This window comes from Pseudomonas sp. PK-RTE-24, assembly GCF_054052265.1.
Window position 1 is genome coordinate 3,115,334 of sequence record NZ_CM133224.1, and the last position, 56,386, is coordinate 3,171,719.

Genomic DNA, 56,386 nt, shown 5'->3' on the forward strand with positions numbered 1-56,386 from the left:
GATCTCGACCATTTGCAAGGCGAGTTGGGCGATCTGTTGTTTCAGGTGGTGTATTACAGCCAGTTGGCCAAGGAAGAAGGGCGGTTCGAATTTGCCGGGGTGATCGACAGCATCACGCGTAAACTGATCCGCCGTCATCCGCATGTGTTCCCGACGGGCGACCTGTACGCGCCGCTCGACGTGCCGCGCTTGAGCGAAGAGCAGGTCAAGCAGCGCTGGGAAGAGATCAAGGCCGAAGAGCGTGCCGAGAAAGCCTCGGCGCCCGAGCAGTTGTCCTTGCTCGACGACGTGCCGGCCACCTTGCCGGCACTGTCGCGCTCAGCCAAGTTGCAGAAGCGCGCCGGGCAGGTCGGTTTTGACTGGCCGGACGCTTTGCCGGTGCTCGACAAGGTGCGCGAAGAGCTCGATGAAGTGCTCGAAGCCATGTCCGAAAACGATCCGGTGGCGGTGGCCGACGAGATCGGCGATCTGCTGTTTTCCGTGGTCAATCTGGCCCGGCATCTGAAGGTCGATCCGGAAACCGCCTTGCGCGGCGCCAACGGCAAGTTTGAAAGACGTTTCCGTTTTATCGAACAGGCATTGCGCGACACCCACCGTCCCATGGAAGATTGCACCCTCGAAGAGTTGGACGCCCTGTGGGGCGAAGCCAAACGCCAGGAAAAGAATGAGCCCAGCTGCGGCTGAGCCGTTGCCCAAGTGAGTAAGCATTGATGAGCCTTTCCCTTCGCGACCAGTTGCTCAAAGCAGGCCTGGTCAACCAAAAGCAGGCCAAGCAGGTCAGCAAAGACAAGCAGAAGCAACAGCGCCTGGCCCACAAAGGCCAGGCCGAGCTGGACGATTCGCAGCAGCGCGCCGCCCAGGAAGCCATGGCCGAGAAGGTCAAGCGCGACCAGGAACTGAACCGTCAGCAGCAGGAGAAAGCCGAGGCCAAGGCCCGCGCCGCGCAGGTCAAGCAGTTGATCGAAGTCTCGCGTCTGCCCAAGCTGACCACCGAGGACTACTACAACTTCGTCGACGACAAGAAGGTCAAGCGCATCTCGGTCAACACGCTGATGCGCAACAAGCTCAGCAGCGGTTCGTTGGCGATCGTGCACCACAACGGCGGCTATGAAGTGATCCCCCGTGAAGCGGCGCTGAAGATCCAGGAGCGCGACCCGCAGCGCATCGTCCAGCTCAACGTGCAGACTGAGGAGGTCAACGCTGAGGACGATCCGTACGCGGCGTACCAGATCCCTGATGATCTGATGTGGTAAATCCACGGCTGTAAAAACGACGAACCCCGCTCATGGCGGGGTTTGTCGTTTTCAAATGCTGTGTTGTTTCAGGCGGACTTCAGTTCTCTTTGCTGTTCCTGCACTTCCAGTTCAGCCTTGTAGTTGTGGGCATCGATCTCGTTGTGGAACATGCCGACCAGCAAGTCTTGTTGATGCACATCCCAGATACGGATGCCGGCGGCCAGGCCTTCGTGGGACATGTGTGAATCGTCGCGTTCAGTTACTTTTACAGTCATCTGCTAGCTCCAGATCTCAAGTTACTGCACCAAGGCGTGTGCAGGACTCTGTTATAGGATTTGTTAGTCAGCTAAGTAAACTGCCAATTGGCGCAAGGTGTTGTTGCGAATTTCGCAACAAAGCTGCAGGCCGCGTAAACCGCGACATTCGGTCGCAGGCTAGTAAGTTTCATGACAGAAGTTTCATCTCCAGAACACCCTGAAACCCTGTGGGAGCTGGCTTGCCAGCGATGACGTCGGCACAGCAAACATCTCCGTTGCCTGACACTCCGCTATCGCTGGCAAGCCAGCTCCCACAGAGATCAGCGGTGTCCTAGCTAATTTTCAGGCAAAAAAAACGCCCCGAACCAGTCGGGGCGTTTTCAGGTGTGGCTCAGCAGCGGGGAATTACTTGCCTTCCCAGCGCTTCAGTACCAGCGTGGCGTTGGTGCCGCCGAAGCCGAAGCTGTTGCTCATCACGGTGTTGATGGTGGCGTTCTCGCGGGTCTTGGTCAGCACCGGCAGATCGGCCACTTCCGGGTCGAGCTCGTCGATGTTGGCGGAGCCGGCAATGAAGTTGCCTTCCATCATCAGCATGCAGTAGATCGCTTCGTGCACGCCGGCGGCGCCCAGGGAGTGACCGGACAGGCTCTTGGTCGAGCTGATCGCTGGAGCCTTGTCGCCGAACACTTCACGCACACCTTTCATTTCCGCAACGTCGCCGACCGGAGTCGAAGTGCCGTGGGTGTTCAGGTAGTCGATCGGGGTGTCGACGGTGGACAGCGCCTGCTGCATGCAGCGGATCGCGCCTTCGCCGCTTGGGGCAACCATGTCGTAGCCGTCGGACGTTGCGCCGTAGCCAACGATCTCGGCGTAGATCTTCGCGCCACGGGCCAGAGCATGTTCCAGCTCTTCAACGACAACCATGCCGCCGCCGCCAGCGATGACGAAACCGTCGCGGTCCTTGTCGTAGGCGCGGGAAGCTTGTTCCGGGGTGTCGTTGCGCTTGCTGGACAGGGCGCCCATCGCGTCGAACAGGAACGACTGGCTCCAGTGCTCTTCTTCACCGCCACCGGCGAAGACGATGTCCTGCTTGCCCATCTGGATCTGTTCCATGGCGGTACCGATGCAGTGAGCACTGGTGGCGCAGGCAGAAGCGATGGAGTAGTTCAGGCCCTTGATCTTGAATGGCGTGGCCAGGCAAGCGGAAACGGTGCTGCTCATGGTCCGCGTTACACGGTATGGGCCAACGCGCTTCACGCCTTTCTCGCGGAGGATGTCCAGCGCTTCCATCTGGTTCAGCGTGGAAGCACCACCGGAACCAGCGATCAGGCCGGTGCGCGGGTTGGACACCTGCTCTTCGGTCAGGCCGGAGTCAGTGATGGCGTCTTTCATGGCCAGGTAGGCGTAAGCCGCTGCATGACCGACGAAGCGATAGATCTTGCGATCGATCAGCTCTTCAAGGTTGAGGTCGATGGAGCCGGAAACCTGGCTACGCAGACCCATTTCAGCATATTCCGGGTTGAACCGGATGCCAGGGCGGCTTGCACGCAGGTTAGCGGAGACGGTCTCTTTGTCATTGCCCAGGCACGAAACGATGCCCAGACCAGTGATAACGACGCGGCGCATGCGAATAACCCTTAGAAGTTGTCAGTGGAGGTGAACACGCCGACGCGCAGGCCTTCGGCGGTGTAGATTTCGCGTCCGTCGACACTGACCGAACCATCGGCGATGGCCATGTTCAGCTTGCCCTTGAGGACGCGTTTGATATGAATGTTGTAAGTGACTTTCTTGGCGGTCGGCAGCACCTGACCGAAGAATTTCACCTCGCCCGAACCCAGCGCACGGCCGCGGCCCGGCAGGCCTTGCCAGCCCAGGAAGAAACCGACCAGTTGCCACATGGCATCCAGACCCAGGCAGCCCGGCATCACCGGATCGCCTTCGAAATGGCAGGCGAAGAACCACAGGTCAGGGTTGATATCCAGCTCGGCGACCAATTCACCTTTGCCGTACTTGCCGCCTTCTTCGCTGATATGGGTGATGCGATCCACCATCAGCATGTTCGGGGCGGGCAGTTGCGCGTTACCTGGGCCGAACAGCTCACCGCGACTGCAGCGCAGCAGGTCTTCCCGAGTAAAGGCGTTTTGTTTGGTCATGCGAGCTCCTCAATAATCCCATGCGGCAGGTGGGGCAGATCTTCCCGACCGTTCAAGGCATTCATGCCTCGAACCGGCAGCCTACTCATAGACTATTGCGTTGTGGTGAAAGTCACAGCACCAAGGACATGAATGTACACTTGTGCACTGAAATTTTTAATCAAGCCCCTTTTGGGGCTCGTTCGGGTGCCTAAGACTGCCGCACTTTCGCTTTTCACGCCAGTCGCAGATGGTCGAAAGACCCACACTACGACACCCAGCGCTGCAAAATCTGCTGCAGGTCATTGCGTTTGAACGGCTTGGCCAGGTAATCGTTCATCCCCGCTGCCAGACAGGTTTCGCGATCGCCCTGCAAGGCGTTGGCGGTCAGCGCGATGATCGGCACATCGCGGCGTCCGGGGAGGGCGCGGATCTGCCGCGTGGCCTCGTAGCCGTCGATGATCGGCAGCCGGCAGTCCATCAAAATCACTTCGAACTCGCTGCCCTCGGCACTGCGCACCGCTTGCGCGCCATCGGTCGCCACGCTGACGGCAAAGCCGAGGCTGCGCAGCATCGCTTCGATCACGGTCTGGTTGACCGGGTTGTCTTCGACCAGCAACACATGGCGTCCTTCACCCTGACCACTACCGTTCGGCGCTCGCGGCGCGGCCAGCGCTGGCATTGCCTGCTTATATAGCGCCAATGGAATTTCCAGAGTGAATACCGAACCGCGTCCTTCCTCACTCTGCGCGCGCAACGTACCGCCCATGCGTTCGGCCAGCGTCCGCGCGATCGGCAGACCAAGCCCGGTGCCACCGTAACGACGGGAGATCGAACTGTCGGCCTGCTGGAAGGCATTGAACATCAGCTCCAGGCTCTGCGATGAAATGCCGATGCCGCTGTCACGCACCGAGCAGGTGAACCACAGCAGTTCATGGTCCAGCGATTGCCATTGCGCCTCGATGCTGACCCGGCCCTGCTCGGTGAACTTCAAGGCATTGCCAACCAGGTTGACCAGAATCTGCCGGATCCGCGTCGGATCGCCCTGCACCTGCAAGCCGCGCATGTCGTCGGGAATGCGCAGATTCAGTGCCAGGCCTCGCTGCACCGCGCTGTGCTGGAACGATTGCGCGCAGGCGCCGATCAGCTCGGCGAGATTGAACGGGATGTGCTCCAGCTCCAGCTCCGAACGCTCGATTCGCGAGAAGTCGAGAATGTCATTGATGACCTTGAGCAAGTGCTCGGTCGACTCCGAAGCAAGCGCGGCGTATTCGACCTGCTCCTCGGTCATCTCGGTGGTTTCAAGCAACTGCAACATGCCCAGCACGCCGTTCATGGGCGTGCGCAGTTCATGGCTCATCATCGCCAGAAAGTCGGATTTGGCGTTGTTGGCCTTCTCCGCTTCTTCGCGGGTCTGGATCAGTTGCGCCATCGCTTGCTGCTGTTCGCGACTGGCCTGCTCCAGCGCCTGAGCAAGGTTGTTGATGTGCTGCGACAGTGCGCCCAGTTCGGTGTCGTCGACAATCGGCAGCGGGGTTTTGTAGTCGCCTTCCTGAATCGCCTTGACCGCATCGCCAATATCACGGATCGGCTGCGACAGACTGCCGGCCAGACGACGGGCGACGACGAAGGTGAAGAGCAGAGCGAACAGCGCGAGAACCCCGGCTTTGAACAGGATCTCCTGCTGGCGCTGACTGAAAGCGTCATTGGACAGCCCGACGATCACTCGCCCGAGATAATCCTCGCCGGCGGCGCTGTTGCTGACTTTGCCGTCCTGGAAGAAATCGTTGTGCAAGGCGATTCGTTGCAAACGCACTGGTGCCTGGAACACTTCGACCTGGTGCGGGCGGCTGTGGCTATCGGCCGGTTGTTCGACGTACACCAGGATCCGGTTGGCGCTGTCCTGCACTTCGAGAAAGCGCACGTTGGGCGTGGCGAGTGTCGCCTTGAGCAGGCTTTCCAGCACTTCGTTGTTGCCGGAGATCACCCCGTATTCCGTGGCAGGCGCCAGTTGGTTGGCAATCAACTGGCCAGTGTGGTTCAGCTCCTGACGCAAATCCTGAATGCGCACGAAGGTAAAGAAACTGATCAACAGCAACGTCAGCAGCAGCGCCGGGCCGAGGCTGATCAGCTGCGTGCGGGTGTTGATGTCCCAACGGCGGCGGAAATTCATGGGCGGCGCTCTCCTTCGGCCAAGGCACTGGCGACAGATGCTTCATTCAACGGTTCGATGCCTAAGGAACGAGCCACCTGCGCATTACTTGAGACTTTGAAACGAGCGGGGTAAAGCGTTCGCGGCCATGCGCTGGTGGGCTGATCGAGCAAATGATCGAGAATCGCCAGCCAGTCGCTCTGGTCGCTGTAGGTACTGGCGAGGCTGCCAGCGCGAACGAATGCAATGTTGGGGCCGATCAGCGCAACCTGCCGCGAGTAGCTGCTGAGCAAAAGGTTTTTCGCCGTTTGCGAGTTGTACAGATCGGGGTCATCGAGGCCGAGCAAGACGTCGCTGCTTTTCAGCACCGCTTGCAGCGGACGGCTGTCGTGAATGTTGTCCCAGCGCTGACTGACAATCTCCAGGTTCAATGGCCGCGCAGCCACGCGCAATTCGTCGAGCAGGAACTCGCCGTGTTCATCGAACAGCACACCGACCCGCCGGGCCTGCGGCAAGATCCGCCGGATCAGTTGCAATTGCCGGCTCAGCGGTGGGTCGCTCCAGAGCAGACTCAGGCGCGCCGGTTGGGCATCGGCGAAACGCTGGCGCGCCTGCAAGCGGCTGATGCGCAACACCAGCGTCGATGGGCCTTGTGAGTCTTGCAGGCGCCAGTCGAGGCTGGGCAGGTCGAGCAGAATCAAGCGCAGACTGGCCGGTAATTTGCCCGGTGCCGGCAAACTGGCCAGCGGCTGGAACCGCACATTGTCGGTCGGGCGCAGTTCACTCAGTGCTTGCACGAAGGCCTGCACGCCGGGGCTTTCCTCGGCGCCGGTCAACAAAATATCCGCCGCTTGCACCGCGACCCCGTGCAGCCACGCGGTCAAGAACAGGCAGAGCCCCGCCAGCCAGTGGCCAAGGGTTGGCGTCTTCCGTGACGGGCCGTTGCGCATCCTAGAACTCCAGCTCGGCACTGAAATACATTACCCGGCGTTCATCGTAATTATTGTCGACGAAGGTATTCGGCTGATGATCGAGGCGCTGTTGCAGCACGCCGGCCAATTGCAGCTGAGCTTTGCCAATGGCGATGCGTTTGGCGATGCGCGTGTCGAAGCGTTCGAAGCGATAGCCGTTGAGCGCGTTGTCACCGTAATAGAAGAGGGCGCTGTTCCAGCCATGCCCCCAGTTGCGCAGCCAACCGGCGGAACCGCTGTTGCGCGAGGTCAACTGCTGATCCAGCGGATTGCTCGCCTCGGCGTCGACGAAGGCGTAGGTCAAACGCAAACGGTCGGCGCTATTGAGGCGCCAGTCGAGTTGCGTTTCGGTGCCGCGAAAGCGCGAGCTGTTGGCATTGCTGGCGATGTACTGATTGTTGCGCAGCGGCTCGCTGATCATCCCAGTGATTTCGTCGTAGAACAGCTTCACGTCGACGGCCAGTCCGAGCTCGGCGAAGTAGCCGTTGTAGCCCAATTCCCGCGAGCGCATGTGTTCCTGATCGAGATCGCCGGGGCCGCGGGTCTTGACGAAATAACGCGCCGACGACTGGCCATAGGCCGAGGGTCGCAGGTTGCTGACCTGATAGCTCCAGTTGACGTTGTTTTCGAACATGTCCGGCGAACGGATTGCCTCCGAGTACACCGCGCGCAGGCCGTGACGCGGGTTGATCAGGTAGTTGACCGCGAAGCGCGGGGTCAGCGAACTGCCGATCAGTTGCGTGTCTTCGAACATCGCACCGCCCTGCACCAGCCAGTGCTCGGTAGCGCGCCATTCCAGTTGGCCGAAGGCGCGCCAGGTGGTGTCGTCGAGGGTGCCGTTGAAGTAGGTTTCGGAATCGGCGCGGTCGTAGCGGTAATTCAGGCCGCTGACCAGACGCAGGCTGTCTGCCAGGCTGAGGGTGTCCTGCAGTTCGAGGTCGTAACGCGACTCGCGGGCGCTCTGGTCGATATCGCCGCACAAGGTCTGGCTGGCGCCGTTGCGCCATTGCTCAAACACTTGATTGGCCAGCGCCATTTCCTGCGGCGTGCCGGGCGCAGCGCCGGGGCCGGTGAACTGAGTGATGTTGCGCGCCAGCCGTTCGGTGTAATTCGGGTTGAGCTGCCACAGCTGCGTCAGTTCAGGGCTGAACGACACTTCGGCATCGCAGGCGCGCCAGACCTGCTGGCGATCCCAGTGCTGCGCCGAACCTTGCACATAGAGGCTGTGTTCGGGATTGATGTCGAGGTTCCAGCGCACCGAACCGGCGTAATCCTTGGCCACCACGTCGGAATTGTTCCCGGCGTCGGTAATCCCAGAGAACACCGGGCGGTAGGTATAAGGCCGCTGATTGCTGCCGTCTTTGGCGTTGAGCTGCCAGTCGAGGCTTTGATCTTCATTGAGATCATGGCTGACCGCCAAGCTCAGACGGTTCAAGCGCCGACTGTCGCGATAATCGGCGCCGTTGCGGTCGCTGTCGAAACCGTCGTCTTCCTGGCCGGACAGCGACAGGCGCAGATCGCCGCCATCCCAACCAGTGCCCTGGCTGGCATAAAAGTCGTTGATGCCACGCTGGCCACGGGTGATTTTCAAGCGCGTGCCGTGGCTGTCGGCCGGGTGGCGAGTGATGATGTTGATCACTGCCATCAACGCATTGGCGCCGTAGCTGACGGTGTTCGGACCGCGAAACACCTCGATCCGGTCAATGTCTTCCATCGCTACCGGGATATCGCTCCAGTCCACCGTCGCCAGCCCGGCGCGATACACCGAACGGCCATCGATCAACACCTGCATGCGCCGCGCTTCGCTGGCGTTGGTGCCGTGGTAATTCACCGCTGGCTGATTGCCGTTGATGCTGCCAACCATCATCCCCGGTACCAGTCGCAGCAATTCGCTGATGTCGCGGGCGCCGCTGGCGCTGATCAATTCGCTGTCGAGAACGGTCATGCTCCCCGGTACTTCGGCCGGGGTCTGCTTCAGGCGCGTGGCCGTAAGCACCGGCGGCAGCGTCTGGCTGTCGACGAACAGATCGTCCGCCAGCACCAGCGGGCTGAACATCAGCGCGAGTAACAGGGGCGAGCGCGGGGAAGGAGGGCCAGAAAACACGACACAGCCTGCAGAGAGAAGAATTGGCGCGCATGTTAACCGAGGGCTGCGACTTTTCCAGTGACGTTGCAGGCATTTTCCTAGGTTTTATCGGTCTTCTTCCTACAAATGTCGGTAATTGTTGCTGGGGCTGGCCGCCACCGGGTCGCCCCGTATAATGCCCGGCATCGCCACTGGTATGGATTAACGGATTGAATATGACTGAACAGCGCCCGATCGCGGTCCTGGGAGGCGGAAGTTTTGGTACCGCCGTGGCCAATCTGCTGGCCGAGAACGGCCATCAAGTCCTTCAGTGGATGCGTGACCCCGAGCAGGCCGAGGCCATCCGGGTCAACCGCGAAAACCCGCGTTACCTCAAAGGCATCAAGATTCTCCCGGGGGTGACCGCTGTCACCGACCTGCAGGCCACTCTCGATGCCTGCGATCTGTGCTTTGTCGCGCTGCCATCCAGCGCCTTGCGCACGGTACTCGCCGCCCACGCCGAGCGCTTGAGCGGCAAGATGCTGGTCAGCCTGACCAAAGGCATCGAAGCGCAGACCTTCAAGCTGATGAGCCAGATTCTCGAAGAGATCGCCCCGCAGGCGCGGATCGGCGTGTTGTCCGGGCCGAACCTGGCGCGGGAAATCGCCGAGCACGCGCTGACCGCCACGGTGGTCGCCAGCGAAGACGAAGAACTGTGCAAAGCGGTGCAAGCCGCCCTGCACGGGCGCACCTTCCGCGTTTACGCCAGCGCCGACCGTTTCGGTGTCGAGCTGGGCGGTGCGTTGAAAAACGTTTACGCGATCATCGCCGGCATGGCGGTGGCGCTGGAGATGGGCGAGAACACCAAGAGCATGCTGATCACTCGCGCCTTGGCGGAGATGACCCGCTTCGCCGTGAATCAGGGCGCCAACCCGATGACCTTCCTTGGTCTGGCCGGGGTTGGCGATCTGATCGTCACCTGTTCATCGCCCAAGAGCCGCAACTACCAGGTCGGCTTCGCCCTCGGTCAGGGCTTGAGCCTTGACGAAGCGGTGTCGCGTCTCGGCGAGGTCGCCGAAGGGGTCAACACCCTCAAGGTGCTCAAGGCCAAGTCCCAGGAAGTCGGCGTGTACATGCCGCTGGTCGCCGGGCTGCACGCGATCCTGTTCGAAGGACGCACGCTGGAGCAGGTGATCGGTCTACTGATGCGTGCCGAGCCGAAAACCGACGTCGACTTTATTTCCACCAGCGGTTTCAACTGATTCAGCTGTTACACGGACAGGAAGCAAGCCATGAGCGATCCGAAAAGCGAAACCCAGTACGAATCCATCCTCCTGCGGGTGTTGTGGATGATCGTTTATCTGCTGGTCTGGCAAGTCGCGCAATTCATCCTCGGCGCGGTGGTATTGGTGCAACTGATCTACCGCCTGATCTACGGCGCACCGAGCGCCAGCCTGATGAATTTCGGCGACAGCCTCAGCCAGTTCCTCGCGCAGATCGGCCGCTTCGGCACGTTTCACAGTGACCAGAAGCCCTGGCCGTTCGCCGACTGGCCGGCGCCGCGCACCCCGGAAGGTGAAGCGCCGCACACCGTCGCCCCGGCCGCGCATCCGGTGCGCGATGAGGAGCCCAAACTATGAAACTGTGGGTATTGCGTCATGGTGAGGCGGTGCCTCACTCGAAGATCGATTCCGAGCGCGAGTTGACCGAGCATGGTCGTAAAGAAGTCCTGAGCAGCGCCGCGCATCTCATGGGCCAGCCGCTGACGGCGATTTACGCCAGCCCTTATCTGCGCGCGCAGCAAACCGCGCAGATCGTGCGCGACGCATTGGGTTTCGAGCCGGAGATTCGCACGGTCGAGTGGCTGACGCCGGATAGCGATCCGGACAAGGTCGCCGAGCAATTGGTGTCCGTCAGTAATGTTTTGCTGGTCAGCCACAACCCGTTGGTGGGCAACCTGCTCAGCTATCTGCAGCACGGCGCCGGACATCCGCCGGAGCGGGTGAGTACGGCGGGGCTGGCGGAGCTTGAGCACAGCGAGCTGCTGATTGGCTCGATGAAGCTCAACAGCCTCAAGCACCCTTAACGCCATATCCCTGTGGGAGCGAGCCTGCTCGCGAAGGCGGCGTGTCATTCACCCTTTTTGGGGCTGACATACTGCATTCGCGAGCAGGCTCGCTCCCACATTGATTTCTGCCAACCCATGAAATTATTTGTTTGAAAATTCCAACCAAGCACTTGCTTGGTTGACTACGCTTGCTCCAGACCAAAAAAACAGGAGCGAGTCGCATGTCTGCCGCCTTCCGTTTGCCGCTGGACGTGTTCTACGAACGGGAAGCCCGGCACCCGCGCCAGCGCTTTCTTGTGCAGCCCATCGGCGGCGGTCAGGTCGAAACGCTGACGTGGGCCGATGTCGGCCATCAGGCCCGCTGCGCGGCGCACTGGTTACGGGCGCGGGAGTTGCCGCCCGGCAGCCATATCGCCCTGATCTCGAAGAACTGCGCGCACTGGATCATCGCCGACCTGGCGATCTGGATGGCCGGGCATGTGTCCGTGCCGCTGTACCCCAATCTCACCGCCGAGTCCGTGGCGCAGGTGCTGACTCACTCGGAAAGTGCGCTGGCGTTCATCGGCAAACTGGATGACTGGGCGGGCATGTCGCAAGGTGTGCCGGCGGGCCTGCCGACCATCAGCCTGCCGCTGCATCCGCCCGGCGAGTTCGATTACAGCTGGGCGGACCTGCAGAGCTGTTCGCCAATCCAGGACGATCCACGTCCCGCCGCCGAGCAATTGGCGACGATCATTTACACCTCCGGCACCACCGGCCTGCCCAAAGGCGTGATGCACAGTTTCGCCAATCTTGGTTTCGCCACCAGTCGCGGCACGCAGCTGTTCGGGCTCAACGAGAACGATCGGCTGCTGTCGTATCTGCCGCTGTGCCACGTTGCCGAGCGCATGTTTGTCGAATTGGCCTCGATCTATACCGGACAGACAGTGTTCTTCGCCGAAAGCCTCGAGACTTTCATCACCGATCTGCAGCGCGCGCGGCCGACGGCAATGTTTGGCGTGCCGCGTATCTGGACCAAATTCCAGATGGGTGTGTATAGCAAGTTCCCGGCGCAGCGTCTGGATTTCCTTCTCGGGCTGCCCTTCATTGGCAAGCGGGTCGGCCACAAAGTGCTGGCCGGGCTCGGCCTGGATGCCTTGCGCGTGGCGTTGTCCGGTGCCGCGCCGGTACCGCAGACCTTGCTCGCCTGGTATCAGAAACTCGGCCTCGATGTGCTGGAGGTGTACGGCATGACCGAGGGCTGCGGCTATTCGCATATCTGTCTGCCGGGGCGATACAAACAGGGCTGGATCGGCCAGCCGTGCCCGGAAGTCGAGGTGCGCATCGATGAGTCCGGCGAAGTGCAGGTGCGCAGCCAGGCCAACATGCTCGGCTATTTCAAGGAACCGCAGAAAACTGCCGAGACGCTGACTGCCGACGGCTTTCTGCGCACCGGCGACAAGGGCGAGCAGGACAGCGAAGGGCGCCTGCGCCTGACCGGGCGACTCAAGGAAATCTTCAAGACCAGCAAGGGCAAATACGTCGCGCCGGCGCCGATCGAAAACCGTCTGGCCGTGCATTCACGCATCGAACAAGTATGCGTGGTGGGCGATGGCCTGAGTGCACCGCTGGGGTTGTGCGTGCTGTCGGCGGTCAATCAGCAAGAGCCTCGTGCCAGCCTGCACGCCAGCCTGGAAAAATTGCTGCAGGAGGTCAACGCCGCCCTCGACAAGCACGAACGCCTGCACCGACTGGTAGTGGTCAAGGACAGTTGGGCGGTGGACAACGGCTTCCTCACGCCGACCCTGAAAATCAAACGCAACGTCATCGAAGACCGCTACGGCGCGCGTTTCGAAGAATGGAGCGCGCGCAGCGAGGCAGTGCTGTGGCAGGATTGAGCGTCGATTACAACAAAAAAGGAAGTCTGCGATGAGCTTGTGGCGTACTACTCCCGACATTGAACAGTTGAACGCAATCCAGAAGAACACCATTGGCGAAGTGCTGGATATTCGCTTCGAAGCCTTCGACGAACAGTCGCTGACCGCGAGCATGGTCATCGACCATCGCACCCACCAGCCTTACGGTCTGCTGCATGGCGGCGCATCGGTGGTGCTGGCGGAAACCGTCGGCTCGATGGCCAGTTATCTGTGCATCGATGCCAGCAAATTCTATTGCGTCGGCCTGGAGATCAACGCCAACCACTTGCGCGGCTTGCGTAGCGGAAGGGTGACGGCGGTGGCCACGCCAATTCATATCGGCCGCACCACGCATGTCTGGGACATCCGTTTGACCAGCGACGAAGGCAAGGCCAGTTGCGTGTCGCGCCTGACCATGGCGGTGGTGCCGCTGGGGGAACAGCCGCCGCTGCGTTGACAGGTTGTAGATCAAAAGATCGCAGCCTTCGGTGTTGTGGTCTTTTGCTTGCGAAGCGTCTCCACCACCATTTCTGGCAGTTATGGACATTGCTGCGGCGCCGGCTCTTGCGGACAATCAACGCCACGTTTCCCGCCCATGGATTTCCCCGCATGTCGCAACCGATTTTTTTCGCCCACGCCAACGGTTTCCCCTCGGGGACCTATGGCAAGTTGTTTGCGGCGCTGGCGCCGGAGTATCGGGTCGCGCATCTGGAGCAGCATGCCCATGACCCGCGTTTTCCGGCGGACGACAATTGGTACAACCTCGTCGACGAACTGATCCATCACCTGGAGCAGCAAGAGCAGCCGGTGTGGGGCGTCGGCCATTCCTTTGGCGGTCTGCTGCACTTGCACGCGGCGTTGCGCTGTCCCGAGCTGTATCGCGGCGTGGTGATGCTCGACTCGCCGGTGCTGACCCGCACCGATCAGTGGGTGATTCGCGCGGCCAAGCGCTTTGGTTTCATCGACCGGCTGACTCCCGCCGGGCGCACCCTCGGGCGGCGTGAAGAATTCGCCGATCTCGACAGTGCACGCAGTTACTTTTCCGGCAAAACCCTGTTTCGCGGCTTCGATCCGGAATGCTTCGATGCCTACCTGCAACACGGTTTGCATCAGGTCGACGACAAGCTGCGTCTGCGTTTTGACCCGGCCACCGAAATCAGCATTTATCGCGGCGTGCCGCACACCAGTCCCGGGCGCACCCGGCAGTTGCAGGTGCCGCTGGCCATCGTGCGCGGGCACAAGAGCCGGGTGGTCATGCGCCATCACACACGTTTCGTCTCGCGCCTGCCCCAGGGCGAGGCGCTGAGCATGCCCGGCGGGCACATGTTTCCGCTGGAGCGCCCGCAGGACACGGCGCGATTGCTCAAGAGCCTGTTCATGCGTTGGGAACAGCGGCAGAACAAGGATTGCGCATGAGCCCGACCTGCGAAGAAGTGCGCCTGAACCTGCCGCATATCGAGTTGGCCGCTCATCTGTTCGGCCCCGAGGACGGCTTGCCGGTGATCGCGTTGCACGGCTGGCTCGACAACGCCAATAGCTTCGCCCGGCTGGCGCCCAAGCTTGATGGCTTGCGCATCGTCGCGCTGGACATGGCCGGCCACGGTCATTCCGCTCATCGACCAAGCGGCGCCGGTTATGCGCTGTGGGACTACGCCCATGATGTACTGCAAGTCGCCGAGCAGATGGGCTGGAAGCGTTTCGGCCTGCTCGGGCATTCGATGGGCGCGATTGTCTCGATGGTGCTGGCCGGTTCGCTGCCCGAGCGCATCAGCCATCTGGCGCTGATCGACGGCGTGATTCCTCCGACAGACAAGGGCGAAAGCGCTGCCGAGCGCATGGGCATGGCCTTACAGGCGCAACTCGATCTGCGCGAAAAGCGCAAACCGGTCTACACCACCCTCGAGCGTGCCATCGAGGCGCGGATGAAAGGCCTGGTGGCGGTCAGTCGCGAAGCCGCTGAACTGTTGGCCCAGCGCGGGTTGATGCCGGTGCCCGGCGGTTACACCTGGCGCACCGACAATCGCCTGACCCTGCCATCGCCGCTGCGCCTGACTGAAGAACAGGCGATGGCGTTTGCCTCGCGCGTCAGTTGCCCGGCGCATCTGGTGGTCGCGGCGGATGGCATGTTGGCCAGGCATCCTGAGTTGCTGGAGCGTCTACCCTTCAGCTACGAACAGTTGCCGGGCGGGCATCATTTGCACCTGAATGACGAGGCTGGCGCAGGTCTTGTAGCAGACTGTTTCAATCGCTTCTTCGCCATGCCTTGACTTGCAGCGGGCAACTGCCGAGGCTGGGCGGGTTGAAATGGGAGACAAACTCGATGGATTTCTATACCGCTGCGACCCCGACCCGCCCAGCCATGACCGTCCGGTGAGGCTGACTATGCGGTCACTCAGTCTCTTCGCGCTGTGCTGCTTCAGCTCCTTGTCCTTCGCTGCCGATGTGCCGGGCAGCCAGGATCTGCAAATCGTGCCGCGTCTGGCCGATGCTCAGATCGTCGACTATCGCCCGGCGGCCGAGCTGGAGCGCATCTACCCGCTGGGCTCGATCCGCAAGATCAGCGGCCAGTTGCGGTTCGACGGTCAGGTCACCGCCCGCGGCCAGACCACCTCGGTGACCTACGAGTTGCCGCCTGAACATTCCGCCACCGAAGCCTTTACCGCCGCCCGCGAAGCCCTGCAACAGCAGGATGCCGAATTGCTGTTCTGGTGCCAGGCCCGCGATTGCGGCGAAAGCAGCCTGTGGGCCAACGAGGTCTTCGGCAACGCCAAGCTGTATGGCTCTGACGAGCAACAGGCTTATCTGTTGTTGAGGCTGGCGGCGCCAAAGGACAACACGCTGGTGGCGCTTTACAGCATCACTCGCGGCAATCGCAAAGCCTATCTGCATGTCGAGCAATTCGAGGCTGCGGCGCCGTTGGGCGAATTGCTGCCGACCTCGGCGACCCTGCTGCGTCAGTTGAAAAGCACCGGCGAGCTGGATTTTCCGAAACTGGTCGATGAACCGGATGCCACCTGGTTGCGCCTGATTTCCCGTGGTCTGAATCTCGACACGACCTTGCGGGTTACGGTTTCCGGGCCCAAGGCCGAAGCCTGGCGCCAGGCGCTGATCAATCAGGGCGTACGGGCGGCACGTCTGGAAGCCGGCAATCTCGAAGGCTCGGGCCTGCGCATCGACTTGTTGCGATAAGCTGTGCCGGGCGAGCACGCACACAGTGTTCGCCTACTCTTTCGCTGACTGACTTTGCCGGGACTTCCCATGCTCAATAACGATCGCCTGCTGGTGCAGATTCTGCTGCTGGTGTTGTTTGGTGCCAGCCTTTGGGTGATGGCGCCGTTCTGGTCGGCGCTGTTCTGGGGAGCGGTGCTGGCGTTTGCCAGTTGGCCGCTGATGCGTTTGCTCACGCGCTGGCTCAATGGCCGCGAATCGCTGGCCGCGTTGATCCTGACACTGGGCTGGATGTTGCTGGTGGCGGCGCCACTGGTGTGGCTGGGTTTCAACCTCGCCGATCATGTGCGTGATGCCACGGCATTCATCAAGGATGTGCAGGTCGACGGGTTGCCGGAAGCACCGACCTGGCTTGGCAGCGTGCCTTTGGTTGGTGAGCGGCTGGTGTCGATGTGGGACAGCATCGATCAACAGGGCGCGGCGTTGATGGTCTCGATCAAGCCGTATCTGGGGCAGGTCGGCAACTGGTTGCTGGCACGCAGCGCGCAGATCGGCGGGGGGATTCTCGAGCTGACGCTGAGTCTGGTGTTCGTGTTCTTTTTCTACCGTGACGGGCCGCGACTGGCGGCGTTTGTGCACAGTCTGCTGCAGCGCTTGATTGGTGATCGTGCCGGCTATTACATCGAGCTTGTCGCCGGTACGGTGCAGCGGGTGGTCAACGGTGTGATTGGTACAGCGGCGGCGCAGGCAGTGCTGGCGTTGATCGGCTTTTTCATTGCCGGGGTTCCCGGGGCGCTGGTGCTGGGGATCGTCACGTTTCTGCTGAGTCTGATTCCGATGGGGCCACCGCTGGTGTGGGTGCCGGCCACGGCGTGGTTGGCGTGGAAGGGCGAGTACGGGATGGCGGTGTTTCTCGGGATCTGGGGGACGTTCATCATCAGTGGCGTGGACAACGTGCTCAAGCCGTATCTGATCAGCCGTGGCGGTAATCTGCCGTTGGTGATTGTGTTGCTCGGGGTGTTTGGCGGGTTGATTGCGTTTGGCTTTATCGGGTTGTTTATTGGGCCTACGTTGTTGGCTGTGGCTTATAGTCTTTTGACGGATTGGAGTAAGAGTCAGGCTCGGGTCTAGGGGGGGCTTGGCGGCCTTTGGGCCGACCATGCTTGGGTTTGTTTGAAGTGAATATCCGAATGTTTCGCTGCGGCGGCTGGCGGTTCCGCCCTTACGGCGGGTCACCTTTTTCAAACGCCAAAAAGGTAACCCAAAAGGCTTGCTCCTGCGTTCGGCCCTCGCAGGCTCGGGTTCCTTCGCTGCGGGATCGATCTGGGCGCAGCGGCTCCGGTTTGCTTCGCTGCACCTACACTCGCTGTGTACGACTGCGTCGTACGGTCGCTGCGCTCCCACGCCCGGATCAATCCCTCCGCTCAGCCTTCCGACGTCGCCGGTGGATCAAGATCAAAAGCAGTACTCGAGCTTGCGCTCATTGTTGAGTGGGGCGGCTTCGCCGCGGGCAGCTGCGCTGCTTTGCTTTTGATTTTGATTTTGTGGGAGCGAGCCTGCTCGCGAAGGCGGCCTGACAGCCGACCCATCTCTCTCTGAAATTACTCGATCCCTGTGGGAGCTGGCTTGCCAGCGATAGCGCCCTCACATCCAGCCAATATCTACCGAATACAATCAGTTTCATTGTGGGAGCGAGCCTGCTCGCGAAGGCGGCCTGGCAGCCACCCATATCTCTCTGAAACCACTCGATCCCTGTGGGAGCTGGCTTGCCAGCGATAGCGCCCTCACATCCAACCAATATCTGCCGAATACACTCAGTTTTATTGTGGGAGCGAGCCTGCTTGCGAAGGCGGCCTGGCAGCCACCCATATCTCTCTGAAACCACTCGATCCCTGTGGGAGCTGGCTTGCCAGCGATAGCGCCCTCACATCCAGCCAATATCTGCCGAATACACTCAGTTTCATTGTGGGAGCGAGCCTGCTCGCGAAGGCGGCCTGACAGCCAACCCATCTCTCTCTGAAATCACTCGATCCCTGTGGGAGCTGGCTTGCCAGCGATAGCGCCCTCACATCCAGCCAATATCTACCGAATACAATCAGTTTCATTGTGGGAGCGAGCCTGCTCGCGAAGGCGGCCTGACAGCCGACCCATCTCTCTCTGAAATCACTCGATCCCTGTGGGAGCTGGCTTGCCAGCGATAGCGCCCTCACATCCAGCCAATATCTACCGAATACAATCAGTTTCATTGTGGGAGCGAGCCTGCTCGCGAAGAGGCCGATACATTCAACAGATGTATTGAATCATCAGACGCTCTCGCGAGCAGCCTCGCTCCCTCTTCAAGTCGGCTGAGTCTCAGCCCCGTGGCAAGCGGACAACGGCGGTCAGCCCGCCACCCGGCGTTTCTTCCAGATCCAACTGCCCACCCAGCCGCTGCGCGGCTTCGCGGGCGATGGTCATGCCCAGCCCTACGCCGCCGGAGTTGCGATTACGCGATCCCTCCAGTCGATAGAACGGCTCAAAAACCGCTTCCCGCTGTTCTTCAGCAATACCCGGTCCGTGATCAATCACCCGAATTAGCAGTTCTTCGCGCTGTTCCAGCAGTTCAATCCGTGCCTGTCCGGCGTAACGCAGCGCGTTGTCCAGCAGGTTGTTGATGCACGAACGCAGCGCCATCGGTTGCACTGGCAAAGGCGCGCAGTGGCCGCTGGCCTGTACATCGGCGCCCTGGTCCTGGGCGTTCTCGCACAGCGATTCGACCAGCGCCTGCACGTCCAGCAACTGCAAGGCTTCGCTGGTGCGTTGTTCGTGCAGATAGGTGAGGGTGGCGTCGAGCATGCCGATCATGTCGTCGAGATCCTGGCGCATCTGGCTTTGCAGTTTGTCGTCGCTGATGTTTTCCAGGCGCAGTTTCAGGCGTGACAGTGGCGTGCGCAGGTCGTGGGAGACGGCGCCGAGCATGCGCGCGCGTTGCTGGACCTGTTCGCGGATACGCCGTTGCATGAGGTTGAAGGTGTGCGCCGCTTGCCGGGCTTCGCGCGGGCCGGATTCGTCGAGGGGGTCGCTGTCGAGGTCTTCGCTCAGGCGCTCGGCGGCGTCGCTCAGGCGCTGGATCGGCCGGGTGAGCAGTTTGGCGCCGTACCAGGCGGCGATCATCAGCGTGATGAATTGAAAGGTCAGCGGCACCACCGGGCCACCGAACCAGGGGCGCGCTTGTCTCGGTGGATAAGCGGCGTCGCGCATGGGCGGTTGGCCGTTGATGTTCGCTGAGAACTCGGGCGGTGGTGGGGGCGGAGGAGGGCCGTAGAGCCTGAACCAGGCGAAGGCCAGCAGGTGCGCCAGGACAATCGCCGCGAACAGCACCCCGAACAGGCGACCGAACAGGGTGTCGAAGCGCGCCTTCATCAGCCGATGTCCCGCGCGTCGAACAGGTAACCCTCGCCGCGCACGGTCTTGATCAGTTGCGGGGCTTTCGGGTCGTCGCCGAGTTTTTGCCGCAGGCGCGAGACCAGCAGGTCGATGCTGCGGTCGAAGGCTTCGATCGAGCGACCGCGAGCGGCGTCAAGCAGTTGTTCGCGGCTGAGCACGCGGCGCGGGCGTTCGATGAAGACCCAGAGCAGGCGGAATTCGGCGTTGGACAAGGGCACTACCAGGCCGTTGTCGGCGACCACTTGGCGCAGGACGCTGTTGAGGCGCCAGTTGTCGAAGCGAATGTTGGCGCGCTGGTCAGTGCGGTCGTCGCGCACGCGGCGCAGGATGGTCTGGATGCGGGCGACCAGTTCGCGTGGTTCGAACGGTTTGGCCATGTAATCGTCGGCGCCCAGTTCCAGGCCGATGATGCGGTCGGTGGGTTCGCAGCGGGCGGTGAGCATCAGGATCGGGATGTCCGATTCGGCGCGCAGCCAGCGACACAGCGACAGGCCGTCTTCGCCGGGCAGCATCAGGTCGAGGACGATGACGTCGAAATGTTCGCCCTGCAGCGCCTGGCGCATCGCCGCGCCGTCGGTGACGCCGCTGGCGTGAATGTTGAAACGGGCGAGGTAATCGATCATCAGCTCGCGGATCGGCACGTCATCGTCGACGATCAGCGCGCGGATGCTCCAGCGCTTGTCGTCTTTGCTTTCATCCGTCACGGTTGTCGGGGCGTTGGGCATGGGGCTGTTCACTACCAGGGGTGGTTTCAGCATAGGCGTCCGGCCGGGGGGCGGGAAGTGCTGTTGTAAGGACGTGTTGCGCCGGGCGAGGCTAACCCGAATGCTTGTTGCGGGCGTGTCGGTTGTGTATCGGAGTCGACACAATAGCCGCGCCGGCTAAGCTGATAACCGCCAGCGCGACGATTTACCGATCATCGGGTGCCGCGCCGCCGCCGGTTCCGCTACAATGCGCGCCGTTTTCGACCAGCCTGAGAGCCCATCCATGTCCGCCTGCCAGACTCCTATCATCGTCGCCCTGGATTTCCCCACCCGTGACGCCGCACTGAAGCTGGCCGACCAGTTGGACCCGAAACTGTGCCGGGTCAAAGTGGGCAAGGAACTGTTCACCAGTTGCGCGGCGGAAATCGTCGGCACCCTGCGTGACAAGGGTTTTGAAGTGTTTCTGGATCTCAAATTCCACGACATCCCCAACACCACTGCGATGGCTGTGAAAGCCGCTGCCGAGATGGGTGTGTGGATGGTCAACGTGCACTGCTCGGGCGGTCTGCGCATGATGGCCGCCTGCCGTGAAGAGCTGGACAAGCGCAGTGGTCCGCAACCGTTGTTGATTGGTGTGACCGTGCTGACCAGCATGGAGCGCGAGGATCTGGCCGGTATCGGTCTGGATATCGAGCCGCAGGAACAAGTGCTGCGTCTGGCGGCACTGGCCGAGAAGGCCGGGATGGACGGTCTGGTGTGTTCGGCGCTGGAAGCGTCGGCGCTGAAAGCCGCGCACCCGTCGCTGCAACTGGTGACCCCGGGGATTCGCCCGGCGGGCAGCGCGCAGGATGATCAACGGCGCATTCTGACCCCGCGTCAGGCGCTGGATGCCGGTTCCGATTACCTGGTAATCGGCCGTCCGATCAGCCAGGCGGCAGATCCGGCGCAGGCGTTGGCCGCAGTCGTAGCCGAAATTTCCTAAAGCTTATTGAAGATCCAACTGTGGGAGCGAGCCTGCTCGCGAAGAGGGAGTGTCAGTCGGCATCATTATCGACTGATCCACCGCTTTCGCGAGCAGGCTCGCTCCCACATTGGTTTCAGGCTGGCCTTAAACCTTCAGAACCAACTTGCCAAAGTTCTCGCCGTTGAACAGTTTCATCAGCGTCTCGGGGAACGTCTCCAGCCCATCAACCACATCTTCCTTGCTCTTGAGCTGCCCGTTGGCCATCCAGCCGGCCATCTCCTGCGCGGCGCTGGCGAACTGCGCGGCGTAGTCCATCACCACAAAACCTTCCATGCGCGCGCGATTGACCAGCAGTGACAGGTAATTGGCCGGGCCTTTGACCGCTTCTTTATTGTTGTACTGGCTGATGGCGCCGCAGATCACCACCCGCGCTTTCATGTTCAAGCGGCTCAGCACCGCGTCGAGAATGTCGCCGCCGACGTTATCGAAATACACGTCCACGCCCTTCGGGCATTCGCGCTTCAGACCGGCCACGACGTCTTCGGCCTTGTAATCAATGGCGCCGTCGAAGCCCAATTCGTCGATGAGGAATTTGCACTTGTCGGCCCCGCCGGCAATGCCAACGACGCGGCAGCCTTTGATTTTGGCGATCTGCCCGGCCACGCTGCCCACCGCACCTGCGGCGCCGGACAGCACCACGGTGTCACCGGCTTTCGGTGCGCCTACGTCGAGCAAGGCGAAGTAGGCGGTCATGCCGGTCATGCCCAGTGCAGACAAATAGCGTGGTAATGGCGAGAGTTTCGGGTCGACCTTATAGAAGCCGCGCGGCTCGCCGAGGAAATAATCCTGCACACCCAGAGCGCCGTTGACGTAATCGCCGACGGCAAAGCCGGGATTGTTCGAGGCGATGACTTTTCCCACGCCCAGTGCGCGCATGACCTCACCGAGACCGACCGGCGGGATGTAGGACTTGCCTTCGTTCATCCAGCCGCGCATGGCCGGGTCGAGGGACAGGTATTCGTTTTTCACCAGGATCTGTCCTGCCTGTGGCTCGCCGACCGGTACTTCCTGATAAGTGAAAGTCTCGCGGGTCGCGGCGCCCACCGGGCGTTTGGCGAGCAGGAACTGGCGATTGGTCTGGTTGGTCATGACAGGCACTCGAATGGAATGAAGCCTTGTTGATAGCTCTTCAACGCCGATGTCGCAAGGTTGGCTGATACGGCGAATGCGAGTCGATCCAGTGCAGTGATGGTTACGGGGCGGGTTTTATCACTGCGGCGCATGGGCCTTTAAACAGCGATTGCATAGTGCTGACGCGCTTTCGCTGCCCTTGGCTATGCTGCGACGCCAACATCTTCCAGTTTTTGCGTTCGAGGACATACCCATGAGCATGACGTTTTCCGGGCAGGTGGTTGTAATCACGGGGGCCGCCCACGGCATCGGCCGCGCGACAGCCCTGGCGTTTGCCGCCGAGGGCCTGAAAGTGGTGGTGGCTGACCTGGACGCGGCCGGCGGCGAAGGCACGGTGGCGCTGATTCGTACAGCCGGTGGCGAAGCGTCCTTCGTGCGCTGCGACGTGACATTGGAAAGCGATGTGAAAAATCTGATGGATGAGGTGATCAATACCTACGGTCGTCTCGACTATGCCTTCAACAACGCCGGGATCGAAATCGAGAAAGGCAAACTCGCCGACGGTTCGCTGGACGAATTCGACGCGATCATGGGCGTCAACGTCAAAGGCGTCTGGCTGTGCATGAAGTATCAGTTGCCGCTGTTGTTGGCGCAGGGCGGTGGCGCGATCGTCAACACGGCGTCGGTGGCCGGGCTGGGTGCGGCGCCGAAGATGAGCATCTACGCGGCGTCGAAACATGCGGTGATCGGCCTGACCAAGTCGGCGGCGATCGAATACGCGAAGAAGAAAATCCGCGTCAACGCAGTGTGCCCGGCGGTAATCGACACAGACATGTTCCGCCGCGCCTACGAAGCTGACCCGAAGAAGGGCGAATTCGCCAATGCCATGCACCCGGTCGGACGCATTGGCAAGGTCGAGGAAATCGCCAGCGCGGTGCTGTATCTGTGCAGCGATGGCGCAGCGTTCACCACTGGGCACTCATTGGCGGTGGACGGCGGCGTGACAGCGTTCTGAAAGTTGCCGAAATACAAAGAACCCGCCTGCGTGCGGGTTTTTTTGTACCTCGCGGTCGGTCCCTGTGAATACCGCTAAACAATGTGTATCAAACCGTTAGAACTGGCGCATTTGGCGGCGTTGTCGCACAGCCTCGGCGGCGCGGCTGTGATTTACTGCTGCCAGCAAAACTGACAGGAGTTTGCGAGCTCATGGAACTGAGAATTGACCGACAGGCAATGGTGCCGGTCGTGCAGCAGATCGTCGACGGAATGACTGACTGGATTGTGCAAAGCGGCATCCCGCCGGCCACCCGGTTACCCTCCGTACGGCAAATCGCCCGGGGGAATCTGCTCAGCCAGTCGTGCGTTGTCGAAGCCTGCGAGCGCCTGGTCTCGCAAGGCGTATTGACCACGCGCCAGGGCGCGGGATTCATCGTCGCGGCCTCGCCGGCATTGCGCGAAGCGGACTCGGAATGGGCAGCGTGCGAGGGCCGCCCCGCATGGCGTGATGAGGTGGACGCCGCAACGAGTCGCTTGATTTTGGGGCAAGGAGGCTTGCCGCCGAGTTGGCGTGAGCCCGACGACCTCAGCTACGCGCTGCGCGAGGTGGCACGCACCGACATGGCCAGCCTGTTCAACTACAGCTCGCCACTGGGCCTGCCAGCGCTGCGCGAGCAAATTGCCAAGCGTCTGAAACTGCTGAATATCGACGCCTGCAGTACCCGGCTGATGAGCACCAGCGGTGCCAGTCATGCGCTCGATCTGATCGTGCGCACCCTGTTCAAGGCTGGCGATTGCGTGGTGGTGGAAACGCCCGGTTATGCACCGTTGTTTGACCTGTTGCGTCTGCACGGCGTACAGATGCTCGAAGTTCGTCGTACGCCGAGCGGGCCGGACATCGACATGCTCGAGTCGGTGCTGCGTCAGTTTCGTCCCGGCGCCCTGTTCATCGGCAGTCATCACCACAATCCCACCGGCAGTTGCCTGACGCCTGCGGTGGCCCAGCGTATCGTGCAGTTGAGCAAGACCTACGACCTGCGCGTGATCGAAGATGACGTCTACGCTGATCTGCACACCGGCAACGGTACGCGGTTGGCGGCGCTGGACCATGGCGGCCGGGTCATTTATGTCGGCAGCTTTTCCAAGACACTGAGCAGTTCGTTGCGGATCGGCTTTGTCCTGGCGGACAGCGAGCTGCTGAAGCGCCTGGCGGAGGTCAAGATGATCAGCGGCCTGGGCTGTTCGAGGCTGGCCGAGGCGGTGCTGGCCAGGCTGATGGCGACCGGTGCGTATCGCAAACTGGTGCAGCGTCAGCGCCAGCGCTTGAATGCCGATCGCGCGGCGGCCTTGCAGGCCCTGGAAGATGCCGAGTGGGAAGTGTTCGGCAAGCCGGTTGGCGGGCTGTTCATCTGGGCGCGGGCACGCTTGCGCGACCAGACGTCGGTGCGCAGGCAGGCCCAGCACTGCGGGCTGGAGTTGTCAGCAGCGGACGCCTTCAGTCCCAGCGGTGAGTGCGGTGACTGGCAGCGCATCAATGTGGCCTGTGCCTGCGACCCACGGGCGCGGCAGTTTTTTCGCAATACCTGCGCGGATCGACCTCCAGCATTCTGAAAACGACGCGGGCGTAGCTTTTTGCCATTATTCCGACGCCAGAGTCTTGTGCTGGTTCGAGCCCGTTGCGAATCTTCGGCAACAGACTTAGGCAGGGGACTACGCGCAATGATTTCGGCCGTGCAAGGACGTTTTGCCAACCTCGGTATGGCGAAAAAACTGGGTATCGGATTTGTGCTGGTCTTGTTGCTGACTGCGTTGGTGGCGGCGATCGGCGTCTGGTCGCTGCAAACCATCAGTCTGCGTTTCGACGGCTTGAAGCAGATGTCCGCGCTCAACAGCGGCCTGCTCAAGGTGCGCCTCCTCGAGCAGGAATACGCCCTGCGCGGCAATCCGAAAACCGCCGATGCCTTGCGCGAAGGCGTCGATGGGCTGATCGTTCTTGCCGGCGAGCTCAAGGCACATTCCCCGGCCAATGTGCCGGTGATGAGCGATGTCGAGCAAGCGCTGGGCGCGTATCGCAAGGCCTTCGATGAATTCGTCTCGCTGAGCCAGGCCAAGGACCTCGCGCTGGAGATGGCCAGTTGGTCGGTGTCCAGCGTGGCCAATAACCTCGACGTGTTGCAGAGCGGCCTGGCCGATGATGGCGCCTACACGTTGAAAGACACCGAGGGCAAGGACGGCGCCCAGTTCATCGAACAGGCGAATCAGGTCAGTCAGGTCTCGCGACTGATGCTGCAGGCGATGAACGAAGCGCGGGTGCGGCTGGATCAAAGCCGCAAGGGCGATGCCGACAATGCCGGCCAAGGCAACATCGAGCAGGCCGCGCAAGCGCAGGAGCAGGCCGAGGCGCTGAAAACCACGGTCAAGGACGAGGGATATCTGACGGTGCTCAACGAAGTGTCAGGGCATATCGCCGGATTCAACGAGAAACTGGCTGAATACACCGGTTTGCTGGCGCAAGAAAAAACGGTTTATGACCAACTGCATCAGCGCGCGGCGCAGGTGGTGGACCGGGTCAATCAGGCCTACGTCGCCGAAGATGCTTCGATGCAGGCGGAGCTGAAAAAGAACACGGTATTGATCATTGGCTCTTCGGCGCTGGCCTTGTTGGTCGGATTGCTCGCCGCGTGGGTGATCACGCGCCTGATCGTGGCGCCGCTGCGCAGTGTGATTCGCGTGGCGCAGCAGATTGCTGCGGGTGATCTGACGGCGAAGGTCGAGGTGACGCGCCGCGATGAAATGGGGCAATTGATGTTGGCCATGCAGCAGATGGCTGCCGGTCTCGGATCGATTGTCAGTGGCTTGCAGGCCGGTATCGAGCGCTTGGCCGGTTCCGCGCAATCGCTGTCGGCGGTGACCGAGCAGACCAATCTGGAGGTCAACAGCCAGAAGGAGGAAACCGAGCAGGTCGCCACCGCCATGAACCAGATGACCGCCACGGTACATGACGTCGCGCGCAATGCCGAAGAGGCGGCGCTCGCGGCGCAGACGGCGGATGACAAGGTCGAGAGCGGCCAGCAGGTGGTGCGTCAAAGCATGGCGCGGATCGAGCAGTTGGCGGATTCAGCGACCTCGGCCAGTTCCAGCATCGAGAGCCTCAGCGCCGAAATTCAGAATATCGGCACGGTGCTGGAGGTGATCAAGAGCGTGGCCGAGCAGACCAATCTGTTGGCGCTGAACGCGGCAATCGAAGCCGCGCGGGCCGGGGAGCAGGGCAGGGGGTTTGCGGTGGTGGCCGATGAAGTGCGTGCGCTGGCACGGCGTACGCAGCAATCGACCGAGGAGATCGAACGCTTGGTCAGTGCCCTGCGCGCGGCGGCGCAGTCGTCGGTGCAGCAGATTCGCAGCAGTGGCGAACTGGTGAAGCTGGCGGTCAGTGATGCGTTGCAGACCGAGAGTGCGCTGGGGAGTATTGCCGCGGCGGTGTCGTTGATTCAGCAGATGAATCAGCAGATCGCGGCGGCGGCGGAGGAGCAGAGCTCGGTGGCGGAGGAGATCAACCGCAGTGTTACGCAGATTCGTGCGAGCGCGGATCACTCTTCCGTGGCGATGCGCGGGAATGCGGCTTCGAGTGTTGAGCTGGCGCAGTTGGGCGGCGAGTTGCGCTCGATGGTTGGGCATTTTAGGCTTTGAGCCTTGGCGGCCCTTGGGCCGACCAGGCTCTCGGCTTCGCCGCGTGGGGATGGCCCGGGTTTGCTTTTGCTGTTCTGTGGGAGCTGGCTTGCCAGCGAAGGCGGCCTGACAGCCGACCGATTTTTACCTGAGAACACTACTTCCCAATGTGGGAGCGAGCCTGCTCGCGAAAGCGGTCTTCAATTCACACCTCTTTCAAGTCGCCCACAAAAAAGCCACCAATAACGGTGGCTTCTCTTCCAGCATTCCCGCCTCAGTCGTAAATCACTTTTTTCTTCCAGTCCGCATCGGCTTCGACATCCTTCAAACCGGCGGTCAGTTGGTTTTCTTCACCTTCCACCGGGGCAATCTTGTCCATGACCTGGGCGTTCGCTCGGGCGAGGAGTTTTTCCAGGTATTGCAGTTGCTCCGCGTACATCTGCGGGTCCTGCTGTTTGCGCAGATATTGCACGCCGCGTTCGAAGGCGAGGCGGGCCTGGCCGGGTTGGTTTTGTTGCAGGGACTGTTGGCCGAGGTTGTTGAAGAATTCGATGTGCAGCAGCACGAGGATGTGGCGCACCTCGCGGATCCATTGTTTGGCTTCGTTCGGTGGCAGGAAGCCGTCGTGGGCGGCGCGGGTGATCTGGCCGTGCAGGGCTTCGAGGAGGAAGCGCACGTCTTTGGCTTTGGCTTCGGTCAGGATCGGCGCGGGCGGGTTGTTCACCGGGATCGATTCGCCTTGGGCAACGAGGGCGCTCAGTTCGGTGATGCGGGCCTTGGTGGTTGCGCTGGTCTTTTCCAGATTGAGCAGGCGCTGGCAGACGTTGAGTTCCAGGCGGGTCAGCAGCAACTTGAGCGCCGGGGTCATGAACTGGCCGGGGAAGGTTTCGGTCAGTTCGCCGCAGCGGCGCAGGCGGTCGTTGAGTTCGACTTTGGTGCGGGCCTTCTCCAGTTTGTTGTTTTCCACCACATGGTTCATGTAGCCAATGGCGATCAGAATTGCGATCCCGGCTACGACTAGCAGGGTGATCATGAGTGGTGTCACCGGTAAGACCTCTTTATAGGGTTCGCATGCGAGTGTAGTGGCTGGGCATTTAGGCGCCTAGCGCCGCTCGACGGGTTTGATCGGCTGCTGCAATCTGTATCGGCTGCCAGCGGTATAGATGAATGCTGGCGCTTGATGTGCAGATTGCCATCACTGTGCGGTGGACTATAACGTCTTGGCGAGTGGCGGAATATAGGCGTCAGGTTTCGGACGACGGAAAAGCCCTACGCGGCCCGTAATCCAGGTCGAAGTCATTGATTTAAATAAATTTATATCAGGGGGTTGACGACCCTTCAATCCATCCATAGAATGCGCGCCACTTGCAGCGTAAAGCACACAGCGAAACGCGGCAGGGAGTGAATGTTGTAGTGTGTCCCCTTCGTCTAGTGGCCTAGGACACCGCCCTTTCACGGCGGTAACAGGGGTTCGAGTCCCCTAGGGGACGCCAATGCGGGAATAGCTCAGTTGGTAGAGCACGACCTTGCCAAGGTCGGGGTCGCGAGTTCGAGTCTCGTTTCCCGCTCCAATTTTAAACAGCAGTGCTTTCGGGCGGTGCTGAGTGAAACCAGAACCAAATCTTCGGATGCGGATCTGGACACCGAAACACACACCATGTGTTCCGGGTAGCGTGTCCCCTTCGTCTAGTGGCCTAGGACACCGCCCTTTCACGGCGGTAACAGGGGTTCGAGTCCCCTAGGGGACGCCATTTGCGGGAATAGCTCAGTTGGTAGAGCACGACCTTGCCAAGGTCGGGGTCGCGAGTTCGAGTCTCGTTTCCCGCTCCAATTTCACAAAAACGCCGATCAGTGATGATCGGCGTTTTTGTTTGTGCGCGTTTTGTGGCGGCAATAAAAAAGGACCTTTCACAGGTCCTTTTTCATTTTGAGCCCGGTCATCGGTGACTGGGCTCAGGCAGGGCTTTACAGCTTCGGCAATTGCCCGACACGCCCCATCATTTCCGTGACGATCTGCAGATCCAGCAGGAACTGGTCGACGGTCTTGAATTCGCCATCGGTGTGGCCGGTGTATTTGGCTTCCGGTCGCGCCAGGCCGAATTGCACACCGTTCGGCAATTCGTGAACCGAAGTCGCGCCAGCGGAAGTACCGAATTCCGACTTCATGCCGAGGTTTTCGCTGGCCACCGCGAGCAGCGCCTTGACCCACTCACCCTCGGGGTTGCGATACATCGGTTCGGCCACTGAGTAGTCGAACGCCACGGCAACGTGAGTCTTCTTGCTCCAGGCGTCCAGTTTCTCAGCGATCTCAGCCTTGAGCTTTTCCGGGGACTTGCCCTTCGGTACGCGCAGATTCACCGCCAGTTTGAAGGTTTTGTCATCCTCACCGACGTAGGTCAGCGAGGTGGTCAGCGGCCCCATGAACGAGTCGGAGAAGCCCACGCCAAGTTTTTTGCCCAGATAATCCAGGCCCCAGTTGTCATCGGCATAACGTGCGGCATCGGTGAACTGGTTTTGCTTGAGCGCGACTTTGCCGTCCAGGCTGTTGATGAAGCTCAGCATCCGTGCGACCGGGTTGACGCCGGACTCAGGCTCGGAGGAGTGCGCAGAAACCCCCGTCACGGTCAGTTTGACGTCTTTGCCATCAACCTTTGCCGCGACTTCGAAGTCGCCGCCGTTGGCTTTGGCATAGGCATCGCCGGCTTTTTGCAGACTGGCGGCGAGCTCGGCAGGCTTGTCGGTTACCAGCGTGGCCACCGACGCGGACGGAATCTGGTTGGTCGCCTTGCCGCCGGTCATCGAAATGATTTCCGCGCCGTTGCCTTCGCCTTTGCGTTTGGCAAAGTTGGCCATGACGGTGCCGTAACCTTTTTCGGCGATCACTACCGGATAACCGCCGTCTAGCGCCATGTTGTAGTTCGGCGTCGGGTTGCGCTCGAAGTAATAGGGAATGGCGTCGCCGCTGGTTTCTTCGGTGGTGTCGACCAGCAGCTTGAAGTTACGCGCCAGTGGCAGTTTCTCGTCCTTGATCACTTTCATGGCGTACAGCGCCACGACGATCGCGTTCTTGTCATCCTCTGTGCCACGACCGTACATGCGATCGCCAATCAGCGTGACTTTGAACGGGTCGAGTTTGGTGCCATCTTTCAGCACCCAGTTTTCCGGCGTCACCGGCACCACATCGGCGTGGGCATGAATGCCAACGACTTCGTCGCCTTTGCCATCCAGAGAGATTTCGTAGACACGGTTATCGATGTTGCGGAATTTCAAACCAAAGGATTCGGCGAGTTTCTGGATCTCGCCGGCAATCTTGATGAATTCCGGGTTGTCGTGTTGCTCCACGCCGTCCTTGCGGAAGGTCGGGATCTCGACGAGTTGGCGAAGAGTTTCCAGCGCGGCCTTGCCATATTTCACGCGGGTATAAATGCCCAGCAGACGGTGAATTTCATTCTGCTGTTCGGCGTTCAGGGTCTTGTTGTCGAGGAAGGCGCTGATGGACGGGGTGAGATTATCCGTTTTGGCCAGGTCGCTTTTCGCCAGGCTGCCAAGGAAGCTGCGGAAGTCCGTCAAGCTCTTGCCGTCGAAGGATTTCAGGATCGCTGCGCTTTGCTCGGCAGTGATGTTGGCTTGTGCGGCGCTGGTAAACGTGGCGAGGCTGGCCATGACCAGAGTGGCGGCGGCCAGTTTTTTCAGGGAAAAGACCATGGAACAGGCATTCCTTTGCAAAGGATTGGGAAAGTATTTCTGACGCTTGTGACAGAAACATTTTGTAAACCTAACACTGCGAGCGCTGGGAAAGGGAGTCGCAAACTTGATCTGTCGCACAGAAATGCAAAAGAGACGCACAAATGAAAAAGTCCCGGCGGGTGATGGCCGGGACTTTTTTGTGTGGGTTACATCGACAGCATCAGGCGGCCGGCAAATAGAATGAGGATGACGCCCATGCTGCGCTCGAACCAGTGTCCAAGGCGCATGAACAGCAGGCGTACTTTGTTGCTGGAGAAAAACAGCGCGACGATCACAAACCACAGCGCGTTGACGAAGCACATCCACAATCCGTAGAACGCCTGGATCTGCAGCGGTGTGCTGGCGCTGATGATCGTGGTGAAGATCGCCAGGAAGAACAGCGTGGCTTTGGGGTTGGTCGCGTTGGTCAGAAAACCGGTGCTGAATGCCTTGAACAGTGACTGTTCAACCAGCGGCTCATCGGCGGTTTTTTCACCTTCGACGCTGCTCTTCGGTTTGCTGCGGATCAGGCTGACGCCCAGATAGAGGATGTAAGCCCCACCGACCACTTTGGCCACAGTCAGCAGCCACGGCGTGGTGTGCATCAGGGCGCCGACGCCGAGCAGGGTATACAGCACATGCACGGAAATCCCCGCGCCGATGCCCAGCGCGGTGCAGATGCCGACGAGGCGACCGAAGCGCACGCTTTGGCGGATGGTCACGGCGAAGTCCGGACCGGGCGCAACCACGGCGAGAAAGTGGATGGTGGCCAATGCGAGAAACTCGCCCAGGTAATTGGAAAACATGTCAGCTCCAGAAAGTCAGAGGGGAGGCATTGCCGCGATAGCCGACAAAGAACGACAGGCTCAAACGCGGATCCGCTACGCCCGGGGTTACCGAGTGCATGCGCCGCGAATTGAACATGATGAAATCGCCGGGCTGCGGTCGTACTTCGAGGGTGGGCGGCCCCAGTAGCGACGGCTCGATGCCGTAGCTGTCGCCACGCATTTCGTCGAATTGGTCCGGAGTGATGTCGTCTTCCCACATCTGCAGCGCGCCGCCTTCGGTGGGCATGTTCAGGTAGACGTTGCAGGCAAATTGCGCCTCGAGGCTGCGCGCCTGAAAACTGTCCGGGGCGTCCTTGGCGAAGATGTCGTGATGGGCAAGAAAGCACACGCCGGGTTTGACCACGCGCGACAAGCCGACATACATCTTGCGCCCGTAGAGGTTTTCCAGATGCGCGCCGGCGGGCCAGGACTCATCGAGCATGCAGCGCAGGGTGTCGATCGGCGAGGAGTAGGGCGCGCAGCGCTGGCGCAGTTCGGCGATGTTGCGGGTGGCGCGTTCGAAGTAATCCTCGATCAGCAGCGGCTGGTTTTCCGCCTCGTAGAAGGCCATGCCGATGCGGCCGATGCTCGGTGCGTTGATGTAGCCTTCAAAGCCCGGGGCGAGGATCTTGTTGCCAATTTCGATCGCCAGCGGCTCGGGCAGAAAGCGTTTGACGCGGATGGCGAGGACTTCTTCGTTGGCCAGTTTTTTTATGCACGTCTCATCGAGACGCTCGACGTCTAGCATCATTTGTTTTAGGTCCATCTATCGATAGTCAACGGAACCGGCGAGCGCGGTTCCCCGGCGTCGGACGCTGCGCGACGGCAACGCCCGAAATGCTCAATCCACGCTGTAGTGGACGGACAGCGTGCCTTTCTTCTGCGAAAGCGACGCGATCGTGACTGTGCCCAGATCCTTAAGGCTGCGTACGTGGGTGCCACCACAGCCATAGGCTGGCAGTTCACCAAAACTGATTTCCCGCGCGCCTTCGCGCAGCGAGGTCAGGCGCGGCAGATCGTGTTCGATCCACTGCTCGATACCGGTTTGCACGGTTGGCGCATCGATTTCTTCAGCGCTATCGCCCGGCTTGAATTGCACCCGGCCTTCGTCCGGCCAGTGGTGCGCCTTGATCGGCATCCAGCCCATGGCCTGAATGAAATGACCGATCAGGTGCCCGGCCGAGTGCATGCGCGTATTGAAGCGGCGGCGCTCTTCATCGATACGGATGACGGTCATGCCCAGCGGCAGCGGGCGGTCGACGAAATGCACAATGCGCTCCGGTTCCTGCACCACGCGCGACACCCGGCTTTCACCGATCCAGCCGGTATCGCAAGGCTGACCGCCGCCCTGGGGGTGAAACAGGGTGGCGCGCAGCACTACGGCGAATTCGTTCTCGTGGGGTGTGCAGTCGAGGACTTCGACATTCGCCTTGAGGTCGTCACTGTGAAAAAACAGGCGAAGCGTCATATTCCATGCCCTGATCGAAGTTCTGTTTTTATTATATGAATCGTGCAATAACGTGATAATCCATTCGAACATCAAAGGACTTGTGCGTCGTGAGCATCAATCTTCCGCTGCCGCTGCTGGGTGAAATGGCGATTTTCGTCAAGGTTGTCGAGACCGGCAGCTTCTCCGAAGCGGCGCGGCAGATGGGTTCCTCACCCTCGGCGGTCAGTCGCAGTATTTCCCGATTGGAAAAGGCGTTGGCCACGCGCTTGCTGCAACGCACCACGCGCAAACTGCGCTTGAGCGATGGCGGTGAGGAGGTGTTCAAGCGTTGCCAGGAAATGGTCAGCGCGGCCAGGTCGGTGATGGAAATCAGCGGTCAGTTCACCCACGAAGCCGAAGGCCTGGTGCGGGTCAGCGTACCGAAAGCAGTGGGGCGTTTTGTGATTCATCCGCACATGCCGGAGTTTCTGCGCCGCTATCCCAAGGTCGACGTCGAGTTGTTGCTGGAGGATCGTCAGGTCGATCTGATCGATGATCATGTCGATCTGGCAATTCGCATCACTGATCGTCCACCGGCCGGTCTGGTCGGGCGGCAGTTGCTGACCATCGATCATTTGCTTTGCGCCACGCCGCAATACCTGGCCGAACATGGCACGCCGACGCATCCTCACGATTTGCTCAACCACAGTTGTATTTATCTGGGCGAAACACCGAGCGATGCGCGCTGGAAGTTCAAGAAGGGCAGCAAGGCGGTGACGGTCGGCGTGCGTGGGCGCTATGCCGCCAATCACACGGGTGTGCGCTTGGGGGCGGTGTTGCAGCACATCGGGATTGGCAGTCTGCCGTATTTCACGGCGCGTTATGCGTTGGAGCAGAAGTTGATTGTGCAGGTGTTGCCGGACTGGACGTTTCTTGCCTCTTATCATGGTGGGTTGTGGTTGCTGCATTCGCCGACGCGGTATTTGCCGCCGAAGTTGCGGGTGTTCATTGATTATCTGGTGGAGTGTTTGCAGAAGGAGCCGACGTTGGGTAGGCCCGGGAAATCTGCCGGTGGGAGCAATGCGGCTGTGGCGTATGAGCTGCCGGAGAGTGAGGGGTTGCTTTGAGGTTTTTTTGGGGGGGGCTTGGCGGCCTTTGGGCCGACCATGCTCTGGTGGTTTGGGTGAATATCCGTTTCTGCGGTAACGGCTGCTTAGGGTTTCGCCCTTACGGCGACTTACTTTTTTACAAGCGCCTAAAAAAGTAAGCAAAAAACGCTAGCTCCTACGTTCGGCCCGCTCGCTGGGGCTCGGGGTACCTTCGCTCCGGGACTGATCCGGGCGCAGCGGCTACGGTTTGCTTCGCTGCACCTACACTCGCTGTGTACGACTGCGTCGTACGGTCGCTGCGCTCCCACGCCCGGATCAATCCCTCCGCTCAGCCTTCCGACGTCGCCTGTGAATCAAGATCAAAAGCGGTACTCGAGCTTGCGCTCATTGTTTTGAGTGGTGAGGGGCGGGTGGTGTCTGGCTGTTTTTGTGGTGAATTTTCCCCTCACCCCAGCCCTCTCCCCGAGGAGAGGGAGCCGATTTTTTGGCTTTTCGAAATCTCATTCGACTCGGTAATTCAGACTGGGGTACCTCGTCCAAACAAAGCGGTCAGTCCCCTCTCCCTCCGGGAGAGGGCTAGGGTGAGGGGCTTTTGATCTTGAAAAAAAGGCCCGCATGGAATCTCCATGCGGGCCTTTTCAGTAGTGTTCGAATATCAGTGCTTGCTGTCCTGCGCCGACATGGCCAGCAGTTGTTTTTCCTGGTTCCAGTCAAACGGTTCGTCGTTCTGTTCGGCTTCGTAGCGGCGTTCTTCGAGGGCCTGGTAGAGGTCGATTTCTTCGTCGGAGAGGTAGTGCAGGCAGTCGCCGGCGAAGAACCACAGCAGGTCGCGTGGGATCAGGTGGGCGATTTGCGGGTAGCGGGTGATGACTTGGGTGAGGATGTCCTGGCCCAGGTATTGGCTTTCGATAGGGTCGATAGGCAGGGAGGCCAGCAGTTCGTCGAAGCGCTCGAGGAACAGGGCATGGCTTTCTTCGGGCACTTGTTCGGCCTCACCTACGGCGACCAGGATACTGCGCAGGTGGTCGAGCAACACGAGATGATCGGCAACGACGTTGGACACGAGATAAGTCCTCAAGAGCAAAACGGGCGCGGGAGTATAAAGCCCTCGCGCCGTTTTTTCACATAAACCGGGTTCAGCGGACTTTGCCCTCTGCCTGGGTCAGTTCTTCTTTGGCGAAATCGTCGACGTCGATCACCTTGCGGCGGGCCGCTTCGGCGTCGCACAGGCTTTGCGCTTCGACGGCTTGCAGCACGCCGGCTTCCAGCGCGGCATCGATGGCGTGTTCGCCGGCTGCCGGTTTGACCTGGCCGCTCTTCAGTGCGGTGTGCAGTTTCTTGTGGAGCGGTTGCGCAGCATTGAGCAGGTCGCTGGCGTGTTGCAGCGCGCCCACGGCATCGTCCGCCGATTGCGGGCGGTAGCAGCCGGCGAGCAATTCTTCGAGGGCCGGATCGCCTTTGGCGCGACCGATGACCGCAGCGACTTCGGCGCCGAGTTTGTCCGATGGGCCTTTGTGACGGCGCCCGAACGGGAAGACGATGACCCGCAGCAGGCAGCCGAAGACTTTGTTCGGGAAGTTGCTCAGCAGTTCATCCAGCGCACGCTCCGACTGGCCGAGGCTTTCTTCCATGGCCCAGCGGAACAGCGGCTCCATGTACGCCGGCGAATCCAGGTCGTGATAACGCTTGAGCGCCGCAGAGGCCAGATACAGGTTGCTCAGCACGTCGCCGAGGCGCGCCGACAGGCGTTCGCGGCGTTTCAGTTCGCCGCCCAGGAGCATCATGCTGAAGTCGGCGAGCATGGCGAATGCGGCGGCCTGACGGTTGAGCGCGCGGAAGTAGCCTTGGCTGATCCTGTCACCCGGCGCATGTTCGAAATGGCCAAGGCCGAGGTTCAGCACCAGTGTGCTGGCGGCATTGCTGACGGCGAAACCGATGTGCTTGAGCAACAGACCGTCGAATTCCTTGAGCGCCTGATCCTTGTCCTCGCGACCCGCCAGGGCCATTTCCTTGAGTACGAACGGATGGCAACGGATCGCGCCCTGACCGAAGATCATCAGGTTGCGCGACAGGATGTTCGCGCCTTCGACGGTGATGAAGATCGGCGCGCCGTTCCAGCTGCGGCCGAGGTAGTTGTTCGGCCCCATGATGATTGCTTTGCCGCCGTGCACATCCATGGCGTGGCTGATGCATTCGCGGCCGCGTTCGGTGAGGTGGTATTTGAGGATCGCCGACAGCACCGATGGTTTTTCACCCAGGTCCACCGCGTTGGCGGTGAGCATGCGCGCGGCGTCCATCATCCACGCGTTGCCGCCGATGCGCGCCATCGCTTCCTGGATGCCCTCGAAAGCGGACAGCGGTACATTGAATTGCTCGCGAATCTGCGCGTACTGACCAGTGACCAGACTGGTGAACTTGGCCGCGCCGGTGCCCACGGCTGGCAGCGAGATCGAACGCCCGACGGACAGGCAGTTCATCAGCATCATCCAGCCTTTGCCGAGCATTTCCTCACCACCGATGAGGTAGTCCAGCGGAATGAACACGTCCTTGCCGGAGTTCGGGCCGTTCATGAACGCGGCGCCCAGCGGCAGGTGACGACGACCGATTTCCACACCTGCGGTATCGGTCGGGATCAGCGCCAGACTGATGCCGAGGTCCTCTTCTTCACCGAGCAGGTGATCCGGGTCATAAGCCTTGAATGCCAGGCCAAGCAGAGTCGCGACCGGGCCGAGGGTGATGTAGCGCTTTTCCCAGTTCAGGCGCAGGCCGATGACTTCCTGTCCTTCCCACTGGCCTTTGCAGATGATCCCGGTGTCGGGCATCGCGCCGGCGTCGGAACCGGCCAGCGGACCGGTCAATGCGAAGCACGGAATATCGTCGCCACGGGCCAGGCGCGGCAGGTAGTGATTACGTTGTTCGTCGGTGCCGTAATGCAGCAATAGTTCGGCAGGGCCGAGGGAGTTGGGCACCATCACGGTGGAGGCGAGGTCGCCGCTGCGTGTCGCCAGTTTCATTGCCACTTGTGAGTGAGCGTAGGCCGAGAAGCCTTTGCCGCCGTATTCCTTGGGAATGATCAGGGCGAAAAAGCCATGTTCCTTGATGTGCGTCCAGGCCTCGGGCGGCAGGTCCATGGACTGGCCGATCTGCCAGTCGCTGACCATTGCGCAGAGTTCTTCGGTCGGGCCGTCGATGAAGGCTTGTTCTTCTTCGCTCAGTTGCACTTTTGGATAGGACAGCAGTTTGTCCCAGTCCGGACGGCCGCTGAACAGCTCGCCGTCCCACCATACGGTGCCGGCATCGATCGCGTCGCGTTCGGTCTGTGACATGGGCGGCAGGGTTTTCTGGAACCAGTTGAACAGCGGCGCGGTGAAGTGCTTGCGGCGCAGGTCAGGCAGCAACAATGGCGCGGCGACCACCGCCAACAGGACCCAGAAGACAAACAGCAGCCAGCCCGGCGCGTGACTGAAAATCCCCATGGCGACCAGATAGGCCGCAACGATGCCCAACGCGGGCAGCGGGGCGATGCGTCGATGGGCGAGATACGCCACGCCGACGATCAAAACCAGTATCCACAACAACAGCATATTCAGTCCTCCGTGAACCAAGGCAAATCGACCCTCCAGAGCTTAGACGGCATCTGCAAACAAGGGTGGTCAGAGCATGGTGATTGAAATCGTGGGAAACCCCGGATGGTTTTCGTAGGTTCGGTGGGCAACACGTGTGGGAAATCGTTCGTTGCTGCGCAGCTTTGCTTTCAGGTTTGGCCGAAACGTCGTTATCTCTGTGCTCAGGCTGTCGCTAGACTCGTGGCTTACCCAGGAGATTGCCGTCATGCACGAGTATCTGAGCCCCGGCCGCTTCATCGATAGTGACCACCCGGCGGTGGTGGAGTTCGCCGAGCAGCATCGCGGCGCCAGTAACGATCCGCGTGAGCAGGCGATCAGTCTGTATTACGCCGTGCGTGAGGCGGTGCGCTATAACCCCTACACCTTCAGCCGTGATCCGCAAACCTTGCGCGGCAGTTACGCACTCGCAGCAGGAGAAAGTTACTGCGTGCCGAAAGCTACGCTGCTCGCCGGTTGTGCCCGGCATTGCGGGATCCCGGCGCGCATCGGTCTGGCCGATGTGCGCAATCATTTGTCGACGCCGCGTTTGCTCGAGCTGCTGAAAAGCGATGTATTCGCCATGCATGGCTACACCGAGCTGTTTCTCGACGGCCGCTGGGTCAAGGCGACGCCGGCGTTCAACCAGCAACTGTGCGAGCTGTTCAACGTCGCAGCGCTGGAATTCGACGGGGTCAACGACAGCGTTTTCCACCCGTTCAACCGTGATGGCGCGCAGTTGATGGAATATCTGCTCGATCACGGCCAGTTCACCGATGTGCCGGAAACGTTCTTCTTCGAGCACCTGCAAAAGTGCTATCCGCATCTGTTCAGTGAGCAACTGCCGGTGCTGTTGGGCGACATGCAGACTGATTTGAGTCGCACCTGATCCGGCGTATGCTGGCCGTCCACTCACTTGCAAAGAGGCGGTCATGCTGAAGATCTGGGGACGAAAAAATTCATCGAACGTCAGAAAGCCCTTGTGGGCTGCCGAAGAGTTGGGCCTGGCTTACGAGGCCATCGATGCCGGCGGCGCGTTCGGTGTGGTCGATACGCCCGAGTACCGCGCGATGAACCCCAATGGCCGGGTGCCGGTGATCGAGGATGACGGTTTCGTGCTTTGGGAATCCAACGCCATCGTTCGCTACCTGCTGGCCAAGCACGCCCCAGACAGCGCTTGGTACCCGGCGGATGCGCAAGCCCGCGCCACGGCGGACAAATGGATGGACTGGACCACGTCGAGTTTCGCCGGGCCGTTTCGCACGGTGTTCTGGGGTGTGCTGCGCACGCCTGCCGAGAAGCAGGACTGGAAGGCGATCAACGCCGCGATCAAGGAATGCGATGAACTGCTGAACATGGCCGACCACGCCTTGATCAGCCAGCCTTATCTCTCCGGCAATGACATCGGCATGGGCGACATCCCGTTGGGCAGTTTCATCTATGCCTGGTTCGAAATGCCCATCGAGCGCGCCCCGCAACCACATCTGCAAGCCTGGTATGAACGTTTGAAGCAGCGTGTGGCCTATCAGAAAGCGGTCATGACCGCGTTGACTTGATAATTACTATCGACACACTTGACTGTACTTGTGCGGCGGCGGCAAGCACCATTGCGAACTTGCGCCGCGGTTGTTTCCCTCGCCGCCCGCCCTTATTTACTTCTTTCCTTCCTTCTTGGTGCGTAAATCCGATATGAGTTCCGCTCTGTCCATCCGGCAGCTAACCAAAACCTACGGCAACGGGTTCCAGGCCTTGAGTGGTATCGATCTGGACGTCGCCGAAGGTGACTTTTTCGCCTTGCTCGGCCCCAACGGCGCCGGCAAATCCACAACCATCGGCATCCTCTCGACCCTGGTCAACAAGACCAGCGGCACCGTGAATATTTTCGGCCATGACCTGGACAAGAACCCGGCGGCGCTCAAACGCTCGATCGGCGTGGTGCCGCAGGAATTCAACTTCAACCAGTTCGAAAAGACCTTCGACATCGTCGTGACCCAGGCCGGCTACTACGGCATTCCGGCGAAAGTCGCCAAGGAACGCGCCGAGCAGTACCTGACCCAGCTGGGGTTGTGGGACAAGCGTGATGTGCCATCGCGTTCGCTGTCCGGCGGCATGAAACGGCGTTTGATGATTGCCCGTGCGCTGGTGCACGAACCGCGTCTGCTTATTCTTGATGAACCGACTGCGGGCGTCGACATCGAGCTGCGCCGTTCGATGTGGACCTTCCTCACCGAGCTGAATCAGAAGGGCATCACCATCATTCTGACCACGCATTATCTGGAAGAGGCCGAGCAGCTGTGCCGCAATATCGGCATCATCGACCACGGCACCATCGTCGAAAACACCAGCATGAAACAGTTGCTGGGCCAGTTGCACGTGGAAACCTTTTTGCTCGACCTGAAACACGACTTGCACGTTGCGCCGCAATTGCTCGGCTACCCGGCCCGATTGCTCGACGGCCACACCCTGGAAGTGCAGGTCGATAAATCCATGGGCATCACGGCGTTGTTCACCCAGTTGGCGCAGCAGAACATCGAAGTGCTGAGCCTGCGTAACAAAACCAATCGCCTCGAGGAGTTGTTCGTGTCCCTGGTGGAGAAAAATCTGTCGAAGGTGGCGGTATGAGTTCCGAGTTCGGTCCCAACCTCGTCGCCCTGCAAACCATCGTCTACCGCGAGGTCAAACGCTTCATGCGGATCTGGCCGCAGACGTTGCTGCCGCCGGCGATCACCATGGTTCTGTACTTCGTGATTTTCGGCAACCTGATCGGCCGACAGATCGGCGACATGGGTGGCTTCACCTACATGGAGTACATCGTGCCGGGTTTGATCATGATGTCAGTGATCACCAACTCCTACGGCAACGTGGTCTCAAGTTTCTTCGGCAGCAAGTTCCAGCGCTCGATCGAAGAGCTGATGGTCTCGCCGGTGTCACCGCACACGATCCTGATCGGCTTCACCATTGGTGGGGTATTGCGCGGTCTGGCGGTGGGTCTGATCGTGACGATCCTGTCGCTGTTCTTCACCCATCTGCAGGTGCATCACCTCGGCGTGACCATCCTTGTGGTGGTACTGACCGCGACGATCTTTTCGCTGCTGGGCTTTATCAACGCGGTGTTTGCGCGCAACTTCGATGATATTTCGATCATTCCGACCTTTGTGCTGACCCCGCTGACTTACCTTGGCGGCGTGTTCTACTCGATCACTTTGCTGCCACCGTTCTGGCAGACCGTGTCGCTGGCCAACCCGGTGCTGCACATGGTCAACGCCTTCCGCTACGGCATCCTTGGCGTCTCGGATATCCGCATCGGCATCGCCATTACCTTCATGCTGGTGGCGACCGTGGTGCTTTATCTCGGCTGTGCGCGGTTGCTGGTGAGCGGGCGCGGGATGCGTACCTGATCCCGACCGTGTCACCTTCTTCGCGAGCAGGCTCGCTCCCACATTGGAATGATGTTCTCTGTGGGAGCGAGCCTGCTCGCGAATGGGCCAGCCCAGACACAACAAAAAACGGCCTCCCATCGCGGAGGCCGTTTTGCATTCATTTCTGCCGACTTTGCTTGCGCCGCCGCCATTGCCGCGCCACCCACCAGCGCCAGTACAGCATCACCAGAAAGTACGCGAGAACGCCCAGCACCAGGCCGACAACCACCGAGCCCAATAAAAACGGCTGCCACAATGTCGACAGCTCACCGCTGATCCATTCCCAGGTCAACTCGTCCGGCAGATGCCGCGCCGGCACATCCATCAGGAACGCCCCGGCCTGGTAGGTGCAGAAAAACACCGCCGGCATGGTGATCGGATTGGTCAGCCAGACCAGGCTCACCGCGATTGGCATATTGCCGCGCACCATCACCGCCAATGCCGCCGCTACCAGCATCTGTGCCGGGATCGGCAGGAATGCCGCAAACAGGCCGACCGCCATCGCCCGGGCGACCGAGTGGCGGTTGAGATGCCAGAGGTTAGGGTCATGCAGCAACGTGCCGAGAAAGCGTAAGGATTTGTGTTCCCTGATGCTCGTCGGGTCGGGCATGTAACGTTTGAATAAGCGCCGGGGCATAGGGCTTCTCGGTCGGTTAAGGCGGCAAGTATGTCTGGATTCTACGAACCGCCCATTCAGACTTTGTGACAATTGTTGACGACGGTGGTGCCGCAGACCGGCTATGCCTAGTGGGGGGACTCTCAAGGACGGGCATATGCGCACAGGGATGATGGCGCTGGCAGTCGGTCTGCTGGCCCCGGTTTTTTTGCCGGCCTTGCCGCCGGTCGGTTGGTTGCTGGTGCTGCCAATGGTGGCGCTGATGTTGCTGCCGTTTCGCAGCTTTCCATTGGCGTTTTTGCTGTTTGGCTTTACCTGGGCCTGCGTTGGCGCGCAGTGGGCGCTAAATGACCGCTTGCCACCGAGCCTCGACGGCGAAACCCGTTGGCTCGAAGGGCGCGTGGTCGGTTTGCCGCAACACAGCGATGGCGTGGTGCGTTTCGAGCTGGCTGATGCGCGCTCACGCCACGAAAAACTGCCATCGCTGCTGCGCCTGGCCTGGTACGCCGGGCCGCCGGTCAACAGCGGCGAACGCTGGCGCCTGGCGGTGAAGTTGAAGCGCCCGGGTGGCCTGCTCAACCCGCACGCCTTCGACTACGAGGCCTGGCTGCTTGCGCAACGGATCGGCGCAACCGGCACGATCAAGGATGGCCAGCGCCTGGCTGAGGCCCGGCATGCATGGCGCGACGGCGTTCGCCAACGCCTGCTGGCGGTGGATGCGCAAGGACGCGAGGGCGCGCTGGCAGCGCTGGTGCTCGGTGATGGCTCTGGGCTCAGTCGCGAGGATTGGCAGGTACTGCAAGACACCGGCACCGTGCATCTGCTGGTGATCTCCGGCCAGCACATCGGTTTGCTCGCCGCAGTGATGTATCTGCTGGTTGCCGGGCTGGCGCGTTTCGGAATCTGGCCGGTGCGCTGGCCATGGTTGCCGTGGGCGTGTGGCCTGGCATTCGCGGCGGCGTTGGGTTACGGCTTGCTCGCCGGGTTCGATGTGCCGGTGCAGCGCGCCTGCGTGATGGTGACGCTGGTGCTGCTGTGGCGGCTGCGTTTTCGCCATCTCGGCGCGTGGTGGCCGTTATTGCTGGCGTTCAATGGCGTGCTGTTGTTCGATCCGCTGGCCAGTTTGCGTCCGGGTTTCTGGCTGTCCTTCGCGGCGGTGGCAGTGTTGATCTTCACCTTCGGCGGTCGGCTGGGGGCCTGGCGGTGGTGGCAGACCTGGACCCGCGCGCAGTGGCTGATCGCGATCGGCTTGTGTCCGGTGTTGCTGGCGTTGAGCTTGCCCATCAGCGTCAGCGGGCCTGTAGCCAATCTGCTGGCCGTTCCGTGGGTCAGCCTCGTGGTGCTGCCGCCGGCATTGCTCGGCACGCTATTGCTGCCCGTGCCTTATGTTGGCGAAGGACTGTTGTGGCTGGCCGGTGGTTTGATCGACTGGCTGTTTATCGGGCTGGCGCTGATTGCCGGGCAATGGCCGGCGTGGATACCGGCCGCCATTCCATGGTGGGCTTTGGTCCTGGGCAGCCTTGGCGCCATTTTATTGCTGTTGCCCCGTGGCGTGCCAATGCGTCCGTTGGGCTGGCCGCTGCTGTTGCTCTTGGCACTGCCGCCTCAAGAGCGAATAGAGGAAGGGCGAGCCGATGTCTGGCAAATCGACGTCGGCCAAGGCTTGGCGATTTTTGTGCGCACGCGACATCACGCATTGCTCTATGACGCCGGCCCGCGTTTCGGCGAGTTCGATCTCGGCGAGCGAGTGGTATTGCCAGCGTTACGTAAACTCAATGTGCAAGCGCTCGACTTGATGCTGCTCAGCCACGCTGACGCCGATCACGCTGGCGGCGCCCGGGCGGTCATGCGTGGATTGAACGTGCACCGCGTGGTCAGCGGCGATCCGCCAAACCTGCCGCCGGAGCTGAACGCCGAAGCCTGCGCAAGTGGCGAACAGTGGCAGTGGGATGGCGTGCAGTTCCAGCTCTGGCAATGGTCGGCGGCCGATGACAGCAACCAGCGCTCCTGTGTATTGCAGATCGAAGCCAACGGTGAACGCCTGCTGCTCACCGGCGACATCGACATTCACGCCGAGCGCGTTCTGCTCGACAGCCCACTGGCCGTGCCGACGCAGTGGCTGCAATCGCCACATCACGGCAGTCGCAGTTCATCGTCGATGGCGCTGTTGAAAGCCTTGCAGCCGGTATCAGTGCTGATCTCCCGTGGCCACGGCAACTCCTTCGGTCATCCGCATCCCACCGTGCTGGCGCGCTACCGCAAGCGAGGTCTGCGCATCTACGACAGCGCCGAACAAGGTGCCATTCATTTGCAACTGGGCAGCTTCAAGCCGCCGTGGACGATGCGGCAACAGCGGCGTTTCTGGCGCGATCCGCCGGTCCCGGGCCGTTGATCGGTGCCAGCATGGGTGCCACCTCACGGTCGTCGGGGCGGCGGGTCTTAATCGCGGATCGGTATGGTAAAGTGGCGCACTTTTTCGAGGGGACTGTCACTGTGTGGGAATTGGTCAAATCCGGCGGCTGGATGATGTTGCCGATCATTCTGAGTTCCATCGCGGCCATGGCGATCGTCGCCGAGCGCCTGTGGACACTGCGCGCCAGTCGCGTCACCCCCGAGCATCTGCTGGGTCAGGTCTGGGTCTGGATCAAGGACAAGCAGCTCAACAAGGAAAAACTCAAGGAATTGCGCGCCAACTCGCCGCTGGGGGAAATCCTCGCCGCAGGCCTGGCCAATTCCAAGCATGGTCGCGAGATCATGAAAGAGTGCATCGAAGAGGCCGCCGCGCGTGTCATTCATGAACTCGAACGCTACATCAACGCCCTCGGCACCATCGCCGCCATGGCGCCGCTGCTCGGCCTGCTCGGCACCGTGTTGGGCATGATCGATATTTTCAGTGCCTTCACCGGCTCTGGCATGACCACCAATGCCTCGGTACTGGCCGGCGGTATTTCCAAAGCGCTGATCACGACCGCAGCGGGCCTGATGGTCGGTATTCCGGCGGTGTTCTTCCACCGCTTCCTGCAACGTCGTATCGACGAGCTGGTGGTCGGCATGGAGCAGGAAGCGATCAAACTGGTGGAAGTGGTGCAGGGCGACCGTGATGTCGATCTGGCCGAGGGCAAAGCGTGAAATTCCGTCGCAAGCCCCGGGAAACCGTGGACATCAACCTCGCGTCGCTGATTGACGTGGTGTTTATCCTGCTGCTGTTTTTCGTGGTGACTACCACTTTCACTCGGGAAACCCAGCTGCGCGTGGATCTGCCGGAAGCGGTCAGCGGTTCGCCCGCCGAAGATCAGCAGGTCAAACAGCTGGACGTCGCGATCAGTGCCGAAGGCGTGTTCTCGGTGAACAACAAGATTCTGCCGAAGAATGATCTGCCGACGCTGATGGAAGCCATGCAGAAAGAATCCAACGGCGACACCAACATGCCGCTGTCGATCAGTGCCGATGGCAAGGCCCAGCATCAATCGGTGATCACCGCCATGGACGCGGCCGGCAAGCTCGGTTTCAGCCATCTGCGCATGACCACGGTCGAGGCGGCGCCGAAATCCTGATGAGCCTGTCCGATCGCCTGCTCGCCGCGTGGTATCAGGGGCATCCGGCCCTGACGCTGCTGCGGCCACTGGAAATGCTGTATCGCCGCGTGGTGATCAACAAGCGTCAGCGCTTTCTCGACGGTGAAGGTGAGATCTACCAATCGCCCGTGCCGCTGATCGTGGTCGGCAATATCACCGTCGGTGGCACCGGCAAGACGCCGATGATTCTCTGGCTGATTGAGCATTGCCGACGCCGTGGACTGCGCGTTGGCGTGGTCAGTCGCGGTTATGGCGCCAAACCGCCGCACCTGCCGTGGCGGGTCGAGGCCGAGCACAGCGCCGAGGTTGCCGGTGACGAGCCGCTGCTGATCGTCCAGCGCACCGGCGTGCCGCTGATGATCGATCCTGATCGCAGCGCCGCCGTCAAAGCTTTGATTGCCAGTGAGCCGCTGGACCTGATTCTGTCTGACGACGGCATGCAGCATTATCGCCTCGCGCGGGATCTGGAACTGGTGCTGATCGATGCCGCGCGCGGACTGGGCAATCAGCGCTGTCTGCCGGCCGGGCCGTTGCGTGAGCCGGTCGAGCGCCTGCAAAGTGTCGATGGCGTACTGTTCAACGGTGCCCTTGATGATCGCAACGATGGTTTCGCCTTCCGCCTGCAACCCACGGCCCTGGTCAATCTGCGCAGCGGCGAACGTCAGTCACTGGAGCATTTCCCGCCCGGGCAAGCGCTGCACGCGGTGGCCGGTATCGGCAATCCACAACGTTTCTTCAATACCCTTGAAGCGCTAGACTGGCGCCCAGTCCCGCACGCGTTCGCCGATCACGCCGAGTACAGCGTGCAGGCGTTGAATTTCACCCCGTCATTGCCCTTGGTGATGACCGAAAAGGACGCGGTGAAGTGCCGTGCCTTTGCTGCTGCCGACTGGTGGTATCTGGCGGTCGATGCCGTGCCGTCGCCAGCCTTCGTGGCCTGGTTCGACACTCAGCTGATGCGCCTGCTGCCGGATCGTCTGCTGCCTTAACTCTTTTATTTCTGGGAATGTTCATGGACACCAAATTGCTCGACATCCTCGCTTGCCCCGTGTGCAAAGGTCCGCTCAAGCTCAGTGCCGACAAGACCGAGCTGATCAGCAAGGGCGCTGGTCTGGCGTACCCGATCCGCGACGGCATCCCGGTGATGCTGGAAAGCGAAGCGCGCACCCTGACCACCGACGAGCGCCTGGATAAATGACCACAGCCTTCACCGTTGTCATCCCATCGCGGTTCGCCTCGACCCGTCTGCCGGGCAAGCCGTTGCTGGATATTGCCGGCAAGCCGATGATCCAGCATGTCTGGGAACAGGCGAGCAAAAGCAGCGCCAGCCGTGTGGTTGTCGCGACTGACGATGCGCGCATCGTCGAGGCCTGCAGAAGCTTCGGCGCCGAAGTGGTGCTGACCCGTGAAGATCACAATTCCGGCACCGATCGTCTGGCCGAGGTCGCAGCGAAACTCGGTCTTGCGCCTGATGCGATCGTGGTCAACGTCCAGGGCGATGAGCCGTTGATTCCGCCGAGCGTGATCGACCAGGTCGCCGCCAACCTTGCTGCCCATACCCAAGCGCGCATGGCCACGCTGGCCGAGCCGATCGAAGACGTGGAAACCCTGTTCAACCCGAACGTTGTGAAGGTTTCCAGCGATATCAACGGTCTGGCCCTGACGTTCAGTCGTGCAACCTTGCCATGGGCACGCGATGCATTTGCCAAGAGCCGCGAGCAGCTGCCGGAAGGCGTGCCCTATCGCCGCCACATCGGTATTTATGCCTATCGCGCCGGGTTCCTCCACGACTTCGTGAACTGGGGGCCGTGCTGGCTGGAAAACACCGAATCCCTTGAGCAACTGCGTGCCTTGTGGCACGGCGTGCGTATCCATGTTGCCGACGCGCTGATCGCGCCGCCGACCGGTGTCGACACCGTCGAAGACCTTGAGCGGGTTCGTCGCCTGCTGGGGGCCTGATGCGCGTTCTGTTTGTGTGCTTGGGCAACATCTGCCGTTCGCCCACCGCCGAAGGCGTGTTGCGCCACAAGTTGCGTGAAGCCGGGCTGGCGGATGTGGTCGAAGTGGCCTCCGCCGGCACCGGTGACTGGCACGTCGGCAACCCGCCGGACAAGCGCAGCCAGGCGGCGGCGAAACTGCGCGGTTATGACCTGTCGACGCAACGCGCGCAGCAGGTCAGCCGGGCCGATTTCGCCAGCTACGACCTGATTCTCGCCATGGACAACAGCAATCTGCGCAACCTCAAGGCCTTGCAGCCGTCCACCGGCAGGGCCGAGCTGGATCTGTTCCTGCGTCGTTATGCCGGGCTGGTCGATGAAGTGCCGGATCCGTATTACGACGGTGATCAGGGTTTCGAGCAGGTGCTGGATCTGATCGAAGCGGCCTGCGACCAGTTGCTGATCGAAGTGAAGGGCCGTTTATGAGTTTGCAGGTCCAACCGCAAGTATCGTTGCAGGCCTTCAATACGTTCGGCGTCGATGTGCGCGCGCAGCTGTTTGCCGAAGCCCACAGCGATGACGATGTCCGCGAAGCGCTGGCCTATGCCGCGTCCCATGACGTGCCGTTGCTGGTGATCGGCGGCGGTAGCAACTTGCTGCTGACGGCGGATATTCCGGCGTTGGTGCTGCGCATGGTCACGCGCGGCATCCGCGTGCTCAGCGATGATGGCAGTCGCGTGGTGGTCGAGGCGGAAGCGGGCGAACCGTGGCATCCATTCGTGCAGCACACGCTGGCCCAAGGTTTGGCCGGGCTGGAAAACCTCAGCCTGATTCCTGGCACCGTTGGCGCCGCGCCGATGCAGAACATCGGCGCCTATGGCGTCGAGATCAAGGACGTGTTTGCTGGCCTGACCGCGCTGGACCGCGAGAGCGGCGAGCTGCGTGATTTCAGTCTGGAAGACTGCAATTTCGGCTACCGCGACAGCCTGTTCAAGCAGCAGCCGGGACGTTGGCTGATTCTGCGGGTGCGCTTCAAGCTTGATCGCGCCGCGCACCTGCATCTGGAATACGGCCCGGTGCGTCAGCGCTTGAGCGAGCAGGGCATCGAGCAGCCAACGCCCACCGATGTCAGCCGCGCCATCTGCAGCATCCGCAGCGAAAAACTGCCGGACCCGGCGGTGCTCGGCAACGCCGGCAGCTTCTTCAAAAACCCGCTGGTGCCCGCCGCTGTGGTCACGCAGATCAAAACGCAGCACCCGGATCTGGTGGCTTACCCGCAAGCCGATGGGCAGATGAAACTGGCCGCTGGCTGGCTGATCGAACGCGCCGGCTGGAAAGGCTTCCGCGATGGCGATGCCGGCGTGCACAAGTTGCAGGCGCTGGTGCTGGTCAACTACGGCACGGCCACCGGCCTGCAACTGCTCGACCTGGCGCAACGTATCCAGAAAGACATCGCCGAGCGCTTCCATGTCGAACTGGAAATGGAGCCCAATCGGTATTGAGGCTACGCTTGCCTGACGCCATCAAAAGCCCTGCACTGATGAAAAAGTGCAGGGCTTTTTTGTTAATGCTGGGTTAACTTAGCGAGCTAACGATACCAACCATTTGCTCCACCCAAAGGCCCGGTGCAGACTTTCCCGTCGGCGCAAGAGAGCCTGATTAGCCTGAGTCGATCTGCGCGAACCCACCGCTGATTTTCCGGCGGCAGATTGCTCGACCCCATAACCACTAAAAAATATGCGGGCGTGCCCATGATTACCCTGAAACTCAACGGTCAAGACCACTCCCTCGATGTCACCGAAGACATGCCGCTGTTGTGGGCGATTCGTGACGTCGCCGGTTACAACGGCACCAAATTCGGTTGCGGCATGGGCCTGTGCGGCGCCTGCACCATCCATATCGACGGCTTGCCGGCACGCAGTTGCATCACGCCGATCGGCTCGGTGATCGGTCAGAACGTGACCACCATCGATAATCTCCACGCCGACCCGGTAGGCAAGGTCGTGCAGCAAGCCTGGCTCGACAGCGCTGTGGCTCAATGCGGTTATTGCCAGGGCGGGCAGATCATGTCGGCCACCGCTCTGCTGAAAACCAATCCGAACCCGAGCGACGAGCAGATCGAAGAAGCCATGGTCGGCAACATCTGCCGCTGCGGCACCTACAACCGGATCAAAACCGCGATCCGCCAGGCCTCCACTCAACTGAAGGAGGTGAAGGCATGAGCCGCGTCCCGAATGATTTCGCCCTGAGCAACCTCAGCCGCCGTGGCTTTCTCAAAGGCGTCGGCGCCACCAGTGCGCTGGTCCTCGCCGCGAGCTGGGGCTGGCAGGATGCGCTGGCCGATGACGCTGCGAAGAAGTTTGGCGCCGATGGCATGCCCAATGGCTGGATCGACGATCCCAAGGTTTACGTGAGCATTGCTGCCGATGGCAGCGTCACCGTGGTGTGCAACCGTTCGGAAATGGGCCAGGGCGTGCGCACCAGCCTGAGCATGGTAGCGGCCGATGAACTCGAGGCCGATTGGGCGCAGGTCAAAGTGCAGCAGGCGCCGGGCGACGAAGTGCGCTTCGGCAACCAGGACACCGATGGTTCGCGCAGCATGCGTCATTGGTACGAGCCGATGCGTCGTTGCGGCGCCGCCGCGCGGACCATGCTCGAACAGGCGGCCGCTGCGCAGTGGAAAGTGCCGGTTGGCGAATGCCATGCGCAACTGCACAAGGTCATTCACAAACCGTCCGGCCGTGAATTGGGTTACGGCGAACTCGCCGCTGCGGCCAGTGCGCTGGCAGTACCGGCGCGTGACAGCCTGCGTCTCAAGCAGCCGTCGGAATTTCGCTACATCGGCAAGGAAGGCACCAAGGCCATCGACGGTGCCGATATCGTCAATGGCCGCGCAGTGTACGGCGCCGATGTGCATTTCGATGGCATGCTCTACGCCACCATCGCTCGCCCGGCGGTTTATGGAGGCAAGGTCAAAAGCCTCGATGACAGCGCCGCACTGAAAGTCCCTGGCGTGCTAAAAGTCATGCAGATCGAAGGCCGGCCATTGCCGTCGGAGTTCCAGCCACTAGGCGGCGTCGCGGTTGTGGCCAGCAATACCTGGGCGGCGATCAAGGGCCGCGAGGCGCTGAAGATCGAGTGGGATGACGGCCCGAATGCCAGTTATGACTCGATTGCCTATCGCAAAGAGCTTGAAGCCGCGTCGCTGAAGGCCGGCAAAGTGGTGCGCAACACCGGTGATATCGACAAGGCCTTGAGCGGCGCTGCCAGCACTCTCGAAGCGTCGTATTACCTGCCGCACCTGGCGCAGGCGCCGATGGAACCGATGGTTGCTATCGCCCGTTACAAGGACGGCGTGTGCGAAGCCTGGGCGCCGAGTCAGGCACCGCAGGTCACCCGTGAGCGCATCGCCGAGCGTCTTGGCGTGCCGTTCGAAAAGGTCACCGTCAACGTGACATTGCTGGGCGGTGGATTCGGTCGCAAGTCGAAACCGGACTTCGTCGTCGAAGCGGCGATTCTTGCCAAGGAATTTCCGGGCAAGGCTGTACGGGTGCAGTGGACGCGCGAAGATGACATCCACAATTCGTATTTCCACACCGTGTCGGCGGAATATCTCAAGGCCGGAATCGACAAGAACGGCATGCCGTCCGGCTGGCTGCATCGTACCGTGGCGCCGAGCATCACCGCGTTGTTTGCGCCGGACATGAACCATGAGGCGGCGTTCGAGCTGGGCATGGGCTTTACCAACATGGCCTACGCGATTCCCAACGTGCGCCTGGAAAACCCCGAAGCCAAGGTACACACGCGGGTCGGCTGGTATCGCTCGGTGTCGAACATTCCCCACGGCTTTGCGATTCAGAGCTTCGTCGATGAACTGGCGCACAAGGCCGGGGAGGATCCGCTCAAGTACCAGATCAAATTGCTCGGCCCGGACCGGCAGATCGATCCTCGCACCTTGAGCGAAGAGTGGAACTACGGCGAATCGCCCGAGCGTTATCCGATCGACACCGGGCGCATGCGCACGGTGCTGGAAACTGCCGCCAAGGCCGCCGGTTGGGGGCGCAAACTGCCCAAGGGCCGTGGTCTCGGTCTGGCGGTGCATTACAGCTTCGTCACCTATGTCGCGGCAGTGATCGAAGTCGAGGTCAAGGACGACGGTTCGCTGATCGTGCACAAGGCCGACATCGCCGTGGACTGCGGGCCGCAGATCAACCCTGAGCGCATCCGTTCGCAGTTCGAAGGTGCGTGCGTCATGGGCCTGGGCAACGCTGTGCTCGGTGAGATCAGCTTCAAGGAAGGCAAAGTCCAGCAGGACAACTTCCATATGTACGAGGTCGCGCGCATGTCTCTGGCGCCCAAGGAAGTCGCGGTGCATCTGGTCACGCCGCCGGGTGACGTGCCGTTGGGTGGCGTTGGTGAGCCGGGCGTGCCGCCGATTGCTCCGGCGCTGTGCAACGCGATCTTCGCCGCCACCGGCAAGCGTATCCGCAATCTGCCGGTGCGTTATCAGTTACAAGGCTGGCAGAAGGCGGAGGCGTAAATGGACAGCGTCGATCTCAACGTCCTGCGCAGCGTCCTCGAGTGGCGCCGTGCCGGGCAGCGGGTGGTGTTGTTCAGCGTGGTGCAGACCTGGGGCACCGCGCCGCGCTCGCCCGGCGCCATGCTCGCCTTGCGCGAGGACGGCGTGGTGATCGGTTCGGTGTCAGGCGGCTGTGTCGAGGATGACTTGATCGCGCGGCTGCACGACGGCCGCATTGCCACCGATGGTCCGCCAGTGCAGATGATCACTTATGGCGTGACCCGCGAGGAGGCCGCGCGTTTCGGCCTGCCTTGCGGCGGCACCCTGCGCCTGACCGAAGAGCGCGTCGGCGACCCGGCGTGGGTCGCCGAGCTGCTGCAGCGTTGCGAAAACCATGAAATCGTTGCCCGGGAACTGAACATCGAAACCGGCGAGGTGCGGCTGGCTCCGGCAAGCAAGTCCGATGCGCTGGTGTTCGACGGCAAGGTTCTGCGGGCGATTTACGGTCCGCGCTGGCGCTTGTTGCTGATCGGTGCCGGGCAGTTGTCGCGCTACGTCGCCGACATGGCGCGGCTGCTGGATTTCGAAGTGCTGATCTGCGATCCGCGCACCGAGTTCGTTTACGGCTGGGAAGAGCAGCATGGCCGTTTCGTCCCCGGCATGCCGGATGAAGCTGTGCTGAACATCCAGACCGACGAGCGCACGGCGATTGTCGCCTTGACTCACGATCCACGCCTGGATGACATGGCTTTGCTCACCGCGCTCGACTCGCCGGCGTTTTACGTCGGCGCGCTCGGTTCGCGGGTCAACAGCCAGAAGCGCCGGGAAAACCTCGCTCAGCTAGGCTTGTCGCAAGCGTCGATTGATCGCTTGCACGGGCCGATCGGCCTGCACATCGGCAGTCATTCGCCGGCAGAGATCGCCTTGTCGTTACTGGCGGAAATTGTCGCGATCAAGAACGGTGTGGAGTTGAAGCAGAAAAAACCGCTGGAGGGTGCATGAGCCATTCCATCGCAGTGATCGTGCTGGCAGCAGGCGAGGGCAAACGCTTTCGCCAGATCGCCGGCCCCGACAAAGATAAATTGCTCGCTGACTGCACCGGGCGTGGCGGCGCCGTGCGCTCGGTCATCGAGCAGGTGCTGGTGAACCTGCCGGCCAGTCTCGACAAGCGCGTACTGGTCACCACCGAAGCGCGACCACAGGCGATGCGCATGGCCCAGGCATATGGCTGCGACGTGGTGTCAATCGAGTCGACCGGCATGGGCGACAGCATTGCCGCAGGTGTTGCCGCTTGCCCTGACGCCGATGGCTGGTTGATTGTGCTGGGTGATATGCCGTTTATCTTGCCATCGAGTATTGAGCGAGTGGTCGCGGCGATGGCTGATGACGCTGTGAGTGTGCCGGTGCGGGGTGGCGAGTTTGGCCATCCGGTGGGGTTTGGTCGTTCGTTTGCCGCGCAGTTGCAGGCGCTGACCGGTGATCGTGGCGCACGGCCGTTGTTTGCGCAGGGTAGGGTGGTTGAGGTGGCGGTAGATGACCCGGGGATGTTGTGGGATATCGATGTGCCTGAATCTCTGGTATTTCCTCAGCCCTGAGCCGTGTTGAAATTCCTTGTGGGAGCGAGCAGGCTCGCTCCCACAAAGGTTGTGGATGATGCTGGTATTTCAGGCAATAAAAAGCCCCGCCAGGCTTTCACCGGGCGGGGCTTTTTAATGGCTTCAGGAATTACACGAGTGGTTTAGGCTCGTGCTCTTTTTCCTGGGCTTCTTCGCGCTGTTCAACCGCGTCCTGAACGGAGCGTGGTGCTTCAGCGATCACCGCTTCAACCGATGCTTCTTCCGCGACCGGGGCAGGGGCTGCCTCGATCACTTCAGCCGCAGCGGCTGGTTCGGCAGCCACTGGCGCTGCAGCGGCAGCCAGTTCGGCTTCCTTCTGCAAACGCTCGGCTTCACGCTTGCGACGACGCACTTCACGCGGGTCGTTTGGCGCACGGCCGTTTGGCGTCAGGGCGCTGACCGGAGCCGGAGCTTCAACCACCGGGGCTGGCGCTTCGACTGCGGCTGGTGCTTCTTCAACCTGAGCTTCGGCAACCGGAGCTTCAACTACTGGTGTCGGCGCCGGTTCTGCTGCTGCAACTACTGGTTCGGAAACCATGGCCTGCGGTACTTCGGCTTCAGCGACTGGCGCTGGAGCTTCGGTGACGGCTGGCTCGGCAACCCAGTTGAACGCAGTCTGCTCTTCGCGAACTTCACGCACGGTTTTGGTCACGTTTTCGCTGACGGTTTCGGTCGCTGGTTCGGATTCAGCAACTGGCGCTTCAACGACAGCTTCCGGTTCGGCAGGCGCTTCAACCTGAGGCTGAGCTTCGCGGACCGGGGCGACTTCGATTTCCGGTGCAGCAGTCACTTCCACTGGAGTGGTGGCTTCGACAACCGGCGCTTCGACTGGAGCGGTTTCCAGTGTGGCGGCAGTGGCGCGTTCAGCCTGCTCGTGAGCTTCGGCTTCTGCCGGAGCGCTGATGGTGCTGCTGGCAACGGCAGCGGTGACAGCCAGGCCAGCGGCCAGATCGGCAGTGCTTGGCTCGCCAGCGTTTTCAGCGGACTCGGATTCTTCCGAACCTTCGATCACATTGCCGTTGGCATCACGTTGACGCTCGCGACGGTTGCTGCGACGACGCTGGCCACGGGAGCGACGACGTGGACGATCGCCTTCGGCGTTGTCCTGACCGTCTTCCGGCAGTTGCTCTTCGTTGTTGCTGTTCACTTCTTCTTCAGCAACGGCAGCAGCGGCCTGCTCGGCGCGCGGTTGACGCTCTTCACGCGGCGCACGCGGGGCGCGTTCTTCGCGTGGCTGACGGGCCGGACGCTCTTCAGCGGTCACGGCAGCAACGGCTGCGACTGGCGCGGCGTCCAGTGGCTCGCGCAGTTCACGCACACGCTCTTCACGCTCGCCACGCGGCTTGCGATCTTCACGCGGTGCACGCGGTGCACGTTCTTCACGCGGGGCACGTGGTGCGCGCTCTTCGCGGGCTACCGGCGCTTCGCTGCGGGTTTCACGCGGCTCACGGGCTTCACGTGGCTGACGCTCTTCGCGCGGCTCGCGTGGTGCGCGCTCTTCACGTGGAGCACGGTCTTCGCGCGGCTTGCGTTCTTCATCACGACGACCGTTGCGGTTGCGGCTCTGCTGACGACCGTTGCGACGCTCTTCGTTGCGGGCAGGACGCTCGGTGGCAGCCGGTTTCGCAACGGCAACCGGTGCGGCTGGCTCTTCCTTGGTGGCGAACAGGCTGACCAGCGACTTCACCAGACCCTTGAACAGGCTTGGCTCAGGCGCGGCAGCTGGTGCTGGAGCAGGTGCGGCAGGTGCAACTTCAGTCGGCACCGGTGCGTTGGCACGGGCCGGCGCAGTTTTCACTGCAGCTTCCTGGCGAACCAGAGTGCGGGTCGCAGCGGCTGGCTGGACTTCTTCGACTTCGGCAGCGGCCGCAGCGATTTCGTAGCTGGACTGGTTGGTCGCGGCTTCCGGGCTGTCGTCACGCAGACGCTGAACTTCAAAGTGCGGCGTCTCGAGGTGATCGTTCGGCAGAATGACGATACGGGCACGGGTGCGCAGTTCGATCTTGGTGATCGAGTTGCGTTTTTCGTTGAGCAGGAACGCAGCGACCGGGATCGGCACCTGCGCGCGAACTTCGGCGGTACGGTCTTTCAGGGCTTCTTCTTCGATCAGGCGCAGGATGGCCAGCGACAGCGATTCAACGTCACGGATGATGCCGGTGCCGTTGCAACGCGGGCAGACGATGCCGCTGCTTTCGCCCAGCGATGGACGCAGGCGCTGACGGGACATTTCCAGCAGGCCGAAACGCGAGATACGACCGATCTGCACGCGGGCGCGGTCAGCTTCCAGGCATTCACGGACTTTCTCTTCCACGGCGCGCTGGTTCTTCGCCGGGGTCATATCGATGAAGTCGATGACGATCAGGCCGCCGATGTCGCGCAGGCGCAACTGACGGGCGATTTCTTCGGCGGCTTCAAGGTTGGTCTGCAGCGCTGTTTCTTCGATGTCGCTGCCTTTGGTGGCGCGCGCCGAGTTGATGTCGATGGACACCAGGGCTTCGGTCGGATCGATGACGATGGAGCCGCCGGAAGGCAGTTCGACGACGCGCTGGAACGCGGTCTCGATCTGGCTTTCGATCTGGAAACGGTTGAACAGTGGCACGCTGTCTTCGTACAGCTTGATCTTGCTGGCGTACTGCGGCATCACCTGGCGGATGAAGGTCAGGGCTTCGTCCTGGGCTTCAACGCTGTCGATCAGCACTTCGCCGATGTCCTGGCGCAGGTAATCGCGGATGGCGCGGATGATCACGTTGCTTTCCTGGTAGATCAGGAATGGCGCGGAGCGATCCAGCGAGGCTTCTTTGATGGCGGTCCACAGTTGCAGCAGGTAATCAAGGTCCCACTGCATTTCTTCGCTGCTGCGGCCCAGGCCGGCAGTGCGCACGATCAGACCCATGTCGGCCGGAGCAACCAGACCGTTCAGCGCTTCACGCAGTTCGTTGCGTTCTTCGCCTTCGATGCGACGGGAGATGCCGCCGGCACGCGGGTTGTTCGGCATCAGTACGAGGTAACGACCGGCCAGGCTGATGAAGGTGGTCAGGGCGGCGCCCTTGTTCCCACGTTCTTCTTTCTCGACCTGAACGATGACTTCCTGGCCTTCGCTCAGGACGTCCTTGATGTTGACGCGGCCTTCTGGGGCTTTCTTGAAGTATTCGCGGGAGATTTCTTTGAGGGGCAGGAAGCC

At 61.1% G+C, this 56,386-nt stretch carries 50 protein-coding genes, 4 tRNA genes and 1 pseudogene (2 of these 55 cut by a window edge); 37 read left to right on the top strand and 18 right to left on the bottom strand.

Annotated features, from left to right (window positions below; genetic code table 11):
• Window positions 1-684: the 3' portion of a nucleoside triphosphate pyrophosphohydrolase gene (gene mazG / locus ACV8MC_RS13975; RefSeq protein WP_024013963.1), read on the top strand. The gene continues 150 nt to the left of window position 1, outside the view; only the last 684 of its 834 coding nucleotides appear in the window; its start codon lies beyond the left edge, outside the window; its stop codon occupies window positions 682-684.
• Between the two features lie 26 nt (window positions 685-710).
• Window positions 711-1,253: a DUF2058 domain-containing protein gene (locus tag ACV8MC_RS13980; RefSeq protein ID WP_016773645.1), complete on the top strand. Its 543-nt coding sequence runs from the start codon at window positions 711-713 to the stop codon at window positions 1,251-1,253.
• Window positions 1,254-1,321: 68 nt separating this feature from the next.
• Here the strand turns inward: ACV8MC_RS13980 and ACV8MC_RS13985 are convergent, their stop codons facing one another.
• The 6 genes from ACV8MC_RS13985 to ACV8MC_RS14010 form a co-directional block, all read right to left on the bottom strand.
• Window positions 1,322-1,510 (bottom strand): hypothetical protein, encoded by a 189-nt coding sequence (locus ACV8MC_RS13985; protein ID WP_016773646.1) that lies wholly within the window; start codon window positions 1,508-1,510, stop codon window positions 1,322-1,324.
• Between the two features lie 387 nt (window positions 1,511-1,897).
• On the bottom strand, window positions 1,898-3,118 hold the full coding sequence (gene fabB, locus ACV8MC_RS13990) for a beta-ketoacyl-ACP synthase I (protein WP_016773647.1): 1,221 nt from the start codon (window positions 3,116-3,118) through the stop codon (window positions 1,898-1,900).
• Between the two features lie 11 nt (window positions 3,119-3,129).
• Window positions 3,130-3,645 (bottom strand): 3-hydroxyacyl-[acyl-carrier-protein] dehydratase FabA, encoded by a 516-nt coding sequence (fabA, locus tag ACV8MC_RS13995; RefSeq protein WP_024013962.1) that lies wholly within the window; start codon window positions 3,643-3,645, stop codon window positions 3,130-3,132.
• Between the two features lie 247 nt (window positions 3,646-3,892).
• Complete coding sequence (locus ACV8MC_RS14000; RefSeq protein WP_457262321.1) at window positions 3,893-5,797, bottom strand: ATP-binding protein; 1,905 nt, start codon at window positions 5,795-5,797, stop codon at window positions 3,893-3,895.
• Window positions 5,794-6,726 carry a hypothetical protein gene (locus ACV8MC_RS14005; protein ID WP_056788143.1) on the bottom strand — a complete coding sequence of 311 codons (933 nt, stop codon included), beginning with the start codon at window positions 6,724-6,726 and terminating at the stop codon, window positions 5,794-5,796. The genes ACV8MC_RS14000 and ACV8MC_RS14005 overlap by 4 nt, the downstream gene beginning before the upstream one ends.
• A 1-nt stretch (window position 6,727) precedes the next feature.
• The gene (locus ACV8MC_RS14010) at window positions 6,728-8,803 is read right to left on the bottom strand and encodes a TonB-dependent receptor plug domain-containing protein (protein ID WP_457262322.1); all 2,076 of its coding nucleotides are present in this window, start codon (window positions 8,801-8,803) and stop codon (window positions 6,728-6,730) included.
• Window positions 8,804-9,048: 245 nt separating this feature from the next.
• Here ACV8MC_RS14010 and ACV8MC_RS14015 point away from each other — a divergent pair, with 245 nt between their 5' ends.
• The 9 genes from ACV8MC_RS14015 (at window position 9,049) to ACV8MC_RS14055 (ending at window position 17,074) form a co-directional block, all read left to right on the top strand.
• Window positions 9,049-10,074, top strand: a complete 1,026-nt coding sequence (locus ACV8MC_RS14015; protein WP_024013958.1) for an NAD(P)H-dependent glycerol-3-phosphate dehydrogenase — start codon at window positions 9,049-9,051, stop codon at window positions 10,072-10,074.
• A 30-nt stretch (window positions 10,075-10,104) separates the two neighbouring features.
• Window positions 10,105-10,452: a DUF4389 domain-containing protein gene (locus tag ACV8MC_RS14020; RefSeq protein ID WP_041479590.1), complete on the top strand. Its 348-nt coding sequence runs from the start codon at window positions 10,105-10,107 to the stop codon at window positions 10,450-10,452.
• Window positions 10,449-10,898 carry a phosphohistidine phosphatase SixA gene (gene sixA, locus ACV8MC_RS14025; RefSeq protein WP_150637596.1) on the top strand — a complete coding sequence of 150 codons (450 nt, stop codon included), beginning with the start codon at window positions 10,449-10,451 and terminating at the stop codon, window positions 10,896-10,898. The genes ACV8MC_RS14020 and sixA overlap by 4 nt, the downstream gene beginning before the upstream one ends.
• A 203-nt stretch (window positions 10,899-11,101) precedes the next feature.
• Window positions 11,102-12,757: an AMP-binding protein gene (locus ACV8MC_RS14030; RefSeq protein WP_457262323.1), complete on the top strand. Its 1,656-nt coding sequence runs from the start codon at window positions 11,102-11,104 to the stop codon at window positions 12,755-12,757.
• Between the two features lie 31 nt (window positions 12,758-12,788).
• Window positions 12,789-13,232 carry a hotdog fold thioesterase gene (locus tag ACV8MC_RS14035; protein WP_016773655.1) on the top strand — a complete coding sequence of 148 codons (444 nt, stop codon included), beginning with the start codon at window positions 12,789-12,791 and terminating at the stop codon, window positions 13,230-13,232.
• A 152-nt stretch (window positions 13,233-13,384) separates the two neighbouring features.
• A complete protein-coding gene (locus ACV8MC_RS14040; protein ID WP_056788154.1) occupies window positions 13,385-14,191 on the top strand; it encodes an alpha/beta fold hydrolase in 807 nt (268 codons plus the stop codon).
• Entirely contained in the window at window positions 14,188-15,042 is an 855-nt protein-coding gene (locus ACV8MC_RS14045) for an alpha/beta fold hydrolase (RefSeq protein WP_457262324.1), read from the top strand. The genes ACV8MC_RS14040 and ACV8MC_RS14045 overlap by 4 nt, the downstream gene beginning before the upstream one ends.
• Window positions 15,043-15,157: 115 nt before the next feature.
• Complete coding sequence (locus ACV8MC_RS14050; protein ID WP_056788158.1) at window positions 15,158-15,964, top strand: DUF4892 domain-containing protein; 807 nt, start codon at window positions 15,158-15,160, stop codon at window positions 15,962-15,964.
• Window positions 15,965-16,033: 69 nt separating this feature from the next.
• Entirely contained in the window at window positions 16,034-17,074 is a 1,041-nt protein-coding gene (locus ACV8MC_RS14055) for an AI-2E family transporter (RefSeq protein ID WP_041479597.1), read from the top strand.
• A 1,221-nt stretch (window positions 17,075-18,295) separates the two neighbouring features.
• Here the strand turns inward: ACV8MC_RS14055 and ACV8MC_RS14060 are convergent.
• Both ACV8MC_RS14060 and ACV8MC_RS14065 read right to left on the bottom strand, forming a co-directional pair.
• Complete coding sequence (locus tag ACV8MC_RS14060; RefSeq protein WP_457262325.1) at window positions 18,296-19,345, bottom strand: ATP-binding protein; 1,050 nt, start codon at window positions 19,343-19,345, stop codon at window positions 18,296-18,298.
• On the bottom strand, window positions 19,345-20,094 hold the full coding sequence (locus ACV8MC_RS14065) for a response regulator (protein ID WP_095181601.1): 750 nt from the start codon (window positions 20,092-20,094) through the stop codon (window positions 19,345-19,347). Before ACV8MC_RS14065 ends, ACV8MC_RS14060 begins: the two co-directional genes overlap by 1 nt.
• A gap of 262 nt (window positions 20,095-20,356) precedes the next feature.
• Between ACV8MC_RS14065 and pyrF the strand changes: the two genes are divergently transcribed.
• Window positions 20,357-21,055, top strand: coding sequence for an orotidine-5'-phosphate decarboxylase (gene pyrF, locus ACV8MC_RS14070; protein ID WP_122507613.1), 699 nt, complete (start codon window positions 20,357-20,359; stop codon window positions 21,053-21,055).
• A gap of 126 nt (window positions 21,056-21,181) precedes the next feature.
• On the opposite strand, the gene ACV8MC_RS14075 is transcribed toward pyrF, so the two are convergent.
• Window positions 21,182-22,186: an NADP-dependent oxidoreductase gene (locus ACV8MC_RS14075; RefSeq protein ID WP_457262326.1), complete on the bottom strand. Its 1,005-nt coding sequence runs from the start codon at window positions 22,184-22,186 to the stop codon at window positions 21,182-21,184.
• Window positions 22,187-22,421: 235 nt separating this feature from the next.
• On the opposite strand from ACV8MC_RS14075, the gene ACV8MC_RS14080 reads away from it, so the two are divergent.
• The 4 genes and pseudogenes from ACV8MC_RS14080 to ACV8MC_RS14095 all read left to right on the top strand — a co-directional run bounded on the left by ACV8MC_RS14080 (window position 22,422) and on the right by ACV8MC_RS14095 (window position 26,851).
• Entirely contained in the window at window positions 22,422-23,183 is a 762-nt protein-coding gene (locus ACV8MC_RS14080) for an SDR family oxidoreductase (RefSeq protein ID WP_137213905.1), read from the top strand.
• Between the two features lie 191 nt (window positions 23,184-23,374).
• Window positions 23,375-24,775: an aminotransferase-like domain-containing protein gene (locus ACV8MC_RS14085; protein ID WP_457262327.1), complete on the top strand. Its 1,401-nt coding sequence runs from the start codon at window positions 23,375-23,377 to the stop codon at window positions 24,773-24,775.
• 990 nt (window positions 24,776-25,765) lie between these two features.
• Window positions 25,766-25,942: pseudogene (locus ACV8MC_RS14090) on the top strand (HAMP domain-containing protein); the annotation flags it as partial.
• A 204-nt stretch (window positions 25,943-26,146) separates the two neighbouring features.
• Complete coding sequence (locus ACV8MC_RS14095; protein WP_415763996.1) at window positions 26,147-26,851, top strand: methyl-accepting chemotaxis protein; 705 nt, start codon at window positions 26,147-26,149, stop codon at window positions 26,849-26,851.
• 253 nt (window positions 26,852-27,104) lie between these two features.
• On the opposite strand, the gene ACV8MC_RS14100 is transcribed toward ACV8MC_RS14095, so the two are convergent.
• Window positions 27,105-27,863 (bottom strand): hypothetical protein, encoded by a 759-nt coding sequence (locus tag ACV8MC_RS14100; protein WP_039764159.1) that lies wholly within the window; start codon window positions 27,861-27,863, stop codon window positions 27,105-27,107.
• 384 nt (window positions 27,864-28,247) lie between these two features.
• On the opposite strand from ACV8MC_RS14100, the gene ACV8MC_RS14105 reads away from it, so the two are divergent.
• The 4 genes from ACV8MC_RS14105 to ACV8MC_RS14120 all read left to right on the top strand — a co-directional run bounded on the left by ACV8MC_RS14105 (window position 28,248) and on the right by ACV8MC_RS14120 (window position 28,660).
• Window positions 28,248-28,323 (top strand) — tRNA-Glu (locus ACV8MC_RS14105).
• A gap of 2 nt (window positions 28,324-28,325) precedes the next feature.
• Window positions 28,326-28,401: transfer RNA gene (locus ACV8MC_RS14110), tRNA-Gly, on the top strand.
• 104 nt (window positions 28,402-28,505) lie between these two features.
• A tRNA-Glu gene (locus tag ACV8MC_RS14115) sits at window positions 28,506-28,581 on the top strand.
• A gap of 3 nt (window positions 28,582-28,584) precedes the next feature.
• Window positions 28,585-28,660, top strand: a tRNA-Gly gene (locus ACV8MC_RS14120).
• A gap of 135 nt (window positions 28,661-28,795) precedes the next feature.
• On the opposite strand, the gene ACV8MC_RS14125 is transcribed toward ACV8MC_RS14120, so the two are convergent.
• The 4 genes from ACV8MC_RS14125 to ACV8MC_RS14140 all read right to left on the bottom strand — a co-directional run bounded on the left by ACV8MC_RS14125 (window position 28,796) and on the right by ACV8MC_RS14140 (window position 32,851).
• The gene (locus ACV8MC_RS14125) at window positions 28,796-30,535 is read right to left on the bottom strand and encodes a dipeptidase (protein WP_236168389.1); all 1,740 of its coding nucleotides are present in this window, start codon (window positions 30,533-30,535) and stop codon (window positions 28,796-28,798) included.
• Window positions 30,536-30,723: 188 nt separating this feature from the next.
• Entirely contained in the window at window positions 30,724-31,362 is a 639-nt protein-coding gene (locus tag ACV8MC_RS14130; RefSeq protein WP_056788181.1) for a LysE family translocator, read from the bottom strand.
• Window position 31,363: 1 nt separating this feature from the next.
• Complete coding sequence (locus tag ACV8MC_RS14135) at window positions 31,364-32,134, bottom strand: 2OG-Fe(II) oxygenase (RefSeq protein ID WP_457262328.1); 771 nt, start codon at window positions 32,132-32,134, stop codon at window positions 31,364-31,366.
• A 90-nt stretch (window positions 32,135-32,224) separates the two neighbouring features.
• Window positions 32,225-32,851: an alanyl-tRNA editing protein gene (locus ACV8MC_RS14140; protein ID WP_056788187.1), complete on the bottom strand. Its 627-nt coding sequence runs from the start codon at window positions 32,849-32,851 to the stop codon at window positions 32,225-32,227.
• Between the two features lie 89 nt (window positions 32,852-32,940).
• Here ACV8MC_RS14140 and ACV8MC_RS14145 point away from each other — a divergent pair, with 89 nt between their 5' ends.
• Entirely contained in the window at window positions 32,941-33,939 is a 999-nt protein-coding gene (locus ACV8MC_RS14145; RefSeq protein ID WP_024013940.1) for a LysR family transcriptional regulator, read from the top strand.
• Window positions 33,940-34,576: 637 nt separating this feature from the next.
• Here the strand turns inward: ACV8MC_RS14145 and ACV8MC_RS14150 are convergent.
• Window positions 34,577-34,984, bottom strand: coding sequence for a PA2817 family protein (locus ACV8MC_RS14150; protein ID WP_007967565.1), 408 nt, complete (start codon window positions 34,982-34,984; stop codon window positions 34,577-34,579).
• Window positions 34,985-35,057: 73 nt separating this feature from the next.
• Window positions 35,058-37,505: an acyl-CoA dehydrogenase gene (locus ACV8MC_RS14155; protein WP_457262330.1), complete on the bottom strand. Its 2,448-nt coding sequence runs from the start codon at window positions 37,503-37,505 to the stop codon at window positions 35,058-35,060.
• Between the two features lie 247 nt (window positions 37,506-37,752).
• Here ACV8MC_RS14155 and ACV8MC_RS14160 point away from each other — a divergent pair, with 247 nt between their 5' ends.
• The 4 genes from ACV8MC_RS14160 to ACV8MC_RS14175 all read left to right on the top strand — a co-directional run bounded on the left by ACV8MC_RS14160 (window position 37,753) and on the right by ACV8MC_RS14175 (window position 40,921).
• A complete protein-coding gene (locus tag ACV8MC_RS14160; protein ID WP_041479462.1) occupies window positions 37,753-38,412 on the top strand; it encodes a transglutaminase-like domain-containing protein in 660 nt (219 codons plus the stop codon).
• A 43-nt stretch (window positions 38,413-38,455) separates the two neighbouring features.
• Window positions 38,456-39,079 (top strand): glutathione S-transferase family protein, encoded by a 624-nt coding sequence (locus ACV8MC_RS14165; protein WP_305381319.1) that lies wholly within the window; start codon window positions 38,456-38,458, stop codon window positions 39,077-39,079.
• A gap of 133 nt (window positions 39,080-39,212) precedes the next feature.
• Window positions 39,213-40,145 (top strand): ABC transporter ATP-binding protein, encoded by a 933-nt coding sequence (locus tag ACV8MC_RS14170; protein WP_076563818.1) that lies wholly within the window; start codon window positions 39,213-39,215, stop codon window positions 40,143-40,145.
• Window positions 40,142-40,921 carry an ABC transporter permease gene (locus ACV8MC_RS14175; RefSeq protein ID WP_056788203.1) on the top strand — a complete coding sequence of 260 codons (780 nt, stop codon included), beginning with the start codon at window positions 40,142-40,144 and terminating at the stop codon, window positions 40,919-40,921. Before ACV8MC_RS14170 ends, ACV8MC_RS14175 begins: the two co-directional genes overlap by 4 nt.
• 139 nt (window positions 40,922-41,060) lie before the next feature.
• Here the strand turns inward: ACV8MC_RS14175 and ACV8MC_RS14180 are convergent, their stop codons facing one another.
• Entirely contained in the window at window positions 41,061-41,579 is a 519-nt protein-coding gene (locus ACV8MC_RS14180; protein WP_039760200.1) for a DUF2062 domain-containing protein, read from the bottom strand.
• Window positions 41,580-41,715: 136 nt separating this feature from the next.
• On the opposite strand from ACV8MC_RS14180, the gene ACV8MC_RS14185 reads away from it, so the two are divergent.
• From ACV8MC_RS14185 to ACV8MC_RS14240, 12 genes are all read left to right on the top strand, one after another.
• Window positions 41,716-43,950: a DNA internalization-related competence protein ComEC/Rec2 gene (locus ACV8MC_RS14185; RefSeq protein WP_457262333.1), complete on the top strand. Its 2,235-nt coding sequence runs from the start codon at window positions 41,716-41,718 to the stop codon at window positions 43,948-43,950.
• A gap of 101 nt (window positions 43,951-44,051) precedes the next feature.
• Window positions 44,052-44,687, top strand: coding sequence for a MotA/TolQ/ExbB proton channel family protein (locus ACV8MC_RS14190; RefSeq protein ID WP_016771007.1), 636 nt, complete (start codon window positions 44,052-44,054; stop codon window positions 44,685-44,687).
• On the top strand, window positions 44,684-45,112 hold the full coding sequence (locus ACV8MC_RS14195; protein ID WP_041479458.1) for an ExbD/TolR family protein: 429 nt from the start codon (window positions 44,684-44,686) through the stop codon (window positions 45,110-45,112). The genes ACV8MC_RS14190 and ACV8MC_RS14195 overlap by 4 nt, the downstream gene beginning before the upstream one ends.
• A complete protein-coding gene (gene lpxK / locus ACV8MC_RS14200) occupies window positions 45,112-46,122 on the top strand; it encodes a tetraacyldisaccharide 4'-kinase (protein ID WP_457262336.1) in 1,011 nt (336 codons plus the stop codon). The genes ACV8MC_RS14195 and lpxK overlap by 1 nt, the downstream gene beginning before the upstream one ends.
• Before the next feature lie 23 nt (window positions 46,123-46,145).
• Window positions 46,146-46,331: a Trm112 family protein gene (locus ACV8MC_RS14205; RefSeq protein WP_003179363.1), complete on the top strand. Its 186-nt coding sequence runs from the start codon at window positions 46,146-46,148 to the stop codon at window positions 46,329-46,331.
• Window positions 46,328-47,092, top strand: a complete 765-nt coding sequence (gene kdsB, locus ACV8MC_RS14210) for a 3-deoxy-manno-octulosonate cytidylyltransferase (protein ID WP_457262338.1) — start codon at window positions 46,328-46,330, stop codon at window positions 47,090-47,092. The genes ACV8MC_RS14205 and kdsB overlap by 4 nt, the downstream gene beginning before the upstream one ends.
• Entirely contained in the window at window positions 47,092-47,556 is a 465-nt protein-coding gene (locus tag ACV8MC_RS14215; protein ID WP_076563814.1) for a low molecular weight protein-tyrosine-phosphatase, read from the top strand. The genes kdsB and ACV8MC_RS14215 overlap by 1 nt, the downstream gene beginning before the upstream one ends.
• Complete coding sequence (gene murB, locus ACV8MC_RS14220) at window positions 47,553-48,572, top strand: UDP-N-acetylmuramate dehydrogenase (RefSeq protein ID WP_150637629.1); 1,020 nt, start codon at window positions 47,553-47,555, stop codon at window positions 48,570-48,572. The genes ACV8MC_RS14215 and murB overlap by 4 nt, the downstream gene beginning before the upstream one ends.
• Window positions 48,573-48,821: 249 nt before the next feature.
• The gene (locus ACV8MC_RS14225; RefSeq protein WP_041479453.1) at window positions 48,822-49,292 is read left to right on the top strand and encodes a (2Fe-2S)-binding protein; all 471 of its coding nucleotides are present in this window, start codon (window positions 48,822-48,824) and stop codon (window positions 49,290-49,292) included.
• Window positions 49,289-51,610 carry a molybdopterin cofactor-binding domain-containing protein gene (locus ACV8MC_RS14230; RefSeq protein ID WP_457262342.1) on the top strand — a complete coding sequence of 774 codons (2,322 nt, stop codon included), beginning with the start codon at window positions 49,289-49,291 and terminating at the stop codon, window positions 51,608-51,610. Before ACV8MC_RS14225 ends, ACV8MC_RS14230 begins: the two co-directional genes overlap by 4 nt.
• Entirely contained in the window at window positions 51,611-52,591 is a 981-nt protein-coding gene (locus tag ACV8MC_RS14235) for an XdhC family protein (RefSeq protein WP_252884673.1), read from the top strand.
• Window positions 52,588-53,184 (top strand): nucleotidyltransferase family protein, encoded by a 597-nt coding sequence (locus tag ACV8MC_RS14240; RefSeq protein WP_457262344.1) that lies wholly within the window; start codon window positions 52,588-52,590, stop codon window positions 53,182-53,184. Before ACV8MC_RS14235 ends, ACV8MC_RS14240 begins: the two co-directional genes overlap by 4 nt.
• 130 nt (window positions 53,185-53,314) lie before the next feature.
• Here the strand turns inward: ACV8MC_RS14240 and rne are convergent, their stop codons facing one another.
• Window positions 53,315-56,386: the 3' portion of a ribonuclease E gene (gene rne, locus ACV8MC_RS14245; RefSeq protein WP_457262346.1), read on the bottom strand. 195 nt of this gene lie beyond the right edge of the window; 3,072 of the gene's 3,267 nt are visible here — the last part of the coding sequence; its start codon lies beyond the right edge, outside the window; its stop codon occupies window positions 53,315-53,317.

Coding starts and splice junctions, on each gene's coding strand:
- ACV8MC_RS13980 (WP_016773645.1), top strand. CDS start 711: ATGAGCCTTTCCCTTCGCGACCAGTTGCTCAAAGCAGGCCTGGTCAAC.
- ACV8MC_RS13985 (WP_016773646.1), bottom strand. CDS start 1,510: ATGACTGTAAAAGTAACTGAACGCGACGATTCACACATGTCCCACGAA.
- fabB (WP_016773647.1), bottom strand. CDS start 3,118: ATGCGCCGCGTCGTTATCACTGGTCTGGGCATCGTTTCGTGCCTGGGC.
- fabA (WP_024013962.1), bottom strand. CDS start 3,645: ATGACCAAACAAAACGCCTTTACTCGGGAAGACCTGCTGCGCTGCAGT.
- ACV8MC_RS14000 (WP_457262321.1), bottom strand. CDS start 5,797: ATGAATTTCCGCCGCCGTTGGGACATCAACACCCGCACGCAGCTGATC.
- ACV8MC_RS14005 (WP_056788143.1), bottom strand. CDS start 6,726: ATGCGCAACGGCCCGTCACGGAAGACGCCAACCCTTGGCCACTGGCTG.
- ACV8MC_RS14010 (WP_457262322.1), bottom strand. CDS start 8,803: ATGTTCAGCCCGCTGGTGCTGGCGGACGATCTGTTCGTCGACAGCCAG.
- ACV8MC_RS14015 (WP_024013958.1), top strand. CDS start 9,049: ATGACTGAACAGCGCCCGATCGCGGTCCTGGGAGGCGGAAGTTTTGGT.
- ACV8MC_RS14020 (WP_041479590.1), top strand. CDS start 10,105: ATGAGCGATCCGAAAAGCGAAACCCAGTACGAATCCATCCTCCTGCGG.
- sixA (WP_150637596.1), top strand. CDS start 10,449: ATGAAACTGTGGGTATTGCGTCATGGTGAGGCGGTGCCTCACTCGAAG.
- ACV8MC_RS14030 (WP_457262323.1), top strand. CDS start 11,102: ATGTCTGCCGCCTTCCGTTTGCCGCTGGACGTGTTCTACGAACGGGAA.
- ACV8MC_RS14035 (WP_016773655.1), top strand. CDS start 12,789: ATGAGCTTGTGGCGTACTACTCCCGACATTGAACAGTTGAACGCAATC.
- ACV8MC_RS14040 (WP_056788154.1), top strand. CDS start 13,385: ATGTCGCAACCGATTTTTTTCGCCCACGCCAACGGTTTCCCCTCGGGG.
- ACV8MC_RS14045 (WP_457262324.1), top strand. CDS start 14,188: ATGAGCCCGACCTGCGAAGAAGTGCGCCTGAACCTGCCGCATATCGAG.
- ACV8MC_RS14050 (WP_056788158.1), top strand. CDS start 15,158: ATGCGGTCACTCAGTCTCTTCGCGCTGTGCTGCTTCAGCTCCTTGTCC.
- ACV8MC_RS14055 (WP_041479597.1), top strand. CDS start 16,034: ATGCTCAATAACGATCGCCTGCTGGTGCAGATTCTGCTGCTGGTGTTG.
- ACV8MC_RS14060 (WP_457262325.1), bottom strand. CDS start 19,345: ATGAAGGCGCGCTTCGACACCCTGTTCGGTCGCCTGTTCGGGGTGCTG.
- ACV8MC_RS14065 (WP_095181601.1), bottom strand. CDS start 20,094: ATGCCCAACGCCCCGACAACCGTGACGGATGAAAGCAAAGACGACAAG.
- pyrF (WP_122507613.1), top strand. CDS start 20,357: ATGTCCGCCTGCCAGACTCCTATCATCGTCGCCCTGGATTTCCCCACC.
- ACV8MC_RS14075 (WP_457262326.1), bottom strand. CDS start 22,186: ATGACCAACCAGACCAATCGCCAGTTCCTGCTCGCCAAACGCCCGGTG.
- ACV8MC_RS14080 (WP_137213905.1), top strand. CDS start 22,422: ATGAGCATGACGTTTTCCGGGCAGGTGGTTGTAATCACGGGGGCCGCC.
- ACV8MC_RS14085 (WP_457262327.1), top strand. CDS start 23,375: ATGGAACTGAGAATTGACCGACAGGCAATGGTGCCGGTCGTGCAGCAG.
- ACV8MC_RS14095 (WP_415763996.1), top strand. CDS start 26,147: ATGACCGCCACGGTACATGACGTCGCGCGCAATGCCGAAGAGGCGGCG.
- ACV8MC_RS14100 (WP_039764159.1), bottom strand. CDS start 27,863: ATGATCACCCTGCTAGTCGTAGCCGGGATCGCAATTCTGATCGCCATT.
- ACV8MC_RS14125 (WP_236168389.1), bottom strand. CDS start 30,535: ATGGTCTTTTCCCTGAAAAAACTGGCCGCCGCCACTCTGGTCATGGCC.
- ACV8MC_RS14130 (WP_056788181.1), bottom strand. CDS start 31,362: ATGTTTTCCAATTACCTGGGCGAGTTTCTCGCATTGGCCACCATCCAC.
- ACV8MC_RS14135 (WP_457262328.1), bottom strand. CDS start 32,134: ATGATGCTAGACGTCGAGCGTCTCGATGAGACGTGCATAAAAAAACTG.
- ACV8MC_RS14140 (WP_056788187.1), bottom strand. CDS start 32,851: ATGACGCTTCGCCTGTTTTTTCACAGTGACGACCTCAAGGCGAATGTC.
- ACV8MC_RS14155 (WP_457262330.1), bottom strand. CDS start 37,505: ATGCTGTTGTTGTGGATACTGGTTTTGATCGTCGGCGTGGCGTATCTC.
- ACV8MC_RS14160 (WP_041479462.1), top strand. CDS start 37,753: ATGCACGAGTATCTGAGCCCCGGCCGCTTCATCGATAGTGACCACCCG.
- ACV8MC_RS14165 (WP_305381319.1), top strand. CDS start 38,456: ATGCTGAAGATCTGGGGACGAAAAAATTCATCGAACGTCAGAAAGCCC.
- ACV8MC_RS14170 (WP_076563818.1), top strand. CDS start 39,213: ATGAGTTCCGCTCTGTCCATCCGGCAGCTAACCAAAACCTACGGCAAC.
- ACV8MC_RS14175 (WP_056788203.1), top strand. CDS start 40,142: ATGAGTTCCGAGTTCGGTCCCAACCTCGTCGCCCTGCAAACCATCGTC.
- ACV8MC_RS14180 (WP_039760200.1), bottom strand. CDS start 41,579: ATGCCCCGGCGCTTATTCAAACGTTACATGCCCGACCCGACGAGCATC.
- ACV8MC_RS14185 (WP_457262333.1), top strand. CDS start 41,716: ATGCGCACAGGGATGATGGCGCTGGCAGTCGGTCTGCTGGCCCCGGTT.
- lpxK (WP_457262336.1), top strand. CDS start 45,112: ATGAGCCTGTCCGATCGCCTGCTCGCCGCGTGGTATCAGGGGCATCCG.
- ACV8MC_RS14205 (WP_003179363.1), top strand. CDS start 46,146: ATGGACACCAAATTGCTCGACATCCTCGCTTGCCCCGTGTGCAAAGGT.
- kdsB (WP_457262338.1), top strand. CDS start 46,328: ATGACCACAGCCTTCACCGTTGTCATCCCATCGCGGTTCGCCTCGACC.
- ACV8MC_RS14215 (WP_076563814.1), top strand. CDS start 47,092: ATGCGCGTTCTGTTTGTGTGCTTGGGCAACATCTGCCGTTCGCCCACC.
- murB (WP_150637629.1), top strand. CDS start 47,553: ATGAGTTTGCAGGTCCAACCGCAAGTATCGTTGCAGGCCTTCAATACG.
- ACV8MC_RS14225 (WP_041479453.1), top strand. CDS start 48,822: ATGATTACCCTGAAACTCAACGGTCAAGACCACTCCCTCGATGTCACC.
- ACV8MC_RS14230 (WP_457262342.1), top strand. CDS start 49,289: ATGAGCCGCGTCCCGAATGATTTCGCCCTGAGCAACCTCAGCCGCCGT.
- ACV8MC_RS14235 (WP_252884673.1), top strand. CDS start 51,611: ATGGACAGCGTCGATCTCAACGTCCTGCGCAGCGTCCTCGAGTGGCGC.
- ACV8MC_RS14240 (WP_457262344.1), top strand. CDS start 52,588: ATGAGCCATTCCATCGCAGTGATCGTGCTGGCAGCAGGCGAGGGCAAA.